This is a genomic window from Bacteroidota bacterium (genome assembly GCA_020402865.1).
In the GTDB taxonomy this organism is placed as follows: Bacteria; Bacteroidota; Bacteroidia; order Palsa-965; family Palsa-965.
Genome location: JADBYT010000001.1, coordinates 57,672 through 115,342, shown reverse-complemented (window position 1 = coordinate 115,342; position 57,671 = coordinate 57,672). Strand labels below are relative to the sequence as shown.

The following is a 57,671-nucleotide window of genomic DNA, read 5'->3' as shown; positions in this document are numbered from 1 at the left end:
TCGGGCAGAGCCGCCACGCCCTGCGGCTGCTCGGTAGTAAAACGCACGTCGCCGTCGCAAGAGGCAAACAGCACCGGCAGAAAAACGGAAAACAAAAGGGATATGCGGCTGATCATGCCAGTAAGCTATGGAAAAATCGTGCCGCTTTCGCGGAAAATCAGAAACGGCGGTGCTCCTGCACGTAGCCGGTAATATAATCCACTATGGTTTTGGTATCGGTGCCGGGCGGAAACAAACGGCCCACACCCATTTCATTCAGCTTTTTCATATCGGCATCGGGAATAATGCCGCCGCCGGTAAGCAGCACATCATTAAGCCCCTTCTCCTTCATTAACGTCTGTATTTTCGGGAAAACCGTCATGTGCGCACCCGAAAGAATGCTCACCCCAATGGCATCCACATCTTCCTGCAACGCCGCATTCACCACCATTTCGGGTGTTTGCCGCAACCCGGTGTAAATTACTTCCATCCCCGCATCGCGCAGGAACGACGCAATTACCTTAGCTCCCCGGTCATGGCCGTCGAGCCCTACCTTAGCTACAAGCACGCGTATGGGTCGATTCATCATGCGCAAATTTAGCAAAATGTTTTGCTGCCCGTAATTTCCGGCATTTCTCACTTCTTTCTTCACTAATTATCCCACATGCTACAAAACCGAACAATCATTCTGTTTTTATTTTTCTGTATATCAAATATTTAGCCAATAAACGAGCAAATATTTTTGCTCTTATAAAATAAACCGGGCTATTTTTGCGACCGAATAACTGTTCTGTTTTTGTATTTCAGATGACACGCATTACTTCCGATACCGAAAAAAAACTGGCCATACTTAATGCCACGCTGCGCCTCATCCGCAACAACGGCTTTCACAATGCGCCCATGTCGCAGGTGGCCAAAGAAGCCGGCGTGGGCACAGGCACAATCTATCATCACTTTGTAAGTAAGGAAGCAATTATTGCCGCGTTGTATGCACAGCAAAAAGAACACATGGGCCGCGCCCTGCTCAAAGGCGATAAACCGGGCGACAATTACCGCGAACGGTTTTTCCGTTTCTGGATGAATCTTTACAAGCATTTCGTAAGCAATCCCGACGGATTTCTGTTTCTCGAACAGTACGCCAATTCGCCCTATATCGCCACCCACACCCGCGAGGAAAATGAACATTTCTACGCCCCCGTAGTGGCATTCATTGCTCAAGGTGTAAAACACGGCATCCTGCGTAATATGGATCCTGAATTGCTGGTGGGGCTGATTTACGGCAACATTACCACCTGCGTAAAACTTCACCTCAGCGGTCAGTATAAAATGAACCCGACCCGCCTTAAACAAGCAGTTCAAACTACTTGGGACGGGGTAAAAATTGATTAAAAATTTAAATGTGAACCGAATGTTCGTTCGGCAAAAACCAACACCATGAAAAAAACCGTTCTTATTACCGGCACTTCATCAGGCATAGGCCGCGCTACAGTAAAGTATTTCAGCGATCGCGGCTGGAACGTAGCCGCCACCATGCGCACACCTGCAAAAGAAACCGAACTGCAGCAGCTGCCCAATGTAAAACTCTACGCGCTTGATGTAACTGACGAAAACAGTATTACACAGGCCATCAAGGCCACCATTACCGATTTTGGCGGTATTGATGTACTGGTGAATAATGCCGGCTACGGTGCCATCGGTATTTTCGAAGCGGCCACACCGCAGCAGATTCAGCGGCAGTTTGATACCAATGTGTTTGGTGTAATGAATGTAACACGCGCCATTTTGCCCCACTTCCGCGCAAAGAAGAACGGCACGATTGTGAACGTAACCTCAATGGGCGGCATTATTACCTTTCCCATTTACAGTGTATATCACGGCACCAAATGGGCGGTTGAAGGCTGGGCCGAAGCACTGGCGTTTGAACTGCGGCCGTTTAATATTAAAGTAAAAAACGTAGAGCCCGGCGCCATCAAAACCGATTTCTACGACCGTTCGCAGGACTTGTTTTCGAAAGAAGGATTAACCGCTTACGACAACTACCAGGCGATAACGTTTAAAAACTCACAGGCCGCAGGCGCAAACGCACCGGGCCCCGAAGTAGTGGCGAAAACAATTTTCAAAGCGGCTTCCTCATCCAGCTTTAAACTCCGCTATCCGGCAGGCATGCAGGCCAAAGCCATACTTATTTTACGCCGCACCGTACCGCTGAGCTGGTACAGAAGCCTGGTGCGTGCTATTGTGGAAAAAGGATTTAAAGGTTAATTCAATACCGGATGTGATGACAGAATCAATGCACAATTATTTCCGTGCCGAGAAAGCAGAGGCACTTTTGTTTCTGGCTGCCGGTGTGTTTGCGCTGGCCTTTGCCTGCTGGGCATTCTTTGTATCGAAAGAAAAGTTTTATGCCGGAATGGCCATACCGGTTTTGCTGGTGGGCCTGATACAGATGGTGGTAGGCGCAACCGTGTTTTTCCGCACCGGGCAGCAGGTGGCTGCGCTTGATGCACAATTCGCAACCGATGCGGCAGGATTTGCAACAGCCGAAACAGCACGTATGATTGTGGTGATGCGTAATTTCACAATTTACAAATGGGTTGAAATTGCGTTTGTGCTGAGCGGCGTGGCTCTGCTTGTATTTCGTGCAGCAAATTTCTGGCAGGGGCTGGCGCTTGGGTTGCTCATGCAGGGCACACTCATGCTCACTCTTGATATCTTTGCCGAACGGCGCGGCGAGCGCTATCAGCACAACATACAGCAACTCATTACTACCTGATCATGGCCGAAACCTGGCACCACAACCCCGATCTTCCTTTCGTACGCCACGATGTGCGTGGCAACCGGATGATTAACGGACGCTACACCGGCATGGAAAACGAAATGCCGGTTGGGTTTAAAACGGTAATGAAATGGATGTTTTCGGCCAATCCGCAGCGCGCCGAGAAAAAGACGGATACATTCAGGCTCGCTGTACGCAGCGACCGCCGCATTTTTACCGAGCCGCATGACGCCTTTAACTGGCTGGGGCACTCGGCGTTTCTGCTGCGCGTGCATGGCAAACTCATGCTTACGGATCCGTGTTTGCTCAGCTCCACCGGACTAAAGCGTTTGGTACCATCGCCTTTTGCGCCCGAAAGCATTACCGGGCTCGATGCCGTGCTCCTCTCGCACGCGCACCGCGATCATCTCGACGAAAACAGCATGAAACGCATCATTGCCGCAAACCCGCAGGCGGTGTATTATGTGCCCATGCATACCGCGAAGCTGCTGCAAAAGCTGGGCGCAAAACACATTGTGGAAGCCGCGTGGTATCAGCAGTATCCTGCAATCGGCGGCAATGGCCCCGAAGTAATTTTCATGCCGGCCAAGCACTGGAACCGGCGCTGGCTCAACGATACAAACCGCACGCTCTGGGGCAGTTTCATCATTCGCACCCAAGCGCGTACCGTATATTTCGCCGGCGACACCGCCATGGCCGCACACTTCCGCGAAACAGGCACACTGTTTCCAAACATCTCACACGCCTTCATCCCCGTAGGCGCCTACAAGCCGCAATACATGATGCAAAGCGCCCACATCGGCCCCAACGAAGCCCTGCAAGGCTTCCACGACCTCGGCGCACAGCATTTCATCCCCATGCACTTCGGCACCTACGACCTCTCCGACGAACCCCTCGGCGAGCCGCTGCGCATAATGCAGGCACATGAAAAAGAAGGACGTTTGAATGGCCGCCTGCTTGCGCCCGATGTAGGCGAAACGGTACGGATGTGATTTGACCTTACGGCAAAGCCACAATGCTGCGGAAGGTTTCAGCCGCCAAAGGCAACAAACTTCCTGCTGAACCAACGCTGCGGAAAGTTTTAGTCGCCAAAGGCGACAAACTTTCTGCTGAACTTAAACAAGTCTCCAGACTTGTTCAACCAAAGATGCTGCTTACAATGTTCCAAATAACTAGCCTGAGCCATCAGCACACAATGCAACACCTCACACCGTTACAGAAATCAAGTTGCTCCCCACAATCACCTCATTCCACAAATCAATAGTTCAGGAGCGAACAAAATGGCTCAATATCACACCACCTGTACGCGCTTTACGCTGCAAGTCCTCCCCAAACTTCACAAAAAAAATTGCATGCACTCAGGTCCGGGCTTTTCCCCCGCAATTTCTGCGGGAGCAATCGCGGCTGGAATAAATACCGCTTGGTGTTTCAAAAAATCAGATTCAAATACTACCCGAAATCAACACCCTCACCACGCAACCTCACTCCTTCCCCATCCCCTTCCGGTTAAACCGGATCCCGATCATAAGCTCGTGCGTACCGGTGCTGTAATTACGCAAATTAGTTGTTGTAAAATCATACGCATAACTCAGCATCAGATTTTCACGGTACCAGAAACCGAAGTTGGCTGTAACCGCATCAAGGTGACGATACGCTGCACCCAGCCAAACTTTCCGCTTGTAAATCACCCGCACACCGGCATCAAACTGTACAGGCACCGGCGCCACATACTTCACCAGCACCGATGGTTCCACCACAAAATCATCACCCACACGTTGGCGGTAGCCGGCCATAGCAAAATAATGCCTGCTCATTACGCTGGTCGTATTCGACATATAGTCGAAAAACTTCAGTTTGTTTTGCTGCAGCTGCATGGCCGAAGCACCCACCCAGAATTTATCATTGTGCAGCATGATGCCGCCGCTGAAATCGGGTGTGAGCACTGTTTGCAGGCCGTTGATGAGCACATTGTCGCCGGGATCGTGAAGCTGAATTTTATGCCCGTCGATCATAAACTGCAGAATGCCGGCCTGCAAGCCAAACGAGAGTTTGAGTTTTTGCGTAAGCGGTGCGTGGTAGGAATACGAAAGATAAAAACCGGTACGGCGTGTGGGGCCTACATTATCGGTAAACAATTGGCCGCCCACACCCATGTTGCGGTATTTGAGCGGACCGTTTAAACTGAGTATGTACGTGCGTGGCGCATCAGTAATACCACCCCATTGGTAGCGGTTGGAGGAAAGGCCGGTGAAATAAGGATTTCGTCCGCCCGCAGCCGGATTAAGCACATACTCATTGAGTACATACTGGCTGTAATGCGGCAACTGCTGCGCGGCCAGCGGCGAAGCAAACAGCAGCAAAGCAGAAAAGATATGCAGCGTAGTTTTTTTCATGGCCTTATCGCATAATGGTTACCGGACCCGTATAAGGTTCGGGGAACAACGGATCGTTGAGATCAATTACGTAATAGTAGGTGCCCACCGGAAGTGCCTCGCCGTTGTAGCGGCCATCCCACGGTGTGTTGTAACCTACCGAGCGGAACAGCAGTTCGCCCCAGCGGTTATATACTTCTACTTCGCAGTTTTCAAACGGTGTAATGTTGTCAATCTGCCACACATCATTTATACCATCGCCGTTGGGTGTGAAACCGTTGGGGAATGAAATGGCCGGAAGCACAATCAGCTCCATTGTATCGCTGGCGGTGCAACCGTTGGTGTCTGTGACCACAAGTACATAAGTTGTTGTGGCATTCGGATCTGCTACCGGATTGGCGGCATTGGCGTTTGTAAGATCAGCCGCCGGCGACCACACAAATGTAGCCGAAGGCGGCCCGGCCGGCGATCCGCCAATTGTAGCACTTCCGCCGGTGGCAATGGAAATATCGGGACCTGCATTGGCAAGCGGCGGGGCAATCACATTTACCATTACGGTATCTGTATGCGTGCAGGCTCCGTTGGCAGCAAGCAACACATAGGTGTATGAGCCCGGCGTATTGTTCACAAACAAACTATCATCATTGCCAGCCACTGTCATACCGGGCAGTTCAAACCAGGTATAAGCTGTAGCGTTACTGCTGCCTGTAGCTGTAAGTGTGGCAATGCCGGGGAAACACAAGGTTGTATCACTTTCGGCCACAGCAAGCACCACAATAGTTGCGTTTACCACTACGGTATCAGAAAGTGTGCAGCCATTGGCATCCGTAGCCGTTACGGTGTAGGTGCCGGGCAGCACACCGGTTAAATCTTCGCTGGTGGAGGTAAATCCGCCGGGGCCGTTCCATGAATACGTATAAGGTGTATTACCCCCGCTTATAGTGATATTTACCGCACCATCGGGCGTGGTATTACAGCTGGCATCAACCACCACCGGCAAAGCCGCCAGCAACGAAGGCGGCTCAGCCACCGAGTCGGAAAGCGATAACGTGCAACCATTTGCATCAGTAATCACTACCGAATAAGTACCTGCGCAAAGACCAGTGGCAGTGGCACTTATCTGGCTGTTGCTCCACACATACGTGTAAGGCAATGTTCCGCCCGAGGCAATGGCCGTAATGGTGCCATTGCACACACCCGCACACAACGCATCAGTTGATACCGGCTGCGAAACCACAAGTTGCGGCACATTGGCAATATTCACCTGTGCAGTGCTTACGCAACCCGTTGCATCAGTAGCCTGTACCAGATAAGTACCTGCACAAAGTCCGGTTAACGAACTGCTTGTACTTGCGTTGCTCCACAAATACGTAAACGGACCATTGGGCCCGGCAGCTGTGGCCTGCGCAGTGGCATTGCAATCGCCGAAGCAGGAAATGCCGGTGCTGCTTGTGGTAATTGTAACCTGTGCGTTGAAATTGCTTACCGGAATTACACGTACTTCAGTGCAGCCTGTGCTGTCTGTTACGGTAACCGTGTAAAGCCCGGCGCAAAGACCGTTGACAATGGGTGTGGTTTGTCCGCCGGGTGCCCAGCTGAATGTAAGCGGACCATTGCCGCCCGATACATTCAGGTTGATATTGCCGTTGCAGAAACCGCAGTCGGTATTGGTAATAATTGGATTAAGGACAATGGGATTGGGTGAGGATACGGTAAATGAATCAATAAACACACAACCTGCCGCATCGGTAATTTCAACCGCATAAATTCCTGCGCAAAGATTATTTACCGAAGATGTGGTTTGCGCACCCGGTATCCAGAAATAGCTGTAAGGTGCAAGCCCACCGGAAGGCGCAACAGCAATTGATCCGTCGCAGGTATTGGCGCACGACGCATCAGTAACTACACCATTGGAAGCCGTTGGCCCGCTGCTGTTGCTGATGTTGAGTGTAAATACATCGCTGCAACCGGCAGCATCGGTAACCTGTACCGAATACACACCCGGACACAAACCTGATATGCTTGATGTAGTTGCGCCGTTACTCCATAAATACGTATAAGGTGCATTACCTCCTGTGGGAGCAGCACTCACACTTCCGTTGCAAACTCCGCACGAAGGCTGCACCACCAGCGGATTAAGCTGAATGGCCGGAGGATTGGAAATAGTAACAGGTAACACCGTATTGCAGCCATCATCATCAATCACAGTAACACTGTATGTACCCGCACACAAGCCGGTTGCCGTTTGCGATGATTGTCCCAGCGGATCTGTCCATTGATACGTAAACGGCGCAGTACCCACTGTTACATTCACACTCGAAGAAGCATTGCAATCGTTAAAACATTGCGGTGGTGTGCTGCTTATGGCCGCCACCAGCACATTATACGGACTCACGGCAATAGCCTCTACTTCCTGACAGCCGTTGGCATCGGTAATGGTCACGGTGTATGTACCTGCACAAATGCTTGAAATGGCAGAAGTGGTTTGCCCGTTAGGTGCCCAAGAATAGCTGAAACCGCCATTTCCGCCAGTTGTGTTGAGTGTAATGGCTCCGTCGCAAATTCCGGTGCAGGTAGTGTTTACCACAAATGGATTGGCTGCAATGGGTTGAGGCGAATTAATGGTAACGGGCGAGAAACGAATGCAGCCATTGGCATCCGTAACCTGCAGGAAGTAATTGCCTGCACACATCCCCGTGAGTGAGTTTACAGTTTGTCCGCCGGGATTCCAGAGATAGGTGTAAGGCGATGTGCCGCCAATGGGCACCACTGTGGCACTGCCATCGCAGCTTCCGGGGCAGCTTACATCGCTGGTGGAAACAGTTTCGCCGGTGGGGCCGTTGGAGTTGTTGAGCGTTAAGGTGAAACTTTGTGTACAGCCGGCAGCATCAGTAACTACAACAGAGTAAATGCCAGCACAGAGGTTGGTTTGCGAAGCCACCGCTGGCAATCCGCCCGACCATGCATACGAGTATGGTGAGTTACCACCTGAAGGCGAAATTGAAATTGTTCCGTTGCAAAGTCCGCACGATGCGGGCGCACTGGCCACAGCAAGCACAATGGGCCCAACCGGCAACACGTTTACGGTTTGCACATCCTGACAACCATTGGCATCGCGTACGGTAACGGTGTAAGTACCGGCACAAAGTCCAGTTATGGTTGGTGTGGTTTGTCCGCCCGGCGCCCAGAGATAGGTATAGCTGCCACTGCCACCAATGGGTGAAGCTGTGGCCGAACCGTTGCACGAACCATTGCACGACGGACTTACAAACGAAGTATTGGCCTGAAGCAATGCGGGCTGTGCCACAACAGCCGTGGCGTTAGACTGGCAGCCATTGATATCAGTGATGGTAACGGTGTATGTACCGGCACAAAGGTTAGAAGCAGCGGGCGTTGTGAGGTTGCCAGGCATCCAGTTGTAACTGTAAGAAGGAGTTCCGCCGCTTGCATTTACGTTTACTGTGCCGTTGCAATCGCCAAAGCAGGGCACTGTGCTACCTGTGGTGCTCAGCACAAGAGATGGCGGCGATGAGATTGTAACCGACTGCACCACTGCACAACCATTGGCATCGGAAGTAGTGAGACTGTACGCACCGGCACAAAGTCCGCTCACTGCTGAAGTGGTTTGTCCGCCCGGTGCCCAGAGGAAAGTGTAGCCCGCCACACCACCCGTTGGCGTTGCCGCAGCAGAACCGTTGCACTGACCCGGACAAAGTTCATCCGTAACCGTAATCGTACTTATCAATGAATCGGGTTCGTTGATAAGTGCATTGCCGGTTACCGTACATCCGTTGGCATCGGTAATGGTTACCGAATAAGTGGCCGGGCACAAATTCCCGATAGCGGAAACAATTTGTCCGTTCGACCACAAATAAGAATACGGGCCTGTACCGCCGCTTACGTTTGCACTGGCCGTACCGTTACACTGACCGTAGCACACTACATCAGTGCCGCTTACACCTGAAGCAAGTACCGCAGGCTGCGTAATTACATAGGTAAGCACCTGCGTACAACCATTGGCGTCAGTAAGTGTAAGCGTATATGTTCCTGCGCACAACCCATTTATAGCAGATGTAATGCCGCCCGTGCTCCACGCAAAAGTGTAAGGCGATGTGCCTCCGGCGGCAGCCACTGAAATTGAACCATCGCACAAACCATTGCATGATACATTGGTAATTATGGGCGGTGCAGTAAGCGCAGCAGGTTGTGTAATGACAACAGGTAAAAAGGTAATACAACCCAAACCATCAGTTACCTGTACGGTGTAAGTACCCGCGCAAAGTCCGGTTACGTTGGGTGTACCGTCGCCCGAAGGGCTGCCCGGAAACCAGTCGTAGGTAAAAGGAGGTATGCCGCCCGACACAGCAGCTGTGGCAGTACCATTACAGGCCGCATTACAGGTTACAGAAGTGGTTGTAGCAGTAACAGAAGGCCCGCTGGTATTACTTACCGGAATAATTTCCTGTTGCGAACAGCCCTGCGCATCGGTAATGGTTACGGTGTAAATGCCGGGACAAAGGTTTGAAATGCCCGAAGTGGTTTGTCCGCCCGGTGCCCACAAATAAGTATAACCCGGTGAGCCGCCCGAAGCCGAAGTACTGATGGCTCCATCACAAAGCGTACAGTTGGCCGGTGTTACGGATGGTGATGCCGTAATTGCCGGCTGCTGGGAAACGTTTATCAGCATTGTGGTATCACAGCCATTACCATCAGTTACCGTTACGCTGTATGAACCGGCACATAAACCCGACACCGAAGATGTAGTTTGCCCGCCCGGCTGCCAGAGATAGCTGTACGATCCCGTGCCACCATTTACAGTAACCGAAGCCGTACCATCGCACGCATTAAAGCAGGTGGCATTGGCAAATGTAACCTGTGCCTGCAACTGAGGCGGATTGGTAAACGTGATTGTTGAGGAATTGAAACACCCGTTAAAGTCGGTAGCTGTTACAGTGTAGGTTCCGGCACAAAGTCCGGTAACGTTTTGCGAAACCACATTACCCGGCGACCATACATAGGTATAAGGACCTACACCGCCGTTGGCATTGGCACTGGCAATACCATCGCACACGTTGTAGCAGCTGGGAGTATTTCCTACACTGCTCACCACAATATTCACCAGCTGATTAACCGTAACAGATACCGTGGTTACACAACCGTTTGCATCGGTAATTGTACAGGTGTAGTTGCCACGGCATAAGTTAGTGGCCGTTGGGTTTGTGCCGCCCGTGGGCGACCAGCTGTAGCTGTATGGTTGTGTACCGCCGGTTACGTTTACCGTAGCCGAACCATCACACAAACCACAACTCGCTGTAGTGGCAGAAACGGTGGCAAGCAAAGGCTGAGGTTGCGTAATGGTTACCGTAGCATTGGTTGAACACCCGTTTGCGTCCGTTACCGTAAGCGAATACGAACCGGCACATAGGCCGCTTATTGAAGATGTGGTAAATGCCCCTGGCTGCCAGAGATAGGTATAGGGGAAAGTCCCTCCGCCCGGATTAGCTGTTGCCGTGCCATCGCAAACACCCGAGCAGCTTGCATTTGTACGTGTTACGTTTGGCGAAATAGGCAGCGGCTGATTGACAACTACTACAATCGTGCTGTCACAGCCATTGGCATCAGTAACCGTAACACTATAAGACCCGGCACATAAACCAGTAACAGCTGATGTGGTTTGTCCGCCCGGCGCCCAGAGATAAGTGTAAGGACCTGTTGAACCAGACACATTCAATGCCGCCGAACCATTGCACTGTCCGAAACAAAGCACATTATTTACCGAAGCACTGATCTGGTAGGGTGGCGGTTGTGAAATAATTACAATATTGTTGGCCACACAGTTATTCGCATCTGTTACAGTTACCGTGTAAGATCCTGCACAAAGGTTAGACACTGAAGGTGTGGTTTGTCCGCCTGGCGCCCAGAGATAGGTATATCCCGGCGTACCGCCAGAAACCGTAACCGCTGCGGTTGCATTACAGTTACTATTGCAAAGAAGTTGTGTGGTATTTACCGAGATCGTAAGCGGATTAGGTTGGGTAATGCTCACGGTTTGAGTACGTATGCAACCCTGCGCATCCGTAACTGTTAACGTGTAGGCCCCTGCACAAAGGTTGGAAATAGAAGATGTGGTTTGCCCGCCTGGTTGCCAGAGATAGGTATAGGGCCCTGTGCCGCCGGTAGGGTTGGATGAAGCGGAACCATTACACAGTGTATTGCAGTTTACATTTACCGCAGTAACGTTAGCCGAAATCGGCTGCGGCTGGGTAATCACTACCGTGGTGGTTCCGGTGCATGAATTGGCATCTGTTACAGTGAGGGTATAATTTCCGGGACAGAGATTGGAAATTGTAGGCGTGGTTATATTTCCCGGCTGCCAGAGATAGGAATAAGGTGGTGTGCCGCCGGTTTGACCGGCAGTGGCAGTGCCGTTGCACAGGCTGTTGCAGGTTACATTGGTTGATGTAGCCTGCGCCACAAGCAGCTGAGGTTGTGTAATGGTTACCGAGCCAGTGGTAAAGCAGCCATTCTGGTCGGTAACAGTTACCGTGTATGAACCGGGGCACAATCCGCTTGCCACCGGTCCGTTACCCCCGGCGGGGGCCCACGAATAGGTATATGACGGTGAGCCACCTGACGCATTAGCCGAAGCAGTGCCATTGCACAAACCAAAACAGGTAATGTTTACAGCTGTGGGTGTGGATACAATTTGAAGCGGCTCAGTAATGGTAACCTGCTGTTGTGCCGTGCAACCGTTGGCATCAGTAATGTTTACGGTGTAGGTGCCTGCACAAAGGTTGGTTATGCCGGGTGTGGTTTGTCCGCCAGGCAGCCACTGATAGGAATATGGCCCCGTGCCGCCGGTTACGTTAGCCGTGGCTGTACCGTCGCACACACCAAAGCAGGATGTATTGGTGTGTGTGGCACCGGCCTGAAGCGGCTGCGGTTGCGTAACTACAGCCACATACGAGCTTGTGCAATTATTACCATCTGTAACCACACAGGTATATGAGCCCGGACAAAGCCCCGATATAGCTGGTGTTGTTTGTCCGCCCGGCGACCATAAATAGCTGTAAGGCAGTGTGCCGCCAGCAGGAGCTACCGTGGCTGTGCCATTGCATAGGTTATTGCAGGTTACATTGGTGCGCACGCCATTAGGATTGAGTGCTGCAGGCTGCGTAATAATGGAAAGCTGGGTAATCTGGCAGCCGTTATTATCGGTAACGGTAAGCGTGTACGTGCCGGCACACTGGTTGGAAATGGAAGGTGTGTTCTGGTTCCCCGGCAGCCAGTTGTATGTAAAGCCGGGCGTGCCGCCCGCTACCGTGGCTGAACTGGAACCGTTGCATTGTCCGTTGCAAAGCGGCGCCGTGTTTGAAAAGAATATTACTAACGGCGGCGGATCAGTTACAATGGCAAAGGCCGGTACCTGATCGCCCAAGATAAGATCAGTAACAACAACAAGATATGTGCCCGCACACAAACCGGTGGCCGTTGCCGTGGTTTGGTTACCGGGCGTCCACAAGTAAGAGAAATTTCCCGAACCACCGGTAACGTTGGCCGTTGCCGTGGCAAGACACTGCCCGTTACAGGCGTTTGGAACTACTGTAGTGGTAACGGTATGATTTTGGGGTGAAAGAACCGGACCGGTGGTAATCAGTTGCACGCTGGCAGGCAACACGGTGCGGGCCGATTGGCTGATCTTGGGCGAAACAATTTTAAAGCCTGCTTGCTCCGGAATTTCAGACACCGTTGTGTGTATGAACTCAACTCCTCCCGCAGCATACAAATCCGTTCGGATAACCAGACTGCTGCAATCGAAAATTACTTTACCGGCAAGAACAATATTTGACGGGCCGAAAAAAGCACTTTTCTCAAATCGCCAAGTCCCCGCAAATTCATCACGTAGTTTTGCACTGCCGATAAGCCAGTTAAGATGAATGGTGCCATTACCCGTTAAATGAATTGTATGATTGGCTCCGGGATAAGGAGGAGCCTCGAAGTCTAAATTCAATTGGCGGCAAAACACATCCCCCGTAATTTCAATAGTTACTTCACGGCCGGAATGGGGAAGAATAAATACATCATCCGTATCGGAAGGCAAACGAGTGGCTGCACGATACATTTCTTCGTTCCCATTACCAACACGCCATTTCGTCACATCGTTCCAATTGCCGTCATCACCTGTCCAATAAAAAAATTCAGCCCGCAGCGGTAAGGCCGTGGCAAGCAGTAAAATCAGCAGGGGTAAGGTAAATTTATACTTCACAATCGTTAAGCAAATCCGGGTTTGGAGTTTTATCTGGGCTTTATACGATACAAATCGAAAACAGATGCACTTTGCCCACTTAAAAATAAAAGATTTTAAGTGCCTTTAGCTAGCTTCAAAATCACTGATTTTCATTTGTTTGACATATTTATTTTTAAGCACGACCAACCACCTTAAAAACACCACCAATTTCAGGATTTGTTCGACGAAAACAGACCAGACAGGATAATTGTCTCAAATACCTTTTGATAATCGCGAAAACCAGTAGTCATTTTCGCATTTTGCACCCAAATTGATCTGATTCAGGAAAATAATTCGATCCACCATCGGGTCCGCTTACATTTGTTTTTTGAGCAGCTAAAAACAAAAGCGGGCTCAACATGTTGAATGCTGGTGTATGCGATTGCTTGAATTTACCTCATTGGGTATTTATTGTGCGCCGGGCCGTTTTTACATCGACCCCTGGCGGCCGGTTGAGCATGCACTTATCACACATGCACATTCCGATCATTCACGCTGGGGAATGAAAAATTATCTGGCCCATCATATTTCAGTGCCGGTAATGAAGCAGCGGCTGGGAAGCGGAATTTCGGTGCAGGCCACAGAATACTACGAAACGCATCATATCAATGGTGTTACAGTTTCGTTTCATCCGGCAGGCCATATTCCCGGCTCATCACAGATACGGGTGGAATACAAAGGCGAAGTGTGGGTGGCTTCGGGCGACTACAAGCTTGGTGCCGACGGAATCAGCACGCCGTTTGAGCCGGTGCGCTGCCACACGTTTATCAGCGAATCAACTTTTGGTTTGCCACTTTATCATTGGAAACCGCAAGCCGAAATTGTGCGCGAAATAAATGCCTGGTGGCAGCAATGTGCCGCCGATGGGAAAACAGCTTTGATTTATGGTTATGCCTTAGGCAAAGCCCAGCGTATCATGCAGGCTGTGGACGAAAGCATTGGTCCGATTTACGTACATGGTGCGGTGCACAGTATGAACGAAGCCCTGCGTGAAGGCGGGCTTGCTTTGCGTACACCCAGACAACTCACGGCCTCGGTAAGTAAAGCTGAGCTTCGCGGCGCGCTGGTTATTGCTCCGCCTTCGGGCGGCAATGAGGCCTGGCTGAACAGACTGCTGCCCTGCTCAACCGCAGGCGCATCGGGCTGGATGGGGCTGCGTGGCGCACGCCGGCGCATGGCCTACGACAGAGGCTTCGTGCTGAGCGACCATGCCGACTGGGCGCAGCTTAACACCGCAGTAGAAGCCTGCCAGTGCGAACGCGTAATTGTCACGCACGGCTATACCTCGGTATTTGCGCGCTGGCTGCAAGGCAAAGGACTCAAAGCCGAAGAAGCCAAAACCGAATACGCCGGCGAACTGGCCGAAACAGATGCGGCCGAAACTGTAACCACGGATACGAAACCCGAATGAAACAGTTTGCCGTACTCATCGAAGCCCTTGACCAAACCAACAAAACCAGCGAAAAAACCGATGCGCTGGCAGCCTACTTTGGCAAAGCTCCGCATGCAGATTGCCTTCGTGCCGTGGCTTTACTCTCGGGCCGAAAACCCAAAAGCCTTGTTAAATCTTCGCTGCTGCGGCTCTGGGCTGCCGAAACTGCCGGTATCGACCAGTGGCTCTTCGAAGAAAGCTACCACGTGGCCGGCGATATGGCCGAAACGATAGCCCTGCTCATTCCGCAAACCACAGAGGCCGGACACATCGGCCTCGAGGAATTTATGCAGCAACTCATCAGCCTGCGCAGCGCCGACGATGAAACCAAAAAACAATTCATTACCCGCTGCTGGCGCGAGTTTGATTACTACGAAAAATTTGTTTTCAATAAACTCATCACCGGCGGATTTCGCATTGGCGTGGCGCAGCAACTGGTTGTACGTGCACTGGCACGTGTGCTGCAAATGAGCGAGGCTGCAATTACGCACCGCCTCATGGGTAACTGGCAGCCGGAAACAACTACGTTTGAAAATCTTCTGCTCAACGATTCCAATACCGACCGGCTCTCCCAGCCTTATCCGTTTTGCCTTGCCTATGCGCTTGATGTGCCTTTCGATGAATTGGGCGCTCCACAAGCCTGGCAGGCCGAATGGAAATGGGACGGTATTCGCGGACAAATTGTGCGGCGCGGCAATGAATTGTTTGTTTGGTCGCGCGGGGAAGAACTGGTTACCGATATGTTTCCGGAATTCAAAGCCCTGCTTGAATTACTTCCCGACGGCACTGTGGCCGACGGCGAAATTATTCCGTGGAAAGACAACCGTCCCCTGCCCTTTCATGTAATGCAGCAGCGGAACGGCCGGAAAAACATTACCGCTAAAATTCTGAAAGAAGCTCCTATTGTTTTTCTTGCCTATGATTTGCTGGAGGTTGAAGGCTACGACCTCAGACAGCAGCCTCTTTCGGAAAGAAGAACGCTGCTGCAACAACTTGCACAACGAGCTGGCATCGAATCGGTATTCAAATTATCACCGCAATTAGTATTTAACAGTTGGGAAGAATTAACGGTATTACGCAATGATGCACGCAACCAGTTCAGCGAAGGCCTGATGCTGAAACGACTTGATTCTGTTTACGAAACAGGCCGCAAACGCGGAAGCTGGTGGAAATGGAAAGTAGATCCGTTTACGGTTGATGCGGTGCTGATTTATGCACAGCGCGGTCACGGACGGCGGGCTAATCTTTATACCGATTATACATTTGCCGTGCGCGACGGTGATACACTGGTGCCTTTTGCGAAAGCCTACTCAGGACTTACTGACGAAGAAATAAAAGAAGTGGATGCTTTTGTAAAACGCAACACGGTTGACAAATTTGGTCCGGTACGAAGTGTGAAAGCAGAGCTGGTATTTGAGCTGGCGTTCGAAGGCATTAACCCTTCACCACGTCACCGCTCGGGTGTGGCGCTTCGTTTTCCGCGTATCAGCCGCTGGCGAAAAGACAAAGCCGTGCAGGATGCCGATAGTATTGAAACGCTGCGCACGCTGTTGAAACTGTATGCCGATAAACCCACAGGCGAATGAAAGCGGTAACAGCCATACAAATTTTCGAAGGCTGGTTCAAACGCCGGAAATGGAAAATATTTCCGTTTCAGCGTGAAGTGTTTGAGGCATATACAGCCGGACAAAGCGGCCTGCTGAATGCACCAACCGGCAGCGGGAAAACGTATGCAGTGTGGCTTCCGGTAATTTGCGAAGCGGCACAACGGCGTGAGAAAAAGGCCACAGGTCTGCGCTGTTTGTGGATTACACCTGTACGCTCGCTTGCCCGTGATGTACGCACAGCCATGCAAACCGCCTGCGATGAAATCAATTTGCCCTGGCAGGTGGCCATTCGCACCGGCGATACTTCGGCAGCCGAAAAGCAAAAGCAGAAAAAGGCATTGCCGCAGGGATTGGTGATTACACCGGAAAGCCTGCATATTCTGCTTTCGCAAAAAGGCTACGAAAAACTGTTTGAGCAGCTTGAAACGGTGGTGGTGGATGAATGGCATGAACTGCTGGGCAACAAACGCGGCACGCAGGTAGAACTTGCTTTGTCGCGGCTGAAAGCATTGCGGCCGGAAATACGCATCTGGGGAATTTCGGCCACAATTGGGAATATGGAAGAAGCCAGAACGGTTTTGCTGGGAAAAGACAGCAGCCGGCATGCAATGATAAAGGCCGGTGAGCAGAAAAAGATAACCGTAACTACTATTCTTCCCGACAAGATTGACAACTTCCCCTGGGCCGGGCATCTTGGCGTAAAACTGCTTCAAAAGGCGGTACCGGTTATTGAGGCTTCGCGCACCACGCTCATTTTCACCAACACGCGTGCGCAGGCCGAAATCTGGTACCAGCAATTGCTGGAAGTGGCGCCGCAACTGGCCGGACAGCTGGCCTTGCATCACGGTTCATTGAGTACCGAAATACGCAACTGGGTGGAAGATGCCCTGCACGCAGGCATTCTCAAAGCCGTGGTGTGTACATCCAGCCTTGATCTGGGTGTGGATTTCAGGCCGGTAGATACGGTGATACAGATTGGCGGGCCTAAAGGAGTGGCGCGCTTTTTACAGCGGGCAGGCCGCAGCGGGCATCAGCCGGGCGCTGAAAGTAAAATCTGGTTTTTGCCCGCGCATGCACTTGAACTGATGGAAGCATCGGCGCTGCGCACGGCTGCACAAAGCGGGCGCATCGAAGCACGTGTGCCCGTATTGCGTGCGTGGGATGTACTGGCGCAATACCTTGTTACGCTGGCCGTGGGCAGCGGTTTTAATGCTTCTTCGATTCTTGCCGAAGTGCGCACCACACATGCATTTGCCGAAATGACCGACGATGAGTGGAACCGTGTAATGGAATTCATCATAAGCGGCGGCCCTTCGCTGAAAGCCTACAGCGAATATGCAAAAGTGGTGCGCGGCGATGATGGCAATTACTACGTAGCTGATCAGCGTATTGCGCGGCGGCATCGGTTCAGCATTGGTACAATTCTGAGCAGTGGCATGCTTACGGTGAAATTTATCAGCGGCGGCTACATTGGTTCGGTGGAAGAATATTTTATTGCACAGCTCAAACCCGGCGATACATTTTACTTTTCGGGCCGTACGCTTGAGCTTGTAATGATAAAAGACATGAAAGTACTGGTGCGTGCATCAAAAGCTAAAAAAGCACTTGTGCCGCAATATATGGGCGGCCGCATGCCGCTCTCATCGCAGCTTTCGGAACTGATGCGTGAAAAAATGACGCAGATACACCGGGGTATAGCAGAAGATGAGGAACTGAAAATGCTGCTGCCTTTATTCCAGCGGCAGAATGAACTCTCGCTGCTTCCGTCGCAAAATCAGTTTTTAATAGAAGTATGCGTATCGCGGGAGGGACAACATCTTTTCTTTTATACGTTCGACGGGCGGCAGGTAAACGAAGGCCTTGCCGCGCTGGTGGCCTGGCGACTGAGCCGCATACAGCCGCTTACCTTTTCAATTGCCATGAACGATTATGGTTTTGAACTGCTCACCGATAGCGAACTGGACTGGAAAAAACACATCAACCGCGAGCTGTTCTCGTCCGAAAACCTGATTGAGCATATACAGCATGGCCTTAATGCATCGGAAATGGCCAGCCGCCGGTTCAGAGGTATTGCCCAAATTGCCGGACTCACATTCAGCGGCTATCCGGGCAATGAAAAGAAAACGCGGCACCTGCAGGCTTCGTCGAAACTGTTTTTCGAGGTGTTTCGTGAACACGAGCCCGATCATTTACTGCTCAGGCAGGCGTATGAAGAAGTGCTTCTTGAACAGCTCGACGAAGTACGTTTACGCAAACTGTTAAACCGCCTCGAACATCAGGAGCTTGTGGTTAATTACACCACGCAACCATCGCCATTTGCATTTCCGATTATGGTTGAACGCATACGTGAGAAGCTGAGCACGGAAAAACTGGAAGACCGTGTACAGCGCATGATTAAACAGCTTGAAAAGGAGGCCACGCGATGAGTGTGTCGATTTTTGCAGCCGGCGAAGAATTGTTGCTGTTGCCGGAGAGAGCGGTGTACAGGCCTTCGCTAAAACAACTTCTGGTGGCCGATCTCCATTTGGGGAAAGCCACACACTTCCGCAAAGCAGGTATTGCCGTGCCGCATGCGGCGCATACACAAACGCTGCAGCGCCTGCAAACACTGGCTGAGATGTATGATGCAGAAAGCATTGCCGTATTGGGCGATTTCTTTCACAGCCACATCAACACCGAGTGGGAAATGTTTACGCAATGGATGAACGAAATGCACATTCCCGTTCACCTCATTACAGGTAACCACGATTTACACTTGCTGCGCAACAACCCGGTTTCGGGTACTGAATTATGCGGTGATGAATTTTATTCTCCTCCGTTTGTTTACCGTCATCACCCGGAAAATGAAACTGATAAACGCGGTTACTTCCGTATTGCAGGACATGTACACCCCGGTTATTTGTTGCGTGGAAAGGCACGCCAGCGTGTGTCACTTCCGTGTTTTCTCCTTCAGCCGCATCAGCTTGTATTGCCTGCGTTTGGTGAGTTTACGGGGAAAGAAATAATTACGCCGGAGGAGAATGACCGTGTGTTTGTGATTGCGGGTGATACGGTGTGTGAAGTACCCGGAGAATAATTTACACGCTGAGGTATTTTGAAATGCAGGCGGATTGATTATATAGCCCGGATTGCTCCCGCAGAAATTGCGGGAGGAAAGCGCACAGGATGCAGCATGCGGTTTGTGCAGGAAACTTCCGAGCACTTGCAGCGTAAAGCCGGAACTACCGGTTATTTAATGCGCAATTGTTTCGCTCCTCAATTTACTTTTATACGGTAATCTTTTCTCCCGGTAAATTTGCCCACAGGGTTAAGATCAAGATTGAGTTTTTTTGCTTCGCGGATAAATTCTTCTGCAAAATTTTCATCCACTGCCACCAGCAGGCCACCGCTTGTTTGCGGATCGCAGAGTACCGGACGATTCTCGTCGGTTACACCTTCGATACCTGCGCCGTAGCTGTCCCAGTTTCGTTTTGTGCCGCCGGGAATACAATTTTGGGCGATGTAGTGTCCGATTTCGGGCAGCAGCGGCAGTGCGTGGTAATTTACTTCGGCGCTGAGTCCGCTGCCATCGGCCATTTCGCCGAGATGGCCCAGCAAACCAAAGCCGGTTACATCGGTCATGGCGTGTACATAAGCGAGGTTACCAAATACTGCACCTGCACTGTTGAGCGTGAGCATGGCGTTTACTGCATTTTGAAAATGCGCAGGCTGCACGAGTCCTTTTTTCTGTGCCGTGGTGAGAATGCCTACGCCGAGCGGTTTGGTCAAAAACAATACATCGCCTGCTTTGGCGGTGGAGTTCTGACGCAGGTTTGCAAGGGTTACTTCGCCGGTAACGGCAAGCCCAAACAGCGGTTCTTCGTTGTCGATGCTGTGGCCGCCAGCCAGCGGAATACCTGCTTCGCGGCAAACGGTGCGGGCACCTTCGAGTACGCGTCCGGCCAGTTCGGCCGGTACTTTGTTTATGGGCCAGCCCAGAATGGCAATGGCCATAAGCGGTTTTCCGCCCATGGCATATACATCGCTTATGGCATTGACCGAAGCAATGCGGCCGAAGTCGAACGCATCATCAACGATGGGCATAAAAAAATCGGTGGTGCTGATTACCGCTTTACCATTGCCGAGATCATACACAGCTGCATCGTCTTTTTTATCGTGTCCGACCAGCAGGCGCGGATCGTTTTCGATACCGCTGATGCTGCTGAGTTTGAGAATACCGTCGAGCACGGCCGGTGCTATTTTGCAGCCGCAGCCAGCACCGTGGCTGTATTGTGTGAGGCGAATGGTTGTATCAGTCATGCTTTGAAAAATGAGTAAGTATGCGATTGGCATTGGCCGCCGGATTGTCTTCGCTGGTTTCGATGTGTGTAACCTGGGCAGGCGGTTTTTGCTGATAAGGATAGTTGTATGCTTTATCGTAATAGCGCAGCGTGAGGCGCACCACGGTTTCGAGTTCGCCATTATCCAATGCTTCGAGCGCGTGGCGTGTATCGAGATTACCGAGACGTTTGCTGATGCGTTGTACGGCTTCGCGAAGATGCTGCACGGGAAAGGTTCCATACTCGCGCAGCAAACGCTGCACACGCAATTCCACAGGCAATACTATGCGATACACGTGAGCCTGCTGCATTTGCGCCCAGAACGCCGGCGGTACATACACGCGGCCGATGCTGCGCGATTCATCTTCAATCCACACCGGCTTTTGCAAATCGAGCGTGCGCAGTGCCATGTAGAGCATGTTTTCAAACTGTTCTACGGTTGGCTGCACATTCATTCCCAGTGCGCCAAACGATGAGCCGCGGTGCGAAGCAATTTCTTCGAGGTCGAGAATTTGCTGACCGCTTTTACCGATGTGGTGAAGAATTTCGGTTTTGCCGCTGCCTGTTTCGCCACCCACTACGCGCAGGTTACAGGGCAGCATAAACGCCGCCAGCGCATGATTGCGAAACGCTTTGTAGCCACCGGTGAGCGTGGAGCACGGAATGCCTGCTGTTTCGAAAAGCCAGGCCATGCTCTGGCTGCGCATGCCTCCGCGCCAGCAATGTACCAGAAGGCCGTTTTGGCCAGAAAGCCGGCGTGCCGTTTTTACAAAGCCGGCCATTTTGGGGCCCACGTATTCAAGCCCAAGATCAATGGCCTCCTGTTGCCCGTGCTGTTTGTAGCACGTACCAACGGCTGCGCGTTCCTGATCGGTAAAAAGCGGAATATTTACTGCGCCGGGAATATGCCCTTTCACAAACTCGCCGGGCGAGCGCACATCCACCACCGGGCGCGATGCAGCCAGCTCAAGAAATTCGGCAATAGGAAGGCGTGGTGGCATGGTGGTAAAGATAAGGAGGAATCATTTGGGCTGTGTGCGGTGCAGCGTGTGTATTACGCTTCTGTCCACAATAAAAACACCACACCAAACTGCAGCACAAAGCCTGCAACTAACCCCGCTGCCACCTGTGCAGGCGTGTGCGCGCGCAGCTGCAAGCGTGCCGTGCCCACAGCACCCGCAAGCACAAAAAGCAAAGCGGCCACCCACACGGGGCCATCGCCGCTGCGCAAAAACAATGCGGCAATGCCACCGGCAAGTCCGGCTGCACCAAGGCTGTGCAAACTGATTTTCCAGCGCAGGTTTACGAGCAATGCAAGAATCATGTTGAGCAGCGCACCCATTACAAAAAGCACAATGAACGGGGGTATGCTTTTGTCTTTCATCATGTAGTAGCACATGCCGTAAATGAGTGCAGCCTGCAACAGCGGCCAGTTGCGCTGCTGCTGTTCTTCCATTTGCATGCTGCGCACACGCCCCAAGCGCACCAGTACAAAAACCGAAGCAGCCGGAAGCAGCACGGTGGTAAGCACCAGCAACGCAATAACCACCCACTGCCCCTGATTGCTGAACGCAAGCACCTGCGGCAGCATGAAATAGTAAATCAACGCCGCATACACGCACATAAAAAGCGGATGAAACAGCCAGGAAAGTGCGCGTGCAGCAACGTTTGCCATGTGCAACGGACTAAAGTTCTTTACGCAAACGTGCTACCGGAATCTCAAGCTGTTCGCGGTATTTGGCTACGGTGCGGCGTGCAATGTTGTAACCTTTGTCTTTGAGAATTTTGGCCAGTGCATCGTCGGTAAGCGGGCGGCGTTTGTTTTCGGCGCCGATGCAGTCGGAGAGAATTTTCTTTACCTCGCGTGTAGAGACTTCTTCGCCGCTGTCGGTGGAGAGCGATTCAGAGAAAAAGCTTTTGAGCAGGAATGTGCCGTACTGCGTTTGGACATACTTACTGTTTGCCACACGCGATACGGTAGAAATATCGAGCCCCACTTTGTCGGCAATGTCTTTCAGAATCATTGGCTTGAGCAGGGTTTCATCGCCTTCGAGGAAATAATCGTATTGATAATCGAGAATGGCCTGCATGGTAAACAGCAGTGTTTGCTGGCGCTGGCGCAGGGCATCCATAAACCATTTGGCCGAATCAATTTTCTGTTTGATAAAGGTAACGGCCTCTTTGCTGCTCTTGTCTTTACTGCGCGCATATTCGGCCAGCATGCTCTGATACATGCCGCTCACGCGGAGCTCAGGCATGTTGCGGTCGTTGAGGCCGAGTTCGAGTTTACCATCGTTGTTGTAGATGGTAAAATCGGGCACTACGTCCTGCACAAAACGCTGCGAGTCGCCGGCGGTATTGCCGGGACGTGGGTTGAGGTGTGTGACTTCGCGGATTACGCGTTTGAGCGAATCATCGTCCACACCAAGTTTGCGGGCAATTTTATCGTAATGTTTTTTCGAAAACTCCTCCATGTGCTCGCTCACCACGCGCATGGCCAGCACGACTTCGGCTGTTTTGGGCATTTTGCGTTTGAGCTGCAGCAGGAGGCACTCCTGCAAATCGCGTGCGCCCACGCCGGGCGGATCGAATGTCTGAATGATTTCGAGAAGTTCAACAAGTTCCTCTTCGGTGGTAGTGATGTTGAGCGAAAAGGCCAGATCATCGACCACGGCTTCGAGTTCGCGCCGCAGGTAACCATCATCATCAATATTACCAATCAGATAAGCACCAATGCGGTAATGATGATCATCGAGCGGCTGCAAACCGAGCTGTGAAAGCAGCAATTCCTGAAAGCCCGGCCCCAGCGAAAGCGGCGACTCACGACGTTCATCATCGGCACTGCTGTTATTTACCTGTTCGCGGTACGAATAACCTTCGTCCTCGTCCATGTAATCATCCAGCTCAAATGAATCATCGCTGCTGCGGTCTTCAATATCGTCTGATGAATTGTCGTTATCCTGATCGCCGTCATCGTTGCGATCCTGCTCTTCCTGTTCTTCAAACAGGCCGTCATCATCATCGGCAATATCTTCCTTCTCGTCTTCGTCGCTCTGCGAACCTTCTTCGAGTGCCGGATTAATTTCAAGTTCTTCCTTAATACGCTGCTCAAGCGCAACGGTGGGCAACTGCAGCAGTTTCATTAACTGAATCTGTTGCGGCGAAAGCTTTTGCAAAAGCTTTTGTTGTAATGACTGCTTTAACATAAAGACTTAAGACTGTTGCAATACGGATACCAAGATAATTGGATTTTTGGAGATATTGGAATGATTTTTGATAGCAATTTATCAATATCCTGTAGTTTCCTCAGTTTTAGTATTTATTATACTTACCTTTATTTGTAAATAATTGCTTGTCATGAACCACAATACCTTAAAACTTCAAATTCAGCATCTGCTTGAAGAAGCAGACGAAAATGCCCTAAAAGTTGTACATCGCTATCTTGAAGAATCGGTTCACAATAATGCTTCTTCTTATTCATTAGACGAAGAACAACAAAAAGAAATAGAGCAACGACTTACGGATCTTGAAGCAGGTAATGGCAAGAATTACTCCGTGGAGGAGGCTTTCAAAATAATTGACGCCCGGCTTAAGAAATGAAGTTAATAATTCGGGAAAAGGCTGTTGACGACATACATTTGGCTGCAGAATGGTATCGGTCAATTTCTATAGATCTAAAAGATAGTTTTCTTAATGAATTGAAAATTTCATTAGACAGAATCGAAAAGAATCCGGCTATTGGTCATGCTTATTCAACTAAAGCAAGAATTATCTGGATGGATCGTTTCCCTTACTCAATAGTTTATAAACTACTAAACGATAAAAAGTTTATAGCAGTAGTTGGCGTTTTTCATAACCGAAAACATCCGAATTCAAAACTTTCAAGAATATAAGGAGGGCATTCTGCAATGTTTTTGATTCGATAAGAATCAAAAAGAAAGAGGTGTTTACCTTCATCAAACGCTCTTACGAAAACAACCCTTTCTTTTTCCGCCTTCCTGAAGAACTGCTGCCAAACAGCATGCCCATTAATCCGCGCACAAGCGATTTACCGAACTGCTGTGTAACGGGGCTGCTCACTACTTTTTCGAGTGTTGATTTTTCGTTGCGGCGGGGCTTGTTTTCGGCGGCTTCTTTGCGTTCGGTTTCCTGCGCTGCTTTTTCGGCAGCTTCCTTTTCGGCTTCTTCCATGCGTGCGTTTACACGCTGCGTGAGTATTTCGTAGGCGCTTTCGGGATCAACGGCGTCTTTGTATTTTTTGTAAAGTTCGGAGCCGTTGAGCAGTTGCTGATGTGCTTCGGGTGTGAGCGGGCCCATAACCGAGCGCGGGGGAAAAAGATGCACGGCGGTGGCCTCGGTGGGAATGCCTTTTTCGCTGAGTGTGGTTACCAGCGCCTGACCAATACCGAGCGAGGTGAGCACGCGGTCTATTTCGTAGAATTCGGATTTGGGATAGGTGCGGGCCGTTTTCTTGAGGTTGTCGGCATCATTGGGCGTAAATGCGCGCAAGGCATGCTGCACACGTGTACCAAGCTGGCCAAGCACACTATCAGGCACATCAAGCGGCGACTGCGAGCAGAAGAACACGCCTACGCCTTTTGAGCGGATGAGACGGATGATCTGCTCAATCTGTTCGAGGAATGCTTTCGATGAATCTTTGAAGAGCAGGTGTGCTTCATCGAAAAAGAATACGAGTTTGGGCTTGTCGAGGTCGCCGGCTTCGGGTAGTGTCTGATATATTTCCACCAGCAAACTGAGCAGGAAGGTAGAGTAAAGCACAGGCTTATCCTGCACATCCTGAATGTTGAGCAGGCTGATTACACCTTTACCATCGACACGCTCAAACAGATCGTCGATATCGAACGAAGTTTCTCCGAAAATATGCGCCACACCCTGCTGTTCGAGCGCCACAATTTTGCGCAGGATTGTGCCTGAAGTGGCGGTAGAGATTTTGCCGTAGCTTTCTTTTATTTCGGCAGCGCCCTCACCTTCGCTCAGGTAGTTGAGCAGCTTTTTCAAATCTTCGAGATTAAGCAGCGGAAGTTTATTATCGTCGGCATACTTAAACAGCACACTCATTACGCCCGTCTGCGTATCGTTCAGGTCGAAGATTTTGGAAAGCAGAACGGGACCAAACTCCGTAACCGTGGCACGCATCTGCGCACCCGTTTTTCCGGAAAGCGAATAAATTTCGACCGGGAATCCGGTGGGGGAAAATGTTTTTCCAAGCGCCTTAACACGCTCTTCAATTTTAGGGTTGAGCTGTCCCTCCGTGGCAATGCCCGAAAGATCGCCCTTTACATCGAGCAGGAAGCTGGGCACGCCGGCATCAGAAAGCGCCTCTACCAACACCTGCAGCGTACGTGTTTTTCCTGTTCCCGTTGCACCCGCAACCAGTCCATGACGGTTCATCATACGTAGCGGAATACTTACCGAAGCCTCTGCATGGATTGTATTTTCAAGCACACCTGCGCCCAGATAAATATGTTCGCCGGGAGCCGTGTAAGAGGCTTTTATCTTCTCTATGTAAAGTTTGGGATCAGCCATGAGCAAGCAAATTATTTTGGTTCGAAGTTATCAGATTTTTCTTTATCCGTGGCGATGATGCTGACTGTTACCGGGCATTACAAATACATGTTTTCATGGTGCCACAGTATGATTTCCCGCACCACATTATTTCAGGCAACAACAAAAGTCCGGCAGCGTAAAGCACATTAAGCTCACATTACCATTAATAGTATAAAATGTAACCAGCCTGAAACGGGGCCGGTTCTACAACTAAAGTTGTTGCCCCGGTATAGATGTGGCAACAAGTAAGTAAATTTTGATTTATTGAAGTTTGCAGTACATTTGCCCCAATAAACCAGTCCACCTTAACTAAAAACACAATCAATGGGATTCGTAAGTGAGTTCAAAGGATTTATTATGCGAGGTAACGTAGTCGATCTCGCAGTCGGTGTAATCATTGGCGGTGCCTTCGGCGCTATCGTTAATTCGCTGGTAGCCGATATTATTACTCCTTTAATGCTCAAACCGGCACTTGAAGCTGCAGGTGCAAGCAGCATTGAAACATGGGCACCCGGTGGTGTATTGCTGGGTAAATTCATTTCTGCTGTCATTTCATTTCTTGTGATTGCATTTGTTTTGTTCCTTATCATCAAAGGAATGAACGCAGCAATGAAGAAAAAAGAAGAAGCTCCCGCAGCACCTCCCGCACCTACCAAAGAAGAAGTACTTCTTACCGAAATCCGCGACCTGCTCAAACAGGGGCGATAATTTACTATCCATGCCACAGCTGCTTTCTCCTGCTGAAAGTAGTTGTGGCATTTATATTTTGCCACAACACCAATTCCATCTTCATCCAATGAAACGTTTTTTACTTGCCCTCATGCTGTTTTCGGGTTTGGCAGTAAATGCACAAACCGATACGGTAAAATACTGGACACGCGGCGGTGTGTTTGGTTTAAACTTTACGCAGGCATCTTTCACCAACTGGGCTGCCGGTGGTGTGAATTCTATTTCTGCACAAGGCCTGCTTAACCTTTTTGCCAATTATAAAAAAGGCACCAGTACCTGGGACAATACGCTTGAAATGTCTTACGGTTTGCTGCAACAGGGCCGTGCAGCGCAGATCCGTAAAACCGACGACAAATTCGACTTCACCTCGAAATACGGCAAACGCGCATTCAGCGATAAATGGTACTACTCGGCGCTGTTCAACTTCAAAACACAGTTTGTGGATGGTTTTAATTACATCAACGACACAAACAAGGTGAAAATTTCCGACTTCCTTGCTCCGGCTTACGGACTGCTGGCTATTGGTATGGACTACAAGCCGAACACGAAGTTTACGCTTTTCATTTCGCCGTTCACCGGCCGTGTAACTATTGTAAACGACAGCGCACTTTCGTCTATCGGTGCGTTTGGTGTAAAGCCGAACGAAACACTCCGCAACGAATTTGGCGGTTACATGCGTGCGCAGTATCGTGCCGACATTATTCAAAACGTAAACCTGATGGCACGTCTTGAGCTTTTCAGCAACTACCTCGACCGTCCGCAAAACATCGACGTAAACGCTGAAGTGTTGCTCACCATGAAGGTGAATAAGTACATTTCAGCCAGTGTAAACATGCAGGCCATTTACGATAACGATATCAACATCAAAGGAGATTTTAACAACGACGGAGTAATTGGCGCCAATGAATCAGGACCGCGTCTGCAGTTCCGTCAGGTGCTTGGCATCGGCTTCTCTGCTAAATTCTAATTTTCGCCCCTCTGAATATGCAGGAAGACCTGCGGATACGTCCGCAGGTCTTCTTTGCTTTATCTGTTTTGCTAAAATTATTTCGCAATAAGCCGGAATCCTTTACCGTGAATATTCATGATTTCAACTGTAGGATCATCTTTAAGGTATTTGCGCAGCTTGGCAATATATACATCCATACTGCGCGAATTGAAATAACTGTCGTCGCCCCAAATGGTATTCAGTGCAAGGGAGCGGTCGAGCACATCGTTTTTGTAGATAGCCAGCAGGCGAAGCAGGTCGGCTTCTTTTGAAGTGAGTTTCTGGGGTTTATTGCCAAACTCCAGCAGCTGGCGGGTGTGATCGAAACTGTAATCGCCAATGGTGAACGTAGTTTGATCGGTTTGGTGTGCGGCCGGTGTTTTGGTTCGTCGCAAAATGGCTTTCAGCCGCAGCAGCAGTTCCTCCATGCTGAACGGTTTGGTGATGTAATCGTCGGCACCTACGTTAAAGCCTTCAATAGTATCTTCCTTCATCGACTTTGCCGTGAGGAATACGATGGGCACCTCCTGATTGAGCGCACGTATTTCCTTAGCCAGCGTGTAACCGTCTTTTACAGGCATCATTACATCCAGCAAACAAAGATCGAAACTGTGCTTACGGAACTGTTCGAAACCTTCTTTACCGTTAATGGCAAGCACAGTTTCGTAGCCTTTGGCGTCGAGATATTCCTGCAGGAGATTGCCCAGGTTGGGGTCGTCTTCGGCCAGCAGGATGCGTGTTTTGGGTTCGGCTGTTGTGGTCATTCGCTTGTTGTTGCAGGTGCGTAAAAAGGCAGGTTAACGTAAAACTGACTGCCGCGTCCGGGTTCGCTTTGCACAAACACATCGCCGCCGTGTTTGAGGGCAATGGCTTTCACATAGCTGAGCCCTAAACCAAAGCCTTTCACATCGTGAACGTTTCCGGTGGGTACGCGGTACAATTTATCGAAAATCTTTTTCTGATTTTCGCGGCTTATGCCAATGCCGTTATCTTCTACACAAAGCTGGATACCGGTGGCCGTGTTTACGGTGGATACACGAATGAGCGGCTGGCCGGGTGTATATTTTATGGCGTTGTCGAGCAGGTTGAAAATAAGATTCTGCGTATGTGTGCGGTCGCATTCAATATCAAATCGTTCGGCATCAAGGCTCATGGTAATTTCGCCCGATTTGTTTTCAACCTGAATGCGCACACTGTTTACGGCATTGCGCAGGAGTGCGTGAAAATCAACCGGCTCGGTTTTAAGGCGGAAATTGCCTTTGTCGAGCAGTGCCGACTGCAATACATTTTCCACTAATCCGCCAAGGCGTTTGTTTTCTTCTTTAATCATCGACACATAGCGGTTGAGCCTGTCCTGCGTTTTTTCCACCGAACTGTCGGCCAGTACTTCACAGGCCAGCGAGATCGTGGAAATAGGTGTTTTCAGCTCATGCGTCATGTTGCTGATGAAATCGTTTTTGATTTCGGAAAGTTGTTTTTGCCGGTAAATGGTGGATATGCTGTAATAAAAAAGCAACAGAATAAACAGCACAAACAACACCGAAAGCACCAGCATGAGCCAGAGCGATTTGAGGATATAGCCGTTTTGGAACGGGAAGTAAACCGCCAGCATGTGCGGCTGCGAGAAAATATTGTCGGGACGAAGACTTACGCGGTGACGGGAGGTAATCAGACTATCGCGCAGACTTTGCTGCGGATCATCGCCATTGCCAAACATAGGCATACTGCCGGCCGAAAAAACCGTCCACACATAGCGTGTATTGATGCCCCTGTTTTTAAACTCATAGCTAAGCAGCGAGTCGATGAGTGCCGTATCGGGATTAAGCTCTGCATCGCCAAAAATATTCATCTGAATCATCTGGTTGTAGAGCGAGAATAACTCGCCGGCCGGGCGCTGCATCAGATCCGTGCGTTTTGATAGCGCATCAAGCCCGCGCTGAAGTTTCTGACGGCTTATACTTATTTTCGAGGTATCACTTGCGGCTGTATCAATGAAATAATTCTGCCGCGAGTTGAATCCCTGCGGCAAACGCGGCACCGAAAGCTGGTTGCGCATCCGTTCACGCGCTTCCGCGCGGGCGTAGCGGCGGGTTACATTCATCATCGCCTCGCGCACATCCTGCTCAAAATGCTCACGCCGCTGTTCCACCGCCCCGCTGATCCAGTAATACTGAATCACGCAAAGACCGATAAGGGCGGCACCCGCCAGAAACGCAATTAATTTTGGAGAAACGATACGCATTTACCCGTTGCTATTCAATAACCCTCAAAAGTACAACGTATTGCGCAGTAGAAAACAGGCCAGGCCGCCGGACTTAACATCATTTAACGAGATCAGGTATTACAACCCGATCCGCATCTTCTTCTCCTCCACCAGAAAAACCCGCAACGGCGGCAACTCAATCACCTTCCCGTTCGGACCTTTGGCTTTAATATCATCAAACATCAGCACACCTCCGTTGCCCGACACATTCAACGAATCAATCTTCTGCTTCATGCGCGGAGTAAGCATACTGCCTTCGGCTTTCAGCGTATCCAGTTTTTTTGTTTTCGGATTACGCAGATACAATGTAAACGAAGTGACTTCATACCTGTCGCGGCTTGCACGCTGACGTGCATAAATTCGCCCTGCGGCAATCACCGTAAACTTATCAATAAATGAATCATTTCTGATACCGCACAAATCCGGTTCGGGAATTTCACGACCAAACAACTTATATGTTTTTGACCAGGCTACACGCTCACTTCCGTTTTTCAGTTTTTCATACACCACCAGTACCCCTTCAACTCCGGTAGTTGCATTAATTATAAATAAAGAATCACGCAACGTAACGGTTCCGCCTTTAAATTCAACCTTACCCAGTTTGTGTTTTCCCTTGTAGGTAATGCGCATGATATTGTCCTCGTTGAGATAGAGGAAGGAGCGTTCGGGTGTTACGGTAATTACGGTAGGTGTACCTTTTACCACAAACGTATCGGTTTGGGCGGCAGTGCGCAGGCACAAGGTGGTAAGCAGCAGGGCAAACAGGTGTCGGAGTTTCATCTTTTGCGAGGTTGATGAAGTGAAACGGCAAAGTCCGTACCTAAAAGTACAGACTTTGCCGGAAGTGATGTTTTATTTACAGGCCCAGAATCGACTTGGTTTGTTCGTTCGAAGCCAGGGCGCCTTCGTGTACGGTGAGTGTGAGTTCGGCTTTCTTTTTGCCGGCAATGCTGCTCAGCGCATCGGCATTAGCGGTAGCCAGATGGCCGTCGGGAGTGATGCACCAGAGCAGGTTATCCGCATCAGGGTTACACTGGAAAGCGTTGAGTGCCTCGGGGCTGTAGGTGAAAATTGCATTGCGTCCCTTTTCTACCAGAAATGCTTTTACACCGGTTATTTCCTGTTTGTTGCGGCTGTCGCGGAGTTTGAGCGCCAGCGGCTCTGCAGCAGGCAGGTTCGAGGGGCAGTCGGAATTCCAGATACCGAAATCCTGAATCACAAACAAACGCATGGTCTGGTTTTCCTGTTTGCTGCCCACATTGGCACGGCTTCTCAGCGCGGCCAGCCGCAAGGCAAGGGCATTGGCACTGAGGCGTTTTTTATCGGCCTTGTCCACATTGGCATCCATCTTTTGCTGTTTGGCGTTGGCATCGGCTGTTTTCCTGCCCAGCGCAGCTTCGTAGGCGGCAAAGCGGTTTTCGTAGGCCTTCATCGCCTCGGCATAGTTGCGGCTGTCCACCACCACGTAAGTGATGTATGCACGCTCAACCGTGTCTTTGGTGAACGTTACGGTAAGCGAACGGCCATCGCTGTTGCGGGCAATGCGGGCATCGTCCCATTGTATTTTGCGGTCGGCACGGTTGTAGGGTGTGCGGTTTTCATCCACTTCAAAACGCAGGCCTTTGTAGGCATTCAGCTCCGGGAATTCGAGCGGATCAAAGTCAATGCTGAAGCTCGGGCGTTTGGCATCGGCCAGTTGCGGGCGCAGGGGCTGCGGGCCGGCGGCTTTGGCTTTTGGCGCGGTAGTATCCGCAGGTTCGGCGGCAATTACGTAAGCCGTATCACGCTTAATGAAGCTCCAGTTTCGGGCGGTGGTATCGAGATAATACACGTTAAACTTATTCTCCGCCGTTTGCGAGGCCAGCGCCACTTCAATGGGCTGCGCCGGATTGGCTTTGAGTGGCTTCCCGTTTTGCCAGGCTGTGATTTCAAGCATACCGGCCGACTCGAAATGATACTGCACACCCGCCGAATCATACGTCATGGGAATGCCCGCAATAAATATCGACGCCGGATCATGAAACTCGCGGTAGCGTATTTCCACCTTGCCGCTCACCGGCTTTCCATCTTCAGCCAGAAAAGCATTTTGCGGAATAATAATCAGCGACCCTGTGTTGTACAGCAGTGTATCGCCTTCGCCGGCATTTACGGTGTATGCCGTATCGCGCACATCAATGCCGGGCAGCGGAGGCTGCACAAATGCTGTTCGTGCAGCAGCGGGCTTTTCTTCGGGCGAAACTGCCATATAAATACCTACGGCAATTACAGTACCGATTACCACCGAGCCGATATAAAAGCCGGGCTTTTTCCAGAACGGCAGTTTCTGCGCGTTGTACGCCTGCATGAACTGGTCGAAATTGCGACCCTGTTCAATGTCCTGGGGCGTGAGCGGTTCCCGGTTGCGGTTAATGTTTTTGTTCGTTTCCATGCTACTTCAGACTAAAGCAGAATAAATAGTTTTCATTCGTTCAAGCAGCCGGTACACCCGGGCTTTAGCCGCTGCCTCGTTAACTTCGAGAATATCACCAATTTCTTTAAACGCACGTTGTTCGAAGAAACGCATTTCAAGCAGGCTCACCTCATCGGGTGCAAGCTTTGAAATGGTCTGCATCAGCCGGGCATCCGTCTGGGCAGTGTTCTCTTCACCCAGTTCGTGCAGTACATCGGCCACCTGTGCATCGTCAATATTTACGGCCTGCCGCACTTTGGCACGGCGGTACTGGCGGCTCAGTTCGTTGAGCGCAATACGAAACAACCAGGCCGAAAACGGCACTCCCTGCGATTTGTATTTGCCGAGGTTTTCCAGCGCAGTAATAAAAACCTGCTGGGTCACATCGTACGCATCGTCTTTCGTTTCGGTACGCTGATACACAAACGCCAGTATGCGGGCGTAGTATCTGTTGTAGAGCGGCGCAAAACGGGCCGGATTGTCGCGCGCGGCGTTGATTTCGGCTGCTTCAGCCTCAATCTGTTCGCGGGTTTGGTGATAACTTGAAGCGAGGTTCATGGTGATGCCTTTTGCGGTAGGAAACAGAACCATTGCGGGCTGCTTTCATCAGCATAGGGTTTTGGGAATGGAAAAGTAACGGGAAGATGCAGAAAAAATCTTCGCCACGCATAAAAGGCTGCCGGTGTTTCCCGGCAGCCTTTTCAAACAACTCATTATCAGCGCATCACGGTACACAGAGCCTGATCTGCTGCTGCCCCGGTGCAAGCCTGATCTGACAGGCCAGCCGTGAATTGGTGTACACAACAGGCAGCGTATCCAGCATATTCAGTTCCTCATCGCCGGCCGGGGGCAGCGGGGGCTCCGCTGAAAGGATGCGTACATGGCAGGTGGCACACAAGGCCATGCCGCCACAGGTTCCTTCTATTCCTTTTATCTCCATGCCTTTGAGCAACTCCATCAGACTAAGCGCGATATTATCCGGCACATCAACGCGCTGCAATTCACCCCCGGTTTCTATTTCAACAGCAATATCATTCATACGTTAAAATGTATTTACACCATTCACTGTGGTGTACTTCATGGTGTAATGCACACCGGGATTGATGTATTTATAGGCGCTATGGCTCATCATGGCTGCTTCATGAAATCCGCAAAGAATGAGCTTGAGTTTATTTTTGTACGTGTTGATATCACCAATCGCATAAATCCCTTTTACAGAAGTAGAATAGTCTTCCGGATTGACCACCACGGCCTGCTTCTCAATATCAAGCCCCCAGTGTGAGGCGGGCCCCAGTTTGGGGCTGAGACCAAAGAGAATAATCAGTTCATCGGCTTCAATATCATGTATGGCCTGTGTATTGAGATTTTTCACACTCACCGTACTTAACCGGCCGAGTCCGTTTACATTTTCAACGGATGTATGCAAAAGAAGATTGATTAAACCTGATTCGGCCAATGCTTTTACGCGCTCCGCACTGTCGGGCGCACCTCTGAACTGATCGCTGCGATGCACCAACGTAAGCGAACTGCATACAGAAGCCAGCTGCAGTGTCCAGTCGAGTGCACTGTCGCCACCACCAGCAATTACAACTTTCCTGTTTCTGAAATATTCCGGTTCACGCACAAAATAATGTATGCCTTTACCGTTCTCAAATGCATCAAGGCCTTTCACTTCAGGCTTTCGCGGTTCAAAACAACCCAGTCCGCCCGCAATTACCACGGCCTTTCCCGAAACAATTGTGCCTAAATTTGTTGTAACCTGAAAATTACATTCATCAATTTTCTGAATTGTTTCCACACGTTCACCAAGTGTAAAAGCGGGTTTAAACGGGGCAGCCTGTTGCAGCAGATTGTCAATTAATTCCTGCGCCAGCACAGTTGGAAAACCCGGAATATCATAAATTGGTTTCCGGGGATAAATTTCGGAAAGTTGCCCGCCGGGCTGGGGAAGGTAATCGATGAGGTGACATCGCATTTTCAGCAGTCCGGCTTCAAATACAGCAAACAAGCCTACCGGGCCGGCCCCGATGATGATAAGGTCTGTGGTAATCATGAACTTTTTTTCTTTTGTGAGGAAAGTAATCGGGTGAATTGGTTGAGTTGTTTCACCTTATCGGCGAAGTCGCCTTTCAAATAACTGCGTATGGTTTGCAGGTGATTAAGTGATTCGTTGATTTCTTCGGGGAATGCCTCTTCAAAAATTTCGCGGAGACGTTTAGCCACTGTGGGTGATTTCCCGTTTGTGGAAATGGCAATTTTCACTGCACCTTTTCTCACTACTGATCCGAGATAAAAATCACAGAGATCAGGAGTATCAGCTGTATTTACAAGCAGGCCGTGTTGCCTGGCCTGCGTGCGTATTTGTGCACTGGTTTGTATGCTGCCCGTAGCAAGAATTACGAGATCTTTTCCTTCCAGATCAGTCGCTTCAAAAGCCCGTTCGATAATCACTACCGCATCAAAACCCTGAGCAATAAGACGAAATTCAGGCAATACCGAAATGGCTACTACCGTAACCTGTGCACGGGGCGAATTCTGCAACAATGCAGTAAGTTTTTCGCAGGCTACAAATCCGCCTCCAACCAGCAGCACGTGCAATTGTTCGAGCTTGAGAAAGACAGGAAAAAGCGGATTGCCGGCTTCAATGCTGCTCATGAGGCAAAACGGGTTAGTTCGTGCAGCAGTGTTTGCTCCGTAGCGAGCGAAAGTTTATGTTTCACCACTTCACCAATTACAATCACTGCCGGCGAATCATGCGTTTCGGCCAGTGTGGTAAGATTACCCACCACACCGGTACTCACATTTTGCTGCTGCAATGTTCCGTGGCTGATAACGGCTGCAGGAGTGTCGCCGGCACCGGCCTGCCTGTAAACAGAACTTATTTCGGCCGCTTTTCCAAGCCCCATGAGTACCACCACGGTAGCTGTTGATCTTGCTGCCAATGTCAGATCGGCCGACAGAGCCGCATTTCCGGTGGTGGCGGTAATTACCCAGAAACTTTCGCTCACACCGCGTAAGGTAACCGGAATGCCGCAGGTACCTGGAACCGCCACCGCACTGCTCAACCCCGGCACATAGGCTGTGTGCAATCCATGCGCTGCAGCATATTCAAGCTCTTCGGCTCCGCGTCCAAACACAAACGGATCACCTCCTTTAAGCCGTATAACATGCCCGCAGCGATGCGCATACGAAACAATCATCCGATTTATTTCCTGTTGCGAATAGGTATGGCGTGCCTTGCGTTTCCCCACAAACAGCCTGATACAATGCGCCGGAACAAACTCAAGCAATTCATCACTCACCAATGCATCATACATTAACACATCGGCTGTTTGAATTACACGCAGTGCTTTAAGCGTAATGAGTTCTGCATTTCCCGGACCAGCGCCCAATACCGTTAACCGTGGTGTTTTATTCATGTCCGGAGGCTTTTTGCGTTGATCTTTCGGCAGCAGCATGTGTTTTCAGCAAATCAATCCACCCGGCTGCCTGCTCAAGGTAGCGGGCAGCAAATCCGGGTGAGGCGGGCTGCGAATTAAGCTGAAGGATAAATGCACTGAAACTGCCCTGTCCGCTTATTTTTCCGGTTTCGATAAATTGTTTTTCAAAATCGCCGATAAGTGCATGATGGGTATTTACATGATGCCCGTTTTTCAGCAGCAAGGCTTTAGCGGTATGGATAAGCGCTGAGTAGCTGAAATAAATACTGTCGGCAAAGCGGCTTTCAGCCAATGCTTCGCGGGCTGATAACACTTTCTCATCTGCTTCAAAAAAGAGCGTTTGCACAAGATCAATCATTACTCCCGCACACTCACCCACACCAATTGCAGTCTGGAATTTTTCATCTGCTCCCCAATCCCTGAATGCTTCATCATCCAGGTTACTCAGATCTGCCAGCGGTTTCAGCAACTGATAAAAATACTCCTTCCCTTTGCGATGAAAATACGCGGTGAATGTTTCGCCCGGCTGCTTTTCCGATTCAAAATCATTAAGCAGTTTGCGTAATGCATCGGGCGCCCGGCGGGAAGGAATTTTTATAATTTTCTCGGCAAGACGACCTGTGCCGTTACCTGTACTTCCGCCGCCGCCAAGCACCTGCAACGCAGGCACCACCGCATTGCCCGATTTAAACGAACTGCCATGAAATCCGATCGCCGCCAGCCCATGCTGCCCGCATGAATTCATACAACCACTTATTTTAATATCCAGCTGCCTGTCGAAAAGCAGATGCGGGAAATCGTCTTCAATCACTTCGCCAAGAGCCAGCGCCACGTGTGTGCTGTTTGAAATAGCCAGATTACAGGTATCGGTTCCCGGGCATGCAGTAACGTCTGCCGCTGAACCAAACCCCGGCTTTGCAAGACCAGCCGCCAGCAGATCAGTGTAAAGCGCCGGCAGCTCGGGCAAGGTTACATAACGCAGCAGCAGCCCCTGATTAATCGTAATACGGGCATCGTCACTGCGCGAGTATTTGTCAATACAGTCTGCAAGTTTGCGTGCAGTTCCGGCATGTATATTTCCAAGCGGCACACGCACATATACACCGTAATATCCTTGCTGCTTCTGTTCAAACACATTCGAGCGCATCCACGCGGAAAAGCCTTCGGGCGGAGTTGCAGGTACAGCAGCCGGAGAAGCCTCTCGCACATAAGGCTTTTCAAATTCATCATATGCAATGTGGTAATCCTGCACGGTAAGTGCCGGCGTTATTTCGTCAAGCAACTGCAGAAATGCGTCCACACCAAGCTGATGAATAAGGTATTTTATGCGTGCCTTATGCCGGCTGTGCCGCTCGCCGTAACGGTCGAAAATGCGCAGCACCGATTCGATGAAGGGAATTAGTCTGGATGCCGGTAAAAAAGTATGCAGCAACTTTGCCGTGAAGGGCTGTGCCCCCAGTCCGCCACCTGCAAGCACACGGAAGCCGCGTTCGCCGGATTCATTGTACGTGGCAATAAAGCCAATATCATGTATCCATGTTAATGCGGCATCGGCTTCACTGTTGGAGAATGCAATTTTTATTTTACGTCCCATCTCCTGCGCAAACGGTTTACGCAGAAAGTAGCGGAATACGGCATCGGCATAGGCGCTTACATCAAAGGCTTCACCAGGCCATACACCCGATTCGGCCGGCGAAGTAATGTTGCGTACAGTATTTCCGCAGGCTTCACGCAATGTAATTTCATCCTGTTCAAGCTTTGCCCAGATTTCCGGCGTGTGCTCCAGACTGATGTGATGAAGCTGAATATCCTGACGGGTTGTAAAATGCAGATTGCCGTTTGAGTATTGTTCGCTGAGAGCTGCTATTTTACGTAACTGTGCGGATGAAATTTTTCCAAACGGAATTTTTATCCTCACCATTTGCACACCTTGCTGCCGTTGACCGTAAACCCCGCGTGCAAGGCGCAGACTTCTGAATTTTTCAGGATCAATAAGCCCTTCACGGAAAGCCTGGATTTTTTTAGCAAGATCAACAATGTCTTTTTCAACAAGCACTTTAGTGCCGTGGCTGATGAGTTCGAATTCAGTACGAAAACTCTGCATGGGTAAATCAGGATTTTACAAATTCATAAATGAGATGCCAGTCTTCATTGCTCAGTGTAATAGTATGAGCACTTGCCGCATTGCGAATGCGTTGCAGATCAAGACTACCGATAATTGGCAGGGCCTGCAGCTTGTAAAGCCATGCCACAGCCACCTGCTCTACATTGGCCGAATAACGTTCTGCAATTTCGGCAAGCAATGAGCGGATTGCTGTAGTACGCGCATCGGTACCTGTTAAAATCCGTCCCCCGGCCAGCGGCGCAAGTGCAAGCGGTTTGCTGTACTGCTCACGGATCAGATCAAGACGACCATCGCGTATGGCATCCGTTTGAAGTACACTCAGCTCGATATGATTTGTGACTACCGGAATACTCAAATGAGCAGAAAGCAGTTTATGCTGAAACACATTGAAATTTGATAAACCGATGTAATGAATTTTTCTTTTCAATACCAGATCGGTAAGTACGGATGCCGTTTCTTCAGCATTGAACAAGGGATCAAAATCATGCAGCAACAATACATCTACATAATCCGTTCCCAGGTTTTTGAGCAACTGGTCAACCGTGCTGCGGATCGATTCCTGACTCAGATCGGCGTATAGTTTACCGCTGTGTTTGTTTTTCTGCCATCCCGCGCGAGCTGCAATAACAACATCTTCACGCTGCACTGCACCGGTTTTGATCAGCTTACCAAAACTCTTCTCCACCTGTTCTGTCCCGTTTGGATTATTCAGATCAAATGAAGTGATTCCCAGTTGCTGGCACTCTTCCACAACGGAAGTAAGTAAATCCGTATCCTGCAATTCCTGCTCCCAGCGCCAGAAGCCATATATAGCCGCTGAAACTTCCGGCCCTGATTCGCTTAATAGATGTTTTTCCATTGTTGTTTCTATACTATTATTAAATAAAAAACCCTTCTCGCGGCAATGCGGAAGGGTAACTGTATTGGTTGAATACGAACACAATCCGCTATTGCCTGCTTCGCATACAGCAGGTTGAACAAAAAGCGGGCATGTGTTTATGTTTCATTCGGGTGCAAATGTAGAGCTGAATAAATGTCATTTCCAAACTTTCGGGCAAGTTTTTTCTATTTTTCCTATCGGTTTTATAGGATTTATGTCGACAAAAAAGGCAAGATGCTGACAAACAACACCTTGCCGCGTAAAGAAATTAACCGCGCTGTACCACCACACGCCGGGTTATTTTTCCGGAAGGTGTAAGCAGTTCGATGAAGTAAAAGCCCGGCACCTGATCGGTAAGGTCAATACGATCGGGCAGCGGGTGCGACTGATCGATGACATGCTGCTGTACCGGCGTGCCCAGCATGTTGTAAACCGTCATGCTAATTACCTGTGTACTGTCGAGCGAAATGCGGAACATGCCTTCGCTTGGGTTGGGAAAAATTTCGATGCCGGCGGGTTCGGCTTTTTTAGGTACAGCTACAGTGGCTTTGGGTGCTGGCGTAAGCACTACTGCATCGGCCTGAAACACGCTGCGGATGCTGAAATCATCAAGCCAAACCCCGGCGTTAAGCTCCGGATGCGAAGCGCGGATACCGATAAAGCGGCCGTTTACCGGTGCGGTAAAACGGATGCTTATTTCTGTCCACGACGCACCAATAGATTGTGCCGACACGGTGTAAAACGAAGTACCGAAAACAGAGTCGGTACCCGATACGCTGAGTGTAAGGTTGGGCGAGGCAGTGCGTGTGCGCACCCAGAAATTGAGTGCATACTGCTGGCCTTTTTGCAAGGGGCTGTTCAGCTCCATGCTGATGGCTTCGGAACGGATGTCGCCCTGAATGTTTGAAGCAAGGCCCACAAACCAGTTTCCGCTGTGCGCAGCGCCAAAGCCGCAGTCGGCACTGGCAATATCGGGTTTGCGGAATGCGCCAAAGGCACGCGTGTGCTGCACGTTTGCATTAAACACGGCCGGCGTGGTGTTGATGAGACACCGGCCTCCGTTTTTTTCAAATCCGCCGTTCATAAACTCCTGCGCATTCAGTGCAGGCGCCAGAAGCATGAGCGGCATTGCGAGCGTAAGGAAGGTTTTTACCATGGTGTGTGGGAGATTGGTAATACCTGTTCGGTTCGTTTTATGTTATAACTCCATCCGGGGGAAAAGGTTACACCGGAAAAGTTAACAAGACATAAAGCAAACGCCGTGCCTTTTCCGGTTTTCTGTATTTAAAAACGTAAGCAGCGGCCCGCATATTGCCAAAAAAAGCGGCGGATCAGTGTGTCTGATCCGCCGCTGCGAAAGCTTGAAGTTCCGGCTTTACTTAGTTAAATGCGTTGAAACCGGTTACATCCATACCTGTAATGAGCAGGTGAATATCATGTGTACCTTCATAAGTAACTACCGACTCGAGGTTCATCATGTGGCGCATAATGGGGTACTCGCCGGTAATGCCCATTCCGCCGAGCATCTGACGTGCTTCGCGGGCACATACAAGGGCGGTATGTACGTTATTGCGTTTGGCCATTGAAATCTGAGCCGGGTTGGCGCGGTTTTCGTTTTTAAGCACGCCCAGACGCCACACGAGCAGCTGTCCTTTGGTGATTTCGGTAAGCATCTCAGCCAGTTTTTTCTGCTGGAGCTGGAATGCGCCAATGGGTTTGCCAAACTGGATACGCTCTTTTGAATAACGCAGGGCCGTATCATAGCAATCCATTGCAGCACCCAGTGCGCCCCAGGCAATACCGTAGCGGGCCGAGTTGAGGCAGCTGAGCGGACCTTTGAGGCCTTTTACATTGGGGAAAATATTTTCTTTAGGCACTTTCACATTGTCGAACACAAGCTCGCCGGTAGCACTTGCGCGCAGCGACCATTTGCCGTGTGTTTCGGGGGTGGTGAAGCCTTCCATGCCGCGCTCCACCACAAGGCCACGGATATCACCGTTGTCGTCTTTGGCCCAAACCACAGCAATATCGGCAAAAGGTGCGTTTGAAATCCACATTTTAGCACCGTTGAGGATGTAGTGATCGCCGGCGTCTTTAATATTGGTAATCATACCGGCCGGGTTTGAACCGTAATCGGGTTCGGTGAGGCCGAAACAGCCCATGAGTTCACCGGTGGCCAGTTTGGGCAGGTATTTGCGTTTCTGCTCCTCGGTACCGAATGTGTAGATCGGATACATTACGAGTGAGCTTTGCACAGAAGCGGTAGAACGCACGCCCGAATCGCCGCGCTCAAGCTCCTGCATAATCAGGCCGTATGAAATCTGGTCGAGACCGGGGCCACCGTATTCAGCCGGGATGTAAGGGCCGAAAGCGCCTATTTCGCCTAAACCCTTAAGGATCTGTTTAGGAAACTCCGCGCGCTGCGCATAGTCTTCGATAATGGGCGATATTTCTTTTTTCACCCAGGCACGGGCGGTATCGCGGATGAGTTTATGTTCGTCGGTCAGAAGCTCGTCGAGCAGGTAGTAATCTGGAGCCTGATAGTTGTCGGTGGCCATGTTGGTGTTTTATTTTGAAAAGCGCTGCAAAAATAAGCAAATAGCCGGGCCAACCATAAAAACAGCATTTTGTGCGGCGATTACCTGAAAATGCAGGGGCCATCTTGTACAAATAAGGACTGCAGGGGCTTCTCGCTTGAAAAACTCAGCAGCTTTGGTATATTTGTTGCTACAAACAATTTGGTGTATCACCTGTTTTTAATCGAAAAATAAGGCAGTTTGGCACGCAACTTGTCAAAATGCCTACAAAACAAACCATCATACTCAAACCGATCATGAAAAAATTAGGTCTTCTCCTGTTCGTTGTTGTGGCTTTTGCGGCCAGCGCATCTGCTCAGATTTACAAAGCTGCTTCACGTTCAGTAAAATTTTATTCACACACTGCGCTTGAAGACATCAGCGCCACGGATACCACAGCCACCATGCTGCTCAATACAAATACCAACGATGTAATTGTGAGCATCAACATCAAAGGATTTGATTTTCCGAACGAACTCATGGAGGAGCACTTTAATGAAAACTATATGGAGAGCGATAAGTTCCCCAAAGCTTCATTCAAAGGCAAAATCAACGAAAAGGTGGATTACAAAAAAGACGGCACCTACAACGTAACCATTACCGGCACGCTTGGTGTGCATGGTGTAGATAAAGTGCGCACGATCCCGGCCACGGTGGTAGTAAAAGGCGGCAAAATTACAGTTGACTGTAAATTTATGCTGGCATTGAAAGATCACAATGTGGCAGTTCCTTCAGCGGTAGGCGCCAAAATTGCCGAAAGTGTGGAAGTAACCGTACATGCCGACATGGTGGCTGCCAACAAAAAATAATCCGTAACGGATACCAATTTGGAAAGTCCCGGCCAGTGTAAACAGCCGGGGCTTTCGTATTTTTGCCTGATCACACCATTATGCCAGCACACCACACCGGATTATTGCTTCAGGCTTTAGCTGCCGACTGGGGTACTTCGCGCAGTTTTCATCCCGATCCGGTAGCCAACCCGGGCGGGAGTTCGTGGGTGTCGCTTTTTCTGTTTGCAGCATTTGCAGCATTGGTTGTGCTGCGGGTGTTTGACGGGCGGCGGCTGACACAACTGGCAGGGGGATTTTTCAGAGCTTCTTCGGTAAGCATGCTTTACCGCGAGGAAAATGCACTTACCGGCAGGGCTTCTTTATTACTCATTATCAACTTTTTACTGGTTACACCGCTTTTTGTGTGGCAAACAATCGGCTATTTCAGTCTTCCGCAGGAAGGGATGCTGCAATATGGTGCACTTGCTCTGGCTTTTGTGCTGCTCTACCTGATTAAATCGGTCGCAACCCGGTTTATGGGATTTGTATTCGATAAAAAAGAAGCCGCGCTGGAATACATTTATAACATACTGTTATTTAACAAAACGTTAGGACTTCTTCTCTTCCCTGTTACTGTACTACTGGCCTTTGCGCACGAAATTCCCCCGGAATGGCTTGTATTTACCGGGTTGGGCCTGTGGGGTATTATTTTGGTTTACAGACTCTTCAGAGGCATTCTGATAGGTCTTTCCACATCAGGATTTTCTCTTGTATATATATTTCTTTATCTTTGCACCCTTGAAATTTTACCCTTTTTCGTTATCCTGAAACAATTTGCCGTATAGCGGCGGATCCCCTTAAGAGCGAGCAAGTGGCAGCACCAAAGAATAACAATAACGGCGAACTACGGGTCAAGAGCATTCTTGTTACCCAGCCGAAACCTGAGACTGACAAATCGCCCTACGCTGATCTGATCAAGAAGTATGGGCTGAAAATTGATTTCCGTGAATTTATTCACGTGGAAGGAGTTCCGGCACAGGAGTTTCGCCAGCAGCGGATCAATCTTCAGGAGCATACGGCGGTCATTCTCACCAGCCGCAATGCGGTTGACCATTTCTTCCGTATCTGTCAGGAAATGCGCTTTACCGTGCCCGATACAATGAAGTATTTCTGTATATCGGAATCAACAGCCTATTACCTTCAGAAATATGTGCAGTACCGGAAACGTAAAATCTTTCATGGTAAAGCAACCTTCAGTGATCTGATTGAGATTATCCGCAAACATAAGGAAGACAAGTTTCTTTATCCCTGTTCGGATGTGCATAAGGAAGAGGTGCCCGAAGTGCTTGATAAACACAACATCACCTATTCTAAAGCCATTTTATTCCGCACCGTATGCAGCGACCTGAGTGATCTGGCTGATGTATATTACGATATTCTGGTGTTTTTCAGTCCGTCTGGTATTACCTCACTCTTCAAGAACTTTCCGAAATTCAAGCAAAACAAAACCCGCATTGCGGCTTTTGGCCCGGCCACTGCCAAAGCGGTGGAAGAAGCCGGACTGCGCCTTGATATTCACGCCCCGCGTCCGGGCACACCGTCTATGACCATGGCGCTGGAAGAGTATGTGAAGCAGGTGAATAAAAAGTAACATCAACCCGCATTTTCACGACCTTTACGCAATCCGGCAGCAGCAATGTGCCGGATTGTTTTTTACCAATGCACACAACCCGCCGCAATACATTCAGCAAAGCCGAACGGCTTTGCGGCCTCACCACGATTGACACGCTGGTGAAGCATGGCGCTGCATTCAGGGTATTTCCGTTCAGGGTAGTGTGGCGCGAAACGGATGTGCAGGAAATGCCCGTGCGCATTTTGTTTGCCGTGCCCAAGCGTTCGTTTAAGCGAGCCGTAATGCGCAACCGCATCCGCCGGCAACTCCGCGAAGCTTACCGTTTAAACAAACATGCGTTGTATGAACAGCTTGAGGCTTCGGGGCAAAAAATTCAGGTAATGCTTATTTACACGCATCGCGAAGCACTTACCTCAGGCGAGATACAGGATAAAATAATCCTAACTTTACGTCGTTTGAGCGAGCAGCTATCCGATGCAGGCACCCGGTGAACATATTCAGCCTAACATACTGCGCCGTATTTTCGGCGGCTTGTTTATCGGGCTGATCCGTTTTTACCAGTATGCCATTTCGCCGTATCTCGCGCCTTCGTGCCGTTATACGCCTTCGTGTTCGCAGTATGGTATAGAAGCTATACGCAAACATGGCCCGCTGCGCGGCGGCTGGCTAACCCTCAAACGCATTGGCCGCTGCCACCCCTGGGGCGGGCATGGTCATGATCCTGTTCCCTGATTTATCTGTTCTGCTATGATGCGTACACTTTTTTCTGCCCGTAATGTAAGCCGCGCAATGCGCATAACTCTTGTGCCAGCCTTGCTGGCCGGAGCCGGAATACTCGGTTTTTCTGCCGCCGGCAGCGACGATAAATTATTCGAGGTGAGCAAAAACCTCGAAATCTTCAGTTCCATTTACCAGCGCCTCAACAGCAGCTATGTGGATGAACCGCGTCCGGGCGAACTGATGAAAACCGGAATCGATGCCATGTTACGCTCGCTCGACCCTTACACGGTTTACTATTCGGAAGAAGACATTGAAGATTACCGCTACCAGAGCACCGGACAGTATGGCGGCATTGGCGCCACCATTCGCAAAATGAGCGGCAGCAATGTGGTTACCGAAGTGTATGAAGGTTTTGCCGCCATGAAGGCCGGCATTAAGCCCGGCGATGTAATTGTGGAAGTAAACGGACTGAGCACTACGGGCAAAAACGGCGAAGTAGTAATGAAACAGCTTCGCGGTGTACCCAATACCTCAATTTCGCTGAAAGTAAAACGACCGGGTGCTTCATCGCCGCTTGATTTTACGTTTTCGCGTGAGGAGATTAAGCCAAAAACCGTGGCTTACTCCACCGTGCTGGCCAACAACACGGGCTATATTAAACTCAATGAATTCGGCGAAACGGCTGCCAGCGAAGTACGCGAGGCGCTGCTCGATCTGAAACAAAAAAACATTACCACACTGGTGCTTGACCTGCGCGGAAACCCCGGCGGACTTGTGAATCAGGCAGTGGCTATTGTGAATTTGTTTGTGGACAAGGGCAATCTGGTATTGAAAATGCGCGGACGCATTGCCGAACAGGATCAGACCTACCGCACAGAGCTTACGCCGGTTGATACGCAGATTCCGCTGGCCGTGCTTACCGACGGAGGCTCTGCATCGGCATCGGAAATTGTAGCGGGCGCTTTGCAGGACCTGGATCGGGCCGTAATTGTGGGGCAGCGTTCGTATGGCAAAGGACTGGTGCAAAATACCGTGCCTGTGGCCTACGGGGCATTTTTCAAACTCACCATTGCCAAATACTACACCCCAAGTGGTCGCTGCGTGCAGGCGCTTGATTACTCACACCGCAATGCCGACGGAAGCGTGGTGCGCGTACCCGACTCGCTCATTACCGAATTCAAAACCCGCAACGGCCGTACGGTATGGGACGGACTGGGGGTGATACCTGACATGGAAGTGCCTGCCCGTAAATACAGTGTACTTACCGATACGTTGCTGGCCAAAGGGCTGATTTTCGACTACGCCACTGAATATGCACTGGCACATAGCAATCTTGAAGGGAATGAAGCCTTTCGGTTTTCGGCCGACGAATATGCCAAGTTTGTGGCCTGGGTGAAGAAACGTGATTACAGCTACCTTACTCCCGAAGAAAAAAGCCTTGAGCAATTCCGTAAAAGTGCCGAGAAAAGCGGCAATTTCAACGGAATGAGTGCGGAGTTTCAGGCATTGAAAACGAAAGCCGGAGAAAACAAAAAAGACGATTTCGAAGAATTCCGCACTGAAATTACCGTGTTGCTCGAAGCCGAGATCAGTTCGCGCTACTATTATGAAAAAGGCCGTATCGCTTCCTCACTCAAAGATGATCCCGATCTGAACAAAGCCATGCAGATTCTGGCCGATAAAAAGGCCTACACCGATATACTTACCGTGGTGAAAAAGTTGCCCAAGCCGCAGCAGCGCACCGATATGGAGAAAAAAGACGATTAATGGTCTTTTTTTCACCGTCTGCACAATGAAATAACCACTTTTTCGTTACGCCCTTTCGCAGTAAACTTTAGCTACATTCGCACACTACCTCAACCTGCGCATGAGAATAAGCTTACCGGCTTCGTGGCATCGTTTCTTATACGTATTCGGGCTGTCGCTTACGGCTGCGGGGCTTCCGCTGTCGAAATTCATGATCAGCGTTTCCGTTTTCTGGATCGGCATCAACTGGCTTTGGGAAGGTGATTTTGCGGCCAAATGGCGGCGTTTTAAATCGCGGCCGGCAGTGGCTGTACTCATGGGTGTGTTTGTGCTGCATCTCATCGGTCTGTTGTGGACGAATGATGCCGGGGCTGGCTGGCGCGATGTGCGGGTGAAACTGCCGCTGCTGTTGTTTCCGTTTATTATTGGCACTACGCCGCAGCTTACGCGCAGGGAGCTGAGCTGGGTAATCGGCATTTTTCTGGCAGCGGTGTTTGTGAGCGCGGCCTCTACTTTTCTGGTAGCTGCCGGCTGGTGGCAGCGCGAGATAAACGATTTGCGCAAGGCGTCACGGTTTGTGTCGCTCATACGACTTTCGCTCATGGCCGATCTTGCTATTTTCTGGCTGGGTCGTGTGCTGTTCAGGCAGGGGCCGGCGTGGCATAAGGCCGGTGCGCTTGCGGGCATTACTGCGCTCACGCTGTTTCTGGTGTATATGCAATCGCTCACGGGGCTGGTGGTGCTGGCGTTGGGCGGTTTTCTGCTGGTACTTGTGTTTTTGTTACTTCGCCGCCAGCGCAAGGCGGTATTTGCCGTGAGCATTTTATTTGCCGCTGCCATTGCCTATGCCGGTATGGAAACGATGGCCGCGTGGAAAATATTTACCCCAAACAGCACGCAGCAAAGCGCAGACAGCCGCCTGCAACTGAAAACACCGCGCGGGAACCCATACACACACGATGCCCGCGATCCGATGATTGAAAACGGCCGCCGCGTAAAATTCTGGATTTGCTGGCCCGAACTCGATTCGGCCTGGAACAGCCGCAGCCGCATTTCGCTCACCAGTGGTAAAACGCCCGGCGGGGTGCCCGTCGTTTACGTACTGCTGCGTTACATGACCTCTAAAGGTTTGCGCAAAGATGCCGACGGGGTAGCACAGCTTACTACAGGAGACATTACACAAATTGAACAAGGCCTTTGCAATGCATCGTGGCCCGAAATGAGCCAGCTGCGCAAACGCATGTATCAGGTATTCTGGGAACTGCATGTATATGGCAGCGGCGGCGATCCAAGCGGAAAATCAGTGACCATGCGTTTTGAACTTGCACAAACCGCAATGGCCTGCATTGCCGAAGCTCCGGTGCTGGGTCACGGCACCGGCAGCAGCGAAAAAACAATGCGTAGTTTCTACGCAAAAAACGGCACCCCACTCAGCGAATCGTTTCAGTGGATGCACCCGCACAACCAGTTTCTTTCCTTTGCACTCACGCTGGGCATTCCGGCCCTGCTCTATTTCATTTTCTCCCTCACCTACCCCATGAGCCGCATGGGACGATGGAAAAACTACATCAGCCTGGCATTCTTTATCATCGCCGTAACTTCTTTCCTCAACGATGATACGCTGGAAACACAGCAGGGCGTTACGTTTTTTGCTTACTTCAATGCGCTGGTGCTGTTTGCCATGCCTTCGGGAAGTAACAGGGATGTGATGAAGTGATCGGGAAACTAGATTAACTCATACATACCGTGAGGTATTCCTCCCTCTGAGTCAATACGACTTTTAATGATTGAAAAAAAGCGGCTGTACACAGGGGAATAAAAATAAAAAAGACAGGCAGGTAGAAACCTAGTTCTAACGATCCGCTAAGGGCAGATCTCCCGACTGTCAATTCAAACATATACATATTAATCCATTAGTAAATTTATTTTCGCATTTATTCTGCAAAAATTGATTTACGATGCGATTAATTCAACGTAAATATACACCAAACCTCTGCTCCGAAAAATACTTCCCCACTAACAACTTCCACATCATTACCCCAAACATCACCACCGCCGGAAATGCTTTTACCGCATACGGTACAAAAAACTCAGTTCGCCAGGCATGCGGAAATAAATCGGTGGGAACAAGCTGAATGCCAACAAATGCAAGCCACAATAGAAAAGCGCGTTTCAGACCGGGTGCTTCGCTCACCGCCCAGAGTGCTATTCCGGTAATGGCAATGATGTAAGTGGGCGACTCGGCTTTATGGTTGAAAATTACAGTCCAGACTAAAACGGCGGCCAGATAAAGCATGCGATAATTTACATTGTTCCAAAACTGCCTGCGCAGCAACGGAAGCATGAGTAACACTGAACCGGGAATTAAAAACCATACATCGGCGGCGTGTAAACCAAACCAGCGTTCGCACAGGGTCATGAGCGAAAAGTTGAGTTCGTGTGCGGGATCATTGCCAAGAAGCTGAAGCCAGCTTTTGTATTGCGTAAGCAGCAGTTCGGGTGAGGTGAAAAGCAGCGGCAATGCGGCAACAGCCAGCAGCCAAACTGCGCCGCTGAGTAAAAACTTTATGCGTTGCGGATAAAACACAAACAGCAACCCGCCCACAGCCGCAAAAAGTTTGATGTAAAAACCGAGTACCAGAAATAAAGCCGCCCACACCACCTGCTTACGCTCAAAACTGCTGAACGCCAGCAGCAGCAGGCCGGTCATTATGCCATTGCTTTGCGCATTGATGACTGAAGTAACCAGTTCGATAAGCACAAAGCAAAGCAGAAACGCTTTCCACTGCTCACTGATGGCAAGCCGGCGAATGCCCCACCACGGCAGCAGTGCATTGAGCAGATTCCAAAGCGTGGCGCCCAGAGCTGCAGGCAGCAAATGAAACACACCCATGAGCGCCGCAAACGACGGACTGTATTTGTACAAATCGAAATACTGCTCGGGATGCAGCACATATAAATCAACCCCTTTACAGAGGTTGGTGAATGAGGCACGGAAAATGAAAAAGTTGTTGAACGAACTTTCGGGAAACAGCAGCAGCCGGTGAAGCGAAACAGCAACAACCACCACAAGCAGCAGAATAAACTGGTTGCGCGGTTTGAGCAGCGGCGAGCGATAGCTGAATAGTTTCTCTTTCATTGGCGGTGCAGCTTGCTGAGCTTGGTGTATTTCTGCCAGGTTTCCCATGCACTGATGCGGCAAATTACAAAACCGTAACGTCCGTCGAGGAAGCCGAGTTTGATGAGGTAGTTGCGCAGAAACTTGGCTGCGGTTTTAAGCATGGCCAGCAGCAGCGAACTGCGTTTGCCCTGTGCATGCAGCGCTTTGGCCGCAATGGTCGAAAATTTATCGGCCTGGCGGTAATGCTCTTCTACGGTGTAGTAGCTGTAATGCAGAATATTGCCGGGCAAATGTGCCTGTGTGCTGCCGGGGGCAAGCTCGTATTTATCGTGCGGATTGACACCGCCCCAGCTTCCGTGGCGGCTGTCCCAGAGCCGGAGTTTGGTATCGGGGTACCAGCCGCAGTGTTTTATCCATTGCCCGCAGTAGTTGGTGAGGCGGTTCATGGAATAGCCGGTGTGCTGCCAGTTTTGTTTTACGGCTGCAATGGCGCGAAGCAGGGTTTCATCGGGCGCCTCGTCGGCATCGAGTGAGAGGATGTGCGGATATAGCGCGTGGGTGATGGCACGGTTTTTTTGTTCGATATGCCCGTCGAACGCATGCTGGATGAAGCGAGCGCCGTGGCTTATGCAAATTTCCTCCGTGCGGTCGGCAGAGAAACTGTCGAGCACCACAATATCGTCGGCAATGCGTTTTACGGCATGCAGGCAGCGGTCGATATTGCGTTCTTCGTTGAAGGTGATGATGACCACCGAAAGTTTAACCGGCTCGGGCATAGAGCACAAAAGTACAAAAGCCGGAGAAGCTGTTTACCTTTGTTGCAAATGACCAATCCGCAGCAGCTTCTTTCCGCACTCCGTAACGGTGACCGCCGTGCACTTGCGCGTGCCATAACGCTGGTGGAAAATAATCTTGACGGCGCTGCCGAACTGCTTGCCTCGCTTGATCTTACAAGGCTTTCGCCGGTAGCGGGTATTACGGGGCCGCCGGGAGCAGGTAAAAGTACGCTCATCAATGCGCTTATTTCCCGGCTCTCCGCGCAGGGCAAAACAGTGGCCGTAATTGCGGTTGATCCAACTTCGCCGTTCAATTTCGGCTCGCTGCTGGGCGACCGTTTGCGCATGGCCGAGCATTTTACCAACCCTAATGTATATATCCGTTCGCTGGCTACACGCGGATCGCTGGGAGGACTTTCAGCAGCCACACTCGAAATTACCGATGTGGTGCGCTCGGCCGGTTTTGACCTGGTTATTGTAGAAACCGTGGGCGTGGGCCAGTCGGAAGTAGAAATTGCCGGCCTGGCCGATACCACGGTGGTGGTGCTGGTGCCCGAAGCGGGCGACGATGTGCAGGCCATCAAATCGGGCATTATGGAAATTGCCGATATTTTTGTGGTGAACAAGGCCGACCGCACCGGCGCACACACGTTTGCCGGCAACCTGCACCAGCTGCTGCACCAGCGACCGGCATCAGACTGGGCAGTGCCGGTAATTAAAACCGTAGCCGCCCGAAACGAAGGCATCGACGAATTACTCGAAAAAATAACCGCGCATAGCAACCGCCCGGTTTCCAATCCGCGCCGCGCCCTGCTCTTTGCCGAAAAAGCCTGGAAACTTATACAACGAAACCGGATGCGTAATGTATCCAGACCGGAACTTACCGCCGAAATAAGCCGCCAGCTCGAAAACGGCACCTTTCAGCTATACCGCTTCGCTGCCGGTTTTAACACTGATTAATTCGTATTTCTTCAGATAAGCAATCGTTAAACACATTTTTCGTTTGTGGCATTTCACTATATTGCATTACAATCGAAAACCCATGAACTGTCTTATTGTTGATGACGATGAAATTGCCCGCAAAGTAGTTGAGCAATGTATCAGTCGAACCGACTTTCTGACACTTTCAGGAAGTTGCACCTCTGTTCCTGAGGCACTTACCTTGATCAGAAAACAGAAAATCGACCTGATATTCCTTGATGTGGAAATGCCGGAAATGAGCGGAATGGATTTTTTGCGCACGTTTAAAGAGATTCCTCAGATCATTCTGATTACCGGTAAAAAAGAATACGCCGCTGAAGCGTTTGACTACGATGTTACCGACTTTCTGCTTAAACCTATTGACTACACACGCTTTCTGAAAGCGGCAATGAGGGCACAAAATATTCAGGACAATCTCAAAACACAGCAGGACGGTGAAGAAGAAGCGCTGTTTATCAAAAAAGAAGGCACCCGCTTTTTGCGCCTGCCCATGAATGAAATTATTTGGGTAGAAGCCCTGGCTGACTATGTACAGATTAATACCAAAGACGGCAGGCATACGATACTTTCTACCATGAAATCAATAGAAAGCCGTTTGCCGCAGCGTGATTTCGCCCGCATTCACCGTTCATACATTGTGCGCCTCGATAAGATTCAGGAAATTGAAGAAAACTCGGTAAACGTAGGTGGAAAATCGTTGCCTGTGAGCCGCTCGCACAAAGAAGATTTGTTTAAACGACTCAATATGCTCTAACCCGCTTTCATTCATCCGGCAAAATCTTCCGTTGGTCGGAAAATGATAAAAACATGTCGGTTTTCTGAATTTTATATCAAATATGCTCTCATATTTGCAATGTAAATGATCGGCTCCCCTACTCGGTCAGCGAAGAAAATGAATCTGAAACTGCACAAAGTTAGTATGGGATCCACCGAGTCACTTTATCACAAAGAGCTGAGCAATCAGCGGCGTGATATGCAGGTGATGCTGATAAAACAGTTTCACCCGATCTATGAAACGTTCAGGTTTGATACCTGTACGGATTCAAAAATTGCTGAAATGTATAATCTTCTCGTGGAGGAACAGGGAGGAATGAAGGATACGGAAGTGCAAACAAATGTGTAGGGGTTATGCTGTTTTGTGCTTCCGGACAGGGGCGGCTTCGGTCGCCCCATTTTTTTATTTGCTGATATTATTAAATTAATTAACAAGTAAAGCAAACCTGCCAGCCGAAGTTTTCGTTTAAACAGACTACCCGAAAACAATCAAATTTCGGATAAACAAAGACCACGGGGGAAATCCCCGGAAGTTCTTGTTAAATTGGTCTTGAAATGAAAGGGTTCCTTAAACTCATTTTTACCCGAAACACATTTGCCGAACGCATATTATTTCTGGCACTTGCCGGAGGCATTATGGTTGACGGGCTGATAAATAACGTATTTGTTCCGTTTGGAGAAGAAGCCGTATTGCGCTGTTTTATTTTTATTGGTGCACTGCTGTTGTTTTCGTTGTCGTTTTATCCGCAGATAAGCCGGGGAATGCTGCGTCTATTTGCTTTTCTGGCAATGAGCATGCTGATAGGCTTCTCGGTTTGGGTTTGTGTTGACCGTTCGTTTGATGCCGACAATACGCTTACGCTGCTGGGCATTATTGTAATCTGCAGCATGTATTTCCGCACGCTTCGGGGTTTGCTCATTTACCTCGGAGCCACTTTTCTGATTGCTCTGCTGGGGACGTTGCTGGTTGATGAACCGAAAATAGATACCTCCATTTTCATTATCCGGTTGCTGCTTGGCGATATACTTATTCTTGGACTCTCGCAAACCACACGCAGTTATTTCTCATCGCTGCGCCAGCAAAACGAACGCATATCGGCCGAAAACAGGCAACTCATTGACCGGCAGACCCAACTTGCCGAGCAGCTTACACACGAGCAGCTGCTATCGCTGGTAGCCAACCGGGCCAATGCCGCGGTGATGATTACTTCATCGGCCGATAAAATTGAATGGGTAAATTCTGTATTTACAGACATTACCGGATTTACTGCGGAGGAAGTAATTGGCCGCGACCCGTCGTTCCTGCGCGGGCCTGACACAGATCTTACCACAGTGCGGCGCATTGAACAGCGTAAACTCAATCCGGAGCCGTTTGTAGAGGAAATTCTGAACTACCGGCGCAATGGTTCGCCGGTATGGATGGAGCTGAACGTAGCTCCGTTGCTTGATGATGACGGACGGGTAACACGCTGGATTGCGATTCAGGAAGACATCACCAGCCGCAAGCTGAAAGACGAAGAATTGCGCGTGAGCCAGGAGCAGCTGAATGTGGCACAGCATCAGGCAAAAATAGGCAGCTGGGTTTGGTTTGATGCCGACAACCGCATACAGTGCTCAGACAAACTTTGCCAGATGCTTGCCCTGCGGAAAAACGATTTGCTGGCTCCGATACATTTTTACGAATTTATACATCCCGACGACCGCATAATTGTAAAACGGGTAATTGACAACAGCCGCTACCGCAAATCGCCTTTTGAAATAGATACGCGCATAGTGGTGAAGAATATTGAATATAAAATGTATTTAACCGGTCAGTACGATGCCTCCAAGCGCCGGATGATTGGTACCATACAGGACATTACCGAGCGCAAACTGCTTGAAGAGTCAATGCGCATGGCGGAAGTGCAGTACCGGCAACTCTTCGAACATTTGCAGCACCTCATTGGCACGCACGATATGGATGGTGTGCTGCTGAGTGTAAACCCTGCCGGCGCACACGCAGGCGGCTACGAACCTGAAGAACTGATTGGCCGCAACCTCAGCGAATTTCTAACCGCAACAAGTCAGGAAAACTTCCCGAAATACCTGAAAGCACTACGCGAAACCGGCAGTGCGTCGGGGCTGTTTAATCTTCTGCGCCGTGATGGCACGGTGAGTATCTGGCTCTTTAATAATGTACGGCTGAAAGATGCACAGGGCGAAGATTTTATTCTGTGCAGCAATGTGGACATTACCGATCGTTACCGCATGGAAAACGAGTTGCGTATTGCCAAAAAAACAGCCGAAGAAACACTTGTAGCCAAAGACCGTTTTGTAGCTAATATTAGTCACGAACTGCGCACACCCATGAATGCCATTATTGGTTTTGCCGACGTGCTTGGCAACACACCGCTTAACAGCGAACAGCAGGAATATGTGGGCGCACTTAAGATTGCAGGTGAAACACTGACTGCCGTTATTTCAGATATTCTGGATCTTGCACGGATTGAGGCGGGTAAGATTGAGTTCAGCAGCGTACCTTTTAATGTGGCCGGAACCATGAAAGACACCTACCGGCTCCTGCAACAACGCGCGCAGGAGGCCGGACTTGAGTTCAACTGGACCTGCGCCGAAAACGTGCCTCCGTATGTGGTTGGCGACGATTTGCGCCTGCGGCAGATACTGATTAATCTGGCCGGCAACGCCATAAAATTTACGCCGGCCGGACGCGTGAGCATGCATTGCCAGATACAGGAAGAAACCGACGAGTCGATACTGCTTTGTTTTAAAGTAACCGACACCGGCATTGGTATTCCGGCCGATAAGCTGGCACGTATTTTTGAACCATTTACACAAGCCAGCAGTGAATCGACGCGCCGTTATGGCGGAACGGGCCTCGGACTTACCATTGTAAAAGACCTTGCTGAACTGCAGGGCGGATCGGTACAGGTGAAAAGCGAAGAGGGACAGGGATCGGAATTTACCGTATTGCTTCCGGTAGCCCGTGTGGGTACAAGTGCAGTAAAAGAAATGGACAATGCGCTGGTACAGCTTGCCAATCCGGGGCAGTACAAAATTCTGGTGGTAGAAGATCATCCGCTCAACCAGCAGCTGGCGCTTAACCTGATGACCAGTTTCGGCTTTAAAACGGCGCTGGCCGGCAACGGGCAGGAAGCAATTACCAAACTTACCGAGCCGGGAAACGATTTTGATCTGGTGCTGATGGACCTGAACATGCCCGTGCTTGATGGACACGAGACCACACTGCAGATCAGAAAAAAGCTCGGCCTTACACTTCCGGTAATTGCGCTAACGGCACATTCCTCGCAGGCCGAACGCGAACGCTGTCTGGAAGAAGGCATGAACGACTACCTCTCCAAGCCCTACCGCGCTCAGGAACTTTACTACCGCATTGCCCGGCAGCTTGGCGGCCAAACCGATCCGATAGCGGCAAGTAACCTGCACGAAACCGAACAAACAGGCACTCCGCTGCAAATGCTGGCTGCAGGAAATACCGCATTTGAAATTGAAATGCTTAGTCTGATGCAGCAATCGGCACCGGACGATGTAGCCGCCATTACAGAAGCCCTGAACCGAAACGATGCCGCAGCTGTGAAAAATGCCGCACACCGGCTCAAGTCAACCGTATCGCTTGCGGGTGATAAAGAATTTGCGCTCTTTCTTGCGCAGCTTGAGAAGAACTCCCCACAACACGACGCAGCCGCATCCGGCAAATTGCACCAGCTTGGAGCGGGTTTTCTGAAACTCATTGGTGAACGCCTGACCGAACTGGGCTAAGAGCCTGTTAAATTTCATCATTTGGCTTTGTCATGGCTCTTTTTTCAAACTGCTTCACTGGTGTTTTTGACCGTATCATCTCCGATTTGGGCCGCCCCCGCTCACAAGCGGAGGAATAATCTGGCAAAAAATGAGGGCGTAACAAACCTCAAAAACAAAATTGACACAGGCTCTGAATATTTTTCACGCTTGTGGTAAACAAGTATTTCTGCCTTTTTTCGTTGTCTGCAAAAATGGTTTGTTTGTAAATCAATCAAACTCACACAGCATGGCAACAAATTACGAAAATCTGGTATTCAAAGGTGGCGGTGTGCTTGGCATTGCCTATGCCGGCGCACTACAGGTGCTTGAACAGCAAAACATTTTACAAAATATTCAGCGCGTGGCAGGCACATCGGCCGGTGCCATTACAGCAGCACTGGTGAGCCTGCGTTACACCGCCGCCGAAATAAAAAGTATTGTAAACGCCACCAACTTCAAATCGTTTGAAGACGGACTGAATCCGCTGCGTGTGGCTACCAAATACGGGCTCTACGAAGGTGATGCGTTTTTAAGCTGGATGCAGCAGCGCATAACCGGAAAAGGCCTTGCAGCCACCGCCACCTTTGCCGATTTTAAAAATGCGGGCATGATGGATCTGCACGTATTTTCTACCGATCTGAATTTGGGAACGGTGCGCGAATTTTCGTTTGCCACATCGCCCAATGTGGTAGTGGCCGAAGCCGTGCGTGCATCTATGTCTATTCCGCTCTTTTTCCGCGCCTGGCAGTTTTCAAACAACAACCCCGACAACCATATTTATGTGGACGGCGGCATGGTGCTCAATTTCCCTATCCGCACATTTGACACGGGTACAACGCCCAATCCGCAAACACTGGGCCTGTTCCTGACCAACCTTACACCGCAGCCGCCAAACACGCTTGGCTACGACCATCTGGAACAATATGTAAAGATTACATTCGACACGATACTGAACGCGCAGAACATCAATTTCTTCAACGACCCGGCTGATCTTTCGCGCACGATGCAGATTGACAACCTGGGCATGTCGGCCACGGATTTCGGGCTTACTGCACAGCAGCAAACAGCCCTGTTTAATTCGGGCGTAGCTGCAGCTACGAAGTTTTTGAATATTCCGGCCTGATTATTTCCAAACAAAAACAAAAAACAAACTATACCTCTACGAGATCTTAAAGATCTCGTAGAGGTTAGCGACCAGTTTTTTTGTTTGAAAATAATCAGAGCGAGCCGGTGCGGCCGCCGTCAACCGGTACGTTGATGCCATTGATGTAGGCGGCGGCTGGCGAAGCGAGGAATGCCACGGCTGCGGCTACTTCCTCGGGCTGGGCAAAGCGGGCTGCGGGAATTTCGTGCAGCATTTCGGCTTCAAGCTCTTCGGCAGGGCGGCCGGTTTTTTGCTGTTTGGCATCAATAATACTGTGCAGGCGCTGTGTGGCGGTGGCACCAGGCAAAACGTTGTTTACGGTAATGCCGTGCGCGGCCACTTCGAGCGAGAGTGTTTTGGCCCAGTTGCCCACTGCGGCGCGTATGGTGTTGGACACCCCAAGGCCTTTGAGGGGCTG

At 50.2% G+C, this 57,671-nt stretch carries 49 protein-coding genes (2 of these 49 cut by a window edge); 24 read left to right on the top strand and 25 right to left on the bottom strand.

Features of this window, described 5'->3' with window-relative positions; translation table 11 throughout:
- A protein-coding gene (locus IM638_00475) for a hypothetical protein (protein ID MCA6361486.1) crosses the window boundary here: on the bottom strand, positions 1-116 show its start. 583 nt of this gene lie to the left of the window's left edge; only the first 116 of its 699 coding nucleotides appear in the window; its start codon is at positions 114-116; its stop codon lies off the left edge, out of view.
- A 41-nt stretch (positions 117-157) separates the two neighbouring features.
- Complete coding sequence (locus tag IM638_00470) at positions 158-565, bottom strand: cobalamin B12-binding domain-containing protein (protein ID MCA6361485.1); 408 nt, start codon at positions 563-565, stop codon at positions 158-160.
- 221 nt (positions 566-786) lie between these two features.
- Here IM638_00470 and IM638_00465 point away from each other — a divergent pair, with 221 nt between their 5' ends.
- Genes IM638_00465 through IM638_00450 form a run of 4 tightly spaced genes read left to right on the top strand, consistent with a single transcriptional unit; the run spans position 787 to position 3,747 of the window.
- A complete protein-coding gene (locus tag IM638_00465) occupies positions 787-1,368 on the top strand; it encodes a TetR/AcrR family transcriptional regulator (protein ID MCA6361484.1) in 582 nt (193 codons plus the stop codon).
- A gap of 45 nt (positions 1,369-1,413) precedes the next feature.
- Positions 1,414-2,241, top strand: coding sequence for an SDR family oxidoreductase (locus IM638_00460; GenBank protein MCA6361483.1), 828 nt, complete (start codon positions 1,414-1,416; stop codon positions 2,239-2,241).
- A gap of 16 nt (positions 2,242-2,257) precedes the next feature.
- The gene (locus tag IM638_00455; protein ID MCA6361482.1) at positions 2,258-2,752 is read left to right on the top strand and encodes a hypothetical protein; all 495 of its coding nucleotides are present in this window, start codon (positions 2,258-2,260) and stop codon (positions 2,750-2,752) included.
- A 2-nt stretch (positions 2,753-2,754) separates the two neighbouring features.
- Positions 2,755-3,747, top strand: coding sequence for an MBL fold metallo-hydrolase (locus tag IM638_00450; protein MCA6361481.1), 993 nt, complete (start codon positions 2,755-2,757; stop codon positions 3,745-3,747).
- Positions 3,748-4,236: 489 nt separating this feature from the next.
- Here IM638_00450 and IM638_00445 read toward each other — a convergent pair whose 3' ends face one another.
- Together IM638_00445 and IM638_00440 are read right to left on the bottom strand one after the other, a co-directional pair.
- Complete coding sequence (locus IM638_00445) at positions 4,237-5,148, bottom strand: type IX secretion system membrane protein PorP/SprF (protein MCA6361480.1); 912 nt, start codon at positions 5,146-5,148, stop codon at positions 4,237-4,239.
- A 4-nt stretch (positions 5,149-5,152) separates the two neighbouring features.
- Positions 5,153-13,393 carry a gliding motility-associated C-terminal domain-containing protein gene (locus IM638_00440; protein ID MCA6361479.1) on the bottom strand — a complete coding sequence of 2,747 codons (8,241 nt, stop codon included), beginning with the start codon at positions 13,391-13,393 and terminating at the stop codon, positions 5,153-5,155.
- 397 nt (positions 13,394-13,790) lie between these two features.
- Between IM638_00440 and IM638_00435 the strand changes: the two genes are divergently transcribed.
- From IM638_00435 to pdeM, 4 genes are read left to right on the top strand one after another with little or no spacing between them, the layout of a single operon-like run.
- On the top strand, positions 13,791-14,825 hold the full coding sequence (locus tag IM638_00435) for a ligase-associated DNA damage response exonuclease (protein MCA6361478.1): 1,035 nt from the start codon (positions 13,791-13,793) through the stop codon (positions 14,823-14,825).
- Positions 14,822-16,432 carry an ATP-dependent DNA ligase gene (locus IM638_00430; protein MCA6361477.1) on the top strand — a complete coding sequence of 537 codons (1,611 nt, stop codon included), beginning with the start codon at positions 14,822-14,824 and terminating at the stop codon, positions 16,430-16,432. The genes IM638_00435 and IM638_00430 overlap by 4 nt, the downstream gene beginning before the upstream one ends.
- Entirely contained in the window at positions 16,429-18,879 is a 2,451-nt protein-coding gene (locus IM638_00425) for a ligase-associated DNA damage response DEXH box helicase (GenBank protein ID MCA6361476.1), read from the top strand. Before IM638_00430 ends, IM638_00425 begins: the two co-directional genes overlap by 4 nt.
- Positions 18,876-19,529 carry a ligase-associated DNA damage response endonuclease PdeM gene (gene pdeM / locus IM638_00420; GenBank protein MCA6361475.1) on the top strand — a complete coding sequence of 218 codons (654 nt, stop codon included), beginning with the start codon at positions 18,876-18,878 and terminating at the stop codon, positions 19,527-19,529. The genes IM638_00425 and pdeM overlap by 4 nt, the downstream gene beginning before the upstream one ends.
- A gap of 179 nt (positions 19,530-19,708) precedes the next feature.
- On the opposite strand, the gene selD is transcribed toward pdeM, so the two are convergent.
- Genes selD through rpoN form a run of 4 tightly spaced genes read right to left on the bottom strand, consistent with a single transcriptional unit; the run spans position 19,709 to position 23,978 of the window.
- Positions 19,709-20,752 carry a selenide, water dikinase SelD gene (gene selD / locus IM638_00415; GenBank protein ID MCA6361474.1) on the bottom strand — a complete coding sequence of 348 codons (1,044 nt, stop codon included), beginning with the start codon at positions 20,750-20,752 and terminating at the stop codon, positions 19,709-19,711.
- Positions 20,745-21,773, bottom strand: a complete 1,029-nt coding sequence (gene mnmH / locus IM638_00410; protein ID MCA6361473.1) for a tRNA 2-selenouridine(34) synthase MnmH — start codon at positions 21,771-21,773, stop codon at positions 20,745-20,747. The genes selD and mnmH overlap by 8 nt, the downstream gene beginning before the upstream one ends.
- A gap of 53 nt (positions 21,774-21,826) precedes the next feature.
- Complete coding sequence (locus IM638_00405) at positions 21,827-22,447, bottom strand: hypothetical protein (GenBank protein ID MCA6361472.1); 621 nt, start codon at positions 22,445-22,447, stop codon at positions 21,827-21,829.
- A gap of 10 nt (positions 22,448-22,457) precedes the next feature.
- Entirely contained in the window at positions 22,458-23,978 is a 1,521-nt protein-coding gene (gene rpoN, locus IM638_00400; protein ID MCA6361471.1) for an RNA polymerase factor sigma-54, read from the bottom strand.
- A gap of 151 nt (positions 23,979-24,129) precedes the next feature.
- On the opposite strand from rpoN, the gene IM638_00395 reads away from it, so the two are divergent.
- Positions 24,130-24,372 carry a hypothetical protein gene (locus tag IM638_00395; protein MCA6361470.1) on the top strand — a complete coding sequence of 81 codons (243 nt, stop codon included), beginning with the start codon at positions 24,130-24,132 and terminating at the stop codon, positions 24,370-24,372.
- Positions 24,369-24,665, top strand: coding sequence for a type II toxin-antitoxin system RelE/ParE family toxin (locus tag IM638_00390; protein MCA6361469.1), 297 nt, complete (start codon positions 24,369-24,371; stop codon positions 24,663-24,665). The genes IM638_00395 and IM638_00390 overlap by 4 nt, the downstream gene beginning before the upstream one ends.
- A 73-nt stretch (positions 24,666-24,738) precedes the next feature.
- Here the strand turns inward: IM638_00390 and IM638_00385 are convergent, their stop codons facing one another.
- A complete protein-coding gene (locus tag IM638_00385) occupies positions 24,739-26,319 on the bottom strand; it encodes a DUF853 family protein (protein ID MCA6361468.1) in 1,581 nt (526 codons plus the stop codon).
- A gap of 345 nt (positions 26,320-26,664) precedes the next feature.
- Between IM638_00385 and mscL the strand changes: the two genes are divergently transcribed.
- The gene (gene mscL, locus IM638_00380; protein ID MCA6361467.1) at positions 26,665-27,048 is read left to right on the top strand and encodes a large conductance mechanosensitive channel protein MscL; all 384 of its coding nucleotides are present in this window, start codon (positions 26,665-26,667) and stop codon (positions 27,046-27,048) included.
- A gap of 88 nt (positions 27,049-27,136) precedes the next feature.
- Positions 27,137-28,036, top strand: a complete 900-nt coding sequence (locus tag IM638_00375; protein MCA6361466.1) for a DUF3078 domain-containing protein — start codon at positions 27,137-27,139, stop codon at positions 28,034-28,036.
- Positions 28,037-28,113: 77 nt separating this feature from the next.
- Here IM638_00375 and IM638_00370 read toward each other — a convergent pair whose 3' ends face one another.
- The 13 genes from IM638_00370 to IM638_00310 form a co-directional block, all read right to left on the bottom strand.
- Positions 28,114-28,821, bottom strand: coding sequence for a response regulator transcription factor (locus IM638_00370; protein ID MCA6361465.1), 708 nt, complete (start codon positions 28,819-28,821; stop codon positions 28,114-28,116).
- On the bottom strand, positions 28,818-30,299 hold the full coding sequence (locus IM638_00365; protein MCA6361464.1) for a HAMP domain-containing histidine kinase: 1,482 nt from the start codon (positions 30,297-30,299) through the stop codon (positions 28,818-28,820). Before IM638_00365 ends, IM638_00370 begins: the two co-directional genes overlap by 4 nt.
- Positions 30,300-30,398: 99 nt before the next feature.
- Entirely contained in the window at positions 30,399-31,100 is a 702-nt protein-coding gene (locus IM638_00360; protein ID MCA6361463.1) for a hypothetical protein, read from the bottom strand.
- A gap of 76 nt (positions 31,101-31,176) precedes the next feature.
- Positions 31,177-32,748 (bottom strand): hypothetical protein, encoded by a 1,572-nt coding sequence (locus IM638_00355; GenBank protein ID MCA6361462.1) that lies wholly within the window; start codon positions 32,746-32,748, stop codon positions 31,177-31,179.
- A 6-nt stretch (positions 32,749-32,754) separates the two neighbouring features.
- Positions 32,755-33,360, bottom strand: a complete 606-nt coding sequence (locus tag IM638_00350; protein ID MCA6361461.1) for a sigma-70 family RNA polymerase sigma factor — start codon at positions 33,358-33,360, stop codon at positions 32,755-32,757.
- Between the two features lie 133 nt (positions 33,361-33,493).
- The gene (locus tag IM638_00345) at positions 33,494-33,808 is read right to left on the bottom strand and encodes a 2Fe-2S iron-sulfur cluster binding domain-containing protein (GenBank protein ID MCA6361460.1); all 315 of its coding nucleotides are present in this window, start codon (positions 33,806-33,808) and stop codon (positions 33,494-33,496) included.
- Positions 33,809-33,811: 3 nt separating this feature from the next.
- Positions 33,812-34,822, bottom strand: a complete 1,011-nt coding sequence (locus tag IM638_00340) for an NAD(P)/FAD-dependent oxidoreductase (protein MCA6361459.1) — start codon at positions 34,820-34,822, stop codon at positions 33,812-33,814.
- Positions 34,819-35,424, bottom strand: a complete 606-nt coding sequence (locus tag IM638_00335) for a bifunctional precorrin-2 dehydrogenase/sirohydrochlorin ferrochelatase (protein ID MCA6361458.1) — start codon at positions 35,422-35,424, stop codon at positions 34,819-34,821. The genes IM638_00340 and IM638_00335 overlap by 4 nt, the downstream gene beginning before the upstream one ends.
- Positions 35,421-36,188 carry a uroporphyrinogen-III C-methyltransferase gene (gene cobA / locus IM638_00330; GenBank protein MCA6361457.1) on the bottom strand — a complete coding sequence of 256 codons (768 nt, stop codon included), beginning with the start codon at positions 36,186-36,188 and terminating at the stop codon, positions 35,421-35,423. The genes IM638_00335 and cobA overlap by 4 nt, the downstream gene beginning before the upstream one ends.
- Positions 36,181-38,313 (bottom strand): HEPN domain-containing protein, encoded by a 2,133-nt coding sequence (locus tag IM638_00325; protein ID MCA6361456.1) that lies wholly within the window; start codon positions 38,311-38,313, stop codon positions 36,181-36,183. Before IM638_00325 ends, cobA begins: the two co-directional genes overlap by 8 nt.
- Before the next feature lie 7 nt (positions 38,314-38,320).
- Positions 38,321-39,193, bottom strand: coding sequence for an aldo/keto reductase (locus tag IM638_00320; protein ID MCA6361455.1), 873 nt, complete (start codon positions 39,191-39,193; stop codon positions 38,321-38,323).
- 289 nt (positions 39,194-39,482) lie between these two features.
- A complete protein-coding gene (locus tag IM638_00315) occupies positions 39,483-40,370 on the bottom strand; it encodes a T9SS type A sorting domain-containing protein (protein MCA6361454.1) in 888 nt (295 codons plus the stop codon).
- A 223-nt stretch (positions 40,371-40,593) separates the two neighbouring features.
- Positions 40,594-41,772, bottom strand: a complete 1,179-nt coding sequence (locus IM638_00310) for an acyl-CoA dehydrogenase family protein (protein MCA6361453.1) — start codon at positions 41,770-41,772, stop codon at positions 40,594-40,596.
- Positions 41,773-42,047: 275 nt separating this feature from the next.
- Between IM638_00310 and IM638_00305 the strand changes: the two genes are divergently transcribed.
- The 7 genes from IM638_00305 (at position 42,048) to IM638_00275 (ending at position 48,376) form a co-directional block, all read left to right on the top strand.
- Positions 42,048-42,599, top strand: a complete 552-nt coding sequence (locus tag IM638_00305; GenBank protein MCA6361452.1) for a YceI family protein — start codon at positions 42,048-42,050, stop codon at positions 42,597-42,599.
- An 80-nt stretch (positions 42,600-42,679) separates the two neighbouring features.
- Positions 42,680-43,405 (top strand): DUF4271 domain-containing protein, encoded by a 726-nt coding sequence (locus IM638_00300; GenBank protein MCA6361451.1) that lies wholly within the window; start codon positions 42,680-42,682, stop codon positions 43,403-43,405.
- A 26-nt stretch (positions 43,406-43,431) separates the two neighbouring features.
- Complete coding sequence (locus tag IM638_00295) at positions 43,432-44,211, top strand: uroporphyrinogen-III synthase (protein ID MCA6361450.1); 780 nt, start codon at positions 43,432-43,434, stop codon at positions 44,209-44,211.
- A gap of 68 nt (positions 44,212-44,279) precedes the next feature.
- Positions 44,280-44,684, top strand: coding sequence for a ribonuclease P protein component (locus IM638_00290; protein ID MCA6361449.1), 405 nt, complete (start codon positions 44,280-44,282; stop codon positions 44,682-44,684).
- On the top strand, positions 44,668-44,925 hold the full coding sequence (gene yidD, locus IM638_00285) for a membrane protein insertion efficiency factor YidD (protein MCA6361448.1): 258 nt from the start codon (positions 44,668-44,670) through the stop codon (positions 44,923-44,925). The genes IM638_00290 and yidD overlap by 17 nt, the downstream gene beginning before the upstream one ends.
- 57 nt (positions 44,926-44,982) lie before the next feature.
- Complete coding sequence (locus IM638_00280; protein ID MCA6361447.1) at positions 44,983-46,680, top strand: S41 family peptidase; 1,698 nt, start codon at positions 44,983-44,985, stop codon at positions 46,678-46,680.
- Positions 46,681-46,780: 100 nt separating this feature from the next.
- Positions 46,781-48,376 carry an O-antigen ligase family protein gene (locus tag IM638_00275; GenBank protein ID MCA6361446.1) on the top strand — a complete coding sequence of 532 codons (1,596 nt, stop codon included), beginning with the start codon at positions 46,781-46,783 and terminating at the stop codon, positions 48,374-48,376.
- A gap of 252 nt (positions 48,377-48,628) precedes the next feature.
- Here the strand turns inward: IM638_00275 and IM638_00270 are convergent, their stop codons facing one another.
- Together IM638_00270 and IM638_00265 are read right to left on the bottom strand one after the other, a co-directional pair.
- Positions 48,629-49,798 (bottom strand): DUF2029 domain-containing protein, encoded by a 1,170-nt coding sequence (locus tag IM638_00270; protein MCA6361445.1) that lies wholly within the window; start codon positions 49,796-49,798, stop codon positions 48,629-48,631.
- Entirely contained in the window at positions 49,795-50,556 is a 762-nt protein-coding gene (locus IM638_00265; protein ID MCA6361444.1) for a glycosyltransferase family 2 protein, read from the bottom strand. The genes IM638_00270 and IM638_00265 overlap by 4 nt, the downstream gene beginning before the upstream one ends.
- 48 nt (positions 50,557-50,604) lie before the next feature.
- Here IM638_00265 and meaB point away from each other — a divergent pair, with 48 nt between their 5' ends.
- From meaB to IM638_00240, 5 genes are all read left to right on the top strand, one after another.
- Complete coding sequence (gene meaB, locus IM638_00260) at positions 50,605-51,516, top strand: methylmalonyl Co-A mutase-associated GTPase MeaB (GenBank protein ID MCA6361443.1); 912 nt, start codon at positions 50,605-50,607, stop codon at positions 51,514-51,516.
- 82 nt (positions 51,517-51,598) lie between these two features.
- Positions 51,599-52,291: a response regulator transcription factor gene (locus tag IM638_00255; GenBank protein ID MCA6361442.1), complete on the top strand. Its 693-nt coding sequence runs from the start codon at positions 51,599-51,601 to the stop codon at positions 52,289-52,291.
- Positions 52,292-52,456: 165 nt separating this feature from the next.
- A complete protein-coding gene (locus IM638_00250) occupies positions 52,457-52,660 on the top strand; it encodes a hypothetical protein (protein ID MCA6361441.1) in 204 nt (67 codons plus the stop codon).
- Between the two features lie 206 nt (positions 52,661-52,866).
- Positions 52,867-56,088, top strand: a complete 3,222-nt coding sequence (locus IM638_00245) for a PAS domain S-box protein (protein ID MCA6361440.1) — start codon at positions 52,867-52,869, stop codon at positions 56,086-56,088.
- Positions 56,089-56,356: 268 nt separating this feature from the next.
- Positions 56,357-57,232: a patatin-like phospholipase family protein gene (locus tag IM638_00240; GenBank protein ID MCA6361439.1), complete on the top strand. Its 876-nt coding sequence runs from the start codon at positions 56,357-56,359 to the stop codon at positions 57,230-57,232.
- Positions 57,233-57,326: 94 nt separating this feature from the next.
- On the opposite strand, the gene IM638_00235 is transcribed toward IM638_00240, so the two are convergent.
- Positions 57,327-57,671, bottom strand: the 3' portion of a protein-coding gene (locus tag IM638_00235) for an SDR family oxidoreductase (GenBank protein ID MCA6361438.1). It continues 438 nt past the right edge of the window; 345 of the gene's 783 nt are visible here — the last part of the coding sequence; the start codon falls outside the window, past its right edge — the gene reads right to left on this strand; it ends in the stop codon at positions 57,327-57,329.

Coding starts and splice junctions, on each gene's coding strand:
- IM638_00465 (MCA6361484.1), top strand. CDS start 787: ATGACACGCATTACTTCCGATACCGAAAAAAAACTGGCCATACTTAAT.
- IM638_00360 (MCA6361463.1), bottom strand. CDS start 31,100: ATGAAACTCCGACACCTGTTTGCCCTGCTGCTTACCACCTTGTGCCTG.
- IM638_00280 (MCA6361447.1), top strand. CDS start 44,983: ATGCGCATAACTCTTGTGCCAGCCTTGCTGGCCGGAGCCGGAATACTC.
- IM638_00320 (MCA6361455.1), bottom strand. CDS start 39,193: ATGGAAAAACATCTATTAAGCGAATCAGGGCCGGAAGTTTCAGCGGCT.
- IM638_00275 (MCA6361446.1), top strand. CDS start 46,781: ATGAGAATAAGCTTACCGGCTTCGTGGCATCGTTTCTTATACGTATTC.
- IM638_00365 (MCA6361464.1), bottom strand. CDS start 30,299: ATGCGTATCGTTTCTCCAAAATTAATTGCGTTTCTGGCGGGTGCCGCC.
- IM638_00395 (MCA6361470.1), top strand. CDS start 24,130: ATGAACCACAATACCTTAAAACTTCAAATTCAGCATCTGCTTGAAGAA.
- IM638_00350 (MCA6361461.1), bottom strand. CDS start 33,360: ATGGTTCTGTTTCCTACCGCAAAAGGCATCACCATGAACCTCGCTTCA.
- mnmH (MCA6361473.1), bottom strand. CDS start 21,773: ATGCCACCACGCCTTCCTATTGCCGAATTTCTTGAGCTGGCTGCATCG.
- IM638_00425 (MCA6361476.1), top strand. CDS start 16,429: ATGAAAGCGGTAACAGCCATACAAATTTTCGAAGGCTGGTTCAAACGC.
- IM638_00300 (MCA6361451.1), top strand. CDS start 42,680: ATGCCAGCACACCACACCGGATTATTGCTTCAGGCTTTAGCTGCCGAC.
- IM638_00335 (MCA6361458.1), bottom strand. CDS start 35,424: ATGAGCAGCATTGAAGCCGGCAATCCGCTTTTTCCTGTCTTTCTCAAG.
- IM638_00270 (MCA6361445.1), bottom strand. CDS start 49,798: ATGAAAGAGAAACTATTCAGCTATCGCTCGCCGCTGCTCAAACCGCGC.
- IM638_00355 (MCA6361462.1), bottom strand. CDS start 32,748: ATGGAAACGAACAAAAACATTAACCGCAACCGGGAACCGCTCACGCCC.
- IM638_00390 (MCA6361469.1), top strand. CDS start 24,369: ATGAAGTTAATAATTCGGGAAAAGGCTGTTGACGACATACATTTGGCT.
- yidD (MCA6361448.1), top strand. CDS start 44,668: ATGCAGGCACCCGGTGAACATATTCAGCCTAACATACTGCGCCGTATT.
- IM638_00445 (MCA6361480.1), bottom strand. CDS start 5,148: ATGAAAAAAACTACGCTGCATATCTTTTCTGCTTTGCTGCTGTTTGCT.
- meaB (MCA6361443.1), top strand. CDS start 50,605: ATGACCAATCCGCAGCAGCTTCTTTCCGCACTCCGTAACGGTGACCGC.
- IM638_00455 (MCA6361482.1), top strand. CDS start 2,258: ATGACAGAATCAATGCACAATTATTTCCGTGCCGAGAAAGCAGAGGCA.
- IM638_00340 (MCA6361459.1), bottom strand. CDS start 34,822: ATGATTACCACAGACCTTATCATCATCGGGGCCGGCCCGGTAGGCTTG.
- IM638_00470 (MCA6361485.1), bottom strand. CDS start 565: ATGAATCGACCCATACGCGTGCTTGTAGCTAAGGTAGGGCTCGACGGC.
- mscL (MCA6361467.1), top strand. CDS start 26,665: ATGGGATTCGTAAGTGAGTTCAAAGGATTTATTATGCGAGGTAACGTA.
- IM638_00385 (MCA6361468.1), bottom strand. CDS start 26,319: ATGGCTGATCCCAAACTTTACATAGAGAAGATAAAAGCCTCTTACACG.
- IM638_00255 (MCA6361442.1), top strand. CDS start 51,599: ATGAACTGTCTTATTGTTGATGACGATGAAATTGCCCGCAAAGTAGTT.
- IM638_00450 (MCA6361481.1), top strand. CDS start 2,755: ATGGCCGAAACCTGGCACCACAACCCCGATCTTCCTTTCGTACGCCAC.
- cobA (MCA6361457.1), bottom strand. CDS start 36,188: ATGAATAAAACACCACGGTTAACGGTATTGGGCGCTGGTCCGGGAAAT.
- IM638_00460 (MCA6361483.1), top strand. CDS start 1,414: ATGAAAAAAACCGTTCTTATTACCGGCACTTCATCAGGCATAGGCCGC.
- IM638_00290 (MCA6361449.1), top strand. CDS start 44,280: ATGCACACAACCCGCCGCAATACATTCAGCAAAGCCGAACGGCTTTGC.
- IM638_00245 (MCA6361440.1), top strand. CDS start 52,867: ATGAAAGGGTTCCTTAAACTCATTTTTACCCGAAACACATTTGCCGAA.
- IM638_00405 (MCA6361472.1), bottom strand. CDS start 22,447: ATGGCAAACGTTGCTGCACGCGCACTTTCCTGGCTGTTTCATCCGCTT.
- IM638_00375 (MCA6361466.1), top strand. CDS start 27,137: ATGAAACGTTTTTTACTTGCCCTCATGCTGTTTTCGGGTTTGGCAGTA.
- IM638_00265 (MCA6361444.1), bottom strand. CDS start 50,556: ATGCCCGAGCCGGTTAAACTTTCGGTGGTCATCATCACCTTCAACGAA.
- IM638_00315 (MCA6361454.1), bottom strand. CDS start 40,370: ATGGTAAAAACCTTCCTTACGCTCGCAATGCCGCTCATGCTTCTGGCG.
- IM638_00310 (MCA6361453.1), bottom strand. CDS start 41,772: ATGGCCACCGACAACTATCAGGCTCCAGATTACTACCTGCTCGACGAG.
- IM638_00305 (MCA6361452.1), top strand. CDS start 42,048: ATGAAAAAATTAGGTCTTCTCCTGTTCGTTGTTGTGGCTTTTGCGGCC.
- IM638_00325 (MCA6361456.1), bottom strand. CDS start 38,313: ATGCAGAGTTTTCGTACTGAATTCGAACTCATCAGCCACGGCACTAAA.
- IM638_00430 (MCA6361477.1), top strand. CDS start 14,822: ATGAAACAGTTTGCCGTACTCATCGAAGCCCTTGACCAAACCAACAAA.
- IM638_00345 (MCA6361460.1), bottom strand. CDS start 33,808: ATGAATGATATTGCTGTTGAAATAGAAACCGGGGGTGAATTGCAGCGC.
- IM638_00240 (MCA6361439.1), top strand. CDS start 56,357: ATGGCAACAAATTACGAAAATCTGGTATTCAAAGGTGGCGGTGTGCTT.
- pdeM (MCA6361475.1), top strand. CDS start 18,876: ATGAGTGTGTCGATTTTTGCAGCCGGCGAAGAATTGTTGCTGTTGCCG.
- IM638_00435 (MCA6361478.1), top strand. CDS start 13,791: ATGCGATTGCTTGAATTTACCTCATTGGGTATTTATTGTGCGCCGGGC.
- IM638_00370 (MCA6361465.1), bottom strand. CDS start 28,821: ATGACCACAACAGCCGAACCCAAAACACGCATCCTGCTGGCCGAAGAC.
- rpoN (MCA6361471.1), bottom strand. CDS start 23,978: ATGTTAAAGCAGTCATTACAACAAAAGCTTTTGCAAAAGCTTTCGCCG.
- IM638_00250 (MCA6361441.1), top strand. CDS start 52,457: ATGGGATCCACCGAGTCACTTTATCACAAAGAGCTGAGCAATCAGCGG.
- selD (MCA6361474.1), bottom strand. CDS start 20,752: ATGACTGATACAACCATTCGCCTCACACAATACAGCCACGGTGCTGGC.